General features: G+C 36.8%; 37 protein-coding genes (2 of these 37 only partly in view). 9 read left to right on the forward strand and 28 right to left on the reverse strand.

From position 1 onward, the window contains the following. From CLU83_RS08350 to CLU83_RS08370, 5 genes are all read right to left on the reverse strand, one after another. Positions 1-860, reverse strand: partial view of a LamG domain-containing protein gene (locus tag CLU83_RS08350; protein ID WP_100431175.1) — the 5' portion only. Its footprint begins 91 nt before the window's first position; only the first 860 of its 951 coding nucleotides appear in the window; it begins with the start codon at positions 858-860; the stop codon falls past the left edge of the window. A 311-nt stretch (positions 861-1,171) separates the two neighbouring features. Continuing rightward, complete coding sequence (locus CLU83_RS08355) at positions 1,172-2,125, reverse strand: transposase (protein ID WP_198512334.1); 954 nt, start codon at positions 2,123-2,125, stop codon at positions 1,172-1,174. 22 nt (positions 2,126-2,147) lie between these two features. Beyond that, positions 2,148-2,495, reverse strand: coding sequence for a transposase (locus CLU83_RS08360; protein ID WP_100429739.1), 348 nt, complete (start codon positions 2,493-2,495; stop codon positions 2,148-2,150). Between the two features lie 170 nt (positions 2,496-2,665). Continuing rightward, positions 2,666-3,706 (reverse strand): PLP-dependent cysteine synthase family protein, encoded by a 1,041-nt coding sequence (locus CLU83_RS08365; RefSeq protein ID WP_100431176.1) that lies wholly within the window; start codon positions 3,704-3,706, stop codon positions 2,666-2,668. A gap of 71 nt (positions 3,707-3,777) precedes the next feature. Beyond that, positions 3,778-5,838, reverse strand: coding sequence for a S9 family peptidase (locus CLU83_RS08370; RefSeq protein ID WP_100431177.1), 2,061 nt, complete (start codon positions 5,836-5,838; stop codon positions 3,778-3,780). 139 nt (positions 5,839-5,977) lie between these two features. On the opposite strand from CLU83_RS08370, the gene CLU83_RS08375 reads away from it, so the two are divergent. Together CLU83_RS08375 and CLU83_RS08380 are read left to right on the forward strand one after the other, a co-directional pair. After that, a complete protein-coding gene (locus CLU83_RS08375; RefSeq protein ID WP_100431178.1) occupies positions 5,978-6,298 on the forward strand; it encodes a YbaB/EbfC family nucleoid-associated protein in 321 nt (106 codons plus the stop codon). A 150-nt stretch (positions 6,299-6,448) separates the two neighbouring features. Next, positions 6,449-6,886, forward strand: coding sequence for an N-acetyltransferase (locus tag CLU83_RS08380; RefSeq protein ID WP_100431179.1), 438 nt, complete (start codon positions 6,449-6,451; stop codon positions 6,884-6,886). Between the two features lie 35 nt (positions 6,887-6,921). Here CLU83_RS08380 and CLU83_RS08385 read toward each other — a convergent pair whose 3' ends face one another. Then, entirely contained in the window at positions 6,922-7,947 is a 1,026-nt protein-coding gene (locus tag CLU83_RS08385) for a low specificity L-threonine aldolase (protein WP_100431180.1), read from the reverse strand. A gap of 174 nt (positions 7,948-8,121) precedes the next feature. On the opposite strand from CLU83_RS08385, the gene prfB reads away from it, so the two are divergent. Beyond that, a protein-coding gene (prfB, locus tag CLU83_RS08390; protein ID WP_157802041.1) for a peptide chain release factor 2 occupies positions 8,122-9,220 on the forward strand; the annotation gives its coding sequence in 2 pieces (ribosomal slippage) (positions 8,122-8,184 and positions 8,186-9,220; 1,098 coding nt in all). A 297-nt stretch (positions 9,221-9,517) separates the two neighbouring features. Here prfB and CLU83_RS08395 read toward each other — a convergent pair. After that, positions 9,518-10,420, reverse strand: a complete 903-nt coding sequence (locus CLU83_RS08395; RefSeq protein WP_232727027.1) for a phospholipase A — start codon at positions 10,418-10,420, stop codon at positions 9,518-9,520. Positions 10,421-10,943: 523 nt separating this feature from the next. On the opposite strand from CLU83_RS08395, the gene glgP reads away from it, so the two are divergent. From glgP to CLU83_RS08415, 4 genes are all read left to right on the forward strand, one after another. Beyond that, positions 10,944-12,608: an alpha-glucan family phosphorylase gene (gene glgP, locus CLU83_RS08400; protein WP_100431182.1), complete on the forward strand. Its 1,665-nt coding sequence runs from the start codon at positions 10,944-10,946 to the stop codon at positions 12,606-12,608. Positions 12,609-12,999: 391 nt separating this feature from the next. Next, entirely contained in the window at positions 13,000-14,628 is a 1,629-nt protein-coding gene (locus CLU83_RS08405) for an acyl-CoA carboxylase subunit beta (protein ID WP_100431183.1), read from the forward strand. Between the two features lie 381 nt (positions 14,629-15,009). Then, positions 15,010-16,605: a S41 family peptidase gene (locus CLU83_RS08410; protein WP_100431184.1), complete on the forward strand. Its 1,596-nt coding sequence runs from the start codon at positions 15,010-15,012 to the stop codon at positions 16,603-16,605. A gap of 87 nt (positions 16,606-16,692) precedes the next feature. Further along, positions 16,693-17,124 (forward strand): DoxX family protein, encoded by a 432-nt coding sequence (locus tag CLU83_RS08415; RefSeq protein WP_100431185.1) that lies wholly within the window; start codon positions 16,693-16,695, stop codon positions 17,122-17,124. A 102-nt stretch (positions 17,125-17,226) separates the two neighbouring features. On the opposite strand, the gene CLU83_RS08420 is transcribed toward CLU83_RS08415, so the two are convergent. Both CLU83_RS08420 and CLU83_RS08425 read right to left on the reverse strand, forming a co-directional pair. After that, a complete protein-coding gene (locus CLU83_RS08420) occupies positions 17,227-18,282 on the reverse strand; it encodes an AMP-binding protein (protein WP_100431186.1) in 1,056 nt (351 codons plus the stop codon). 35 nt (positions 18,283-18,317) lie between these two features. Next, entirely contained in the window at positions 18,318-19,229 is a 912-nt protein-coding gene (locus CLU83_RS08425) for a CPBP family intramembrane glutamic endopeptidase (RefSeq protein WP_100431187.1), read from the reverse strand. A gap of 107 nt (positions 19,230-19,336) precedes the next feature. On the opposite strand from CLU83_RS08425, the gene CLU83_RS08430 reads away from it, so the two are divergent. Next, on the forward strand, positions 19,337-19,678 hold the full coding sequence (locus tag CLU83_RS08430) for an arsenate reductase family protein (protein WP_100431188.1): 342 nt from the start codon (positions 19,337-19,339) through the stop codon (positions 19,676-19,678). Positions 19,679-19,758: 80 nt separating this feature from the next. Continuing rightward, positions 19,759-22,230, forward strand: a complete 2,472-nt coding sequence (locus tag CLU83_RS08435) for an outer membrane beta-barrel family protein (RefSeq protein ID WP_100431189.1) — start codon at positions 19,759-19,761, stop codon at positions 22,228-22,230. 115 nt (positions 22,231-22,345) lie between these two features. On the opposite strand, the gene CLU83_RS22815 is transcribed toward CLU83_RS08435, so the two are convergent. The 19 genes from CLU83_RS22815 to CLU83_RS08530 form a co-directional block, all read right to left on the reverse strand. Then, a complete protein-coding gene (locus CLU83_RS22815) occupies positions 22,346-22,591 on the reverse strand; it encodes a transposase (protein ID WP_100431190.1) in 246 nt (81 codons plus the stop codon). Between the two features lie 307 nt (positions 22,592-22,898). Then, the gene (locus tag CLU83_RS08445) at positions 22,899-25,331 is read right to left on the reverse strand and encodes a sugar-binding domain-containing protein (protein ID WP_100431191.1); all 2,433 of its coding nucleotides are present in this window, start codon (positions 25,329-25,331) and stop codon (positions 22,899-22,901) included. A gap of 77 nt (positions 25,332-25,408) precedes the next feature. After that, a complete protein-coding gene (locus CLU83_RS08450; RefSeq protein WP_100431192.1) occupies positions 25,409-28,936 on the reverse strand; it encodes a malectin domain-containing carbohydrate-binding protein in 3,528 nt (1,175 codons plus the stop codon). A gap of 210 nt (positions 28,937-29,146) precedes the next feature. Next, on the reverse strand, positions 29,147-31,879 hold the full coding sequence (locus CLU83_RS08455) for a hypothetical protein (protein ID WP_100431193.1): 2,733 nt from the start codon (positions 31,877-31,879) through the stop codon (positions 29,147-29,149). 152 nt (positions 31,880-32,031) lie between these two features. Continuing rightward, positions 32,032-32,925 (reverse strand): sugar phosphate isomerase/epimerase, encoded by an 894-nt coding sequence (locus tag CLU83_RS08460; protein WP_100431194.1) that lies wholly within the window; start codon positions 32,923-32,925, stop codon positions 32,032-32,034. A gap of 192 nt (positions 32,926-33,117) precedes the next feature. Continuing rightward, positions 33,118-34,263: an exo-alpha-sialidase gene (locus CLU83_RS08465; RefSeq protein ID WP_100431195.1), complete on the reverse strand. Its 1,146-nt coding sequence runs from the start codon at positions 34,261-34,263 to the stop codon at positions 33,118-33,120. Between the two features lie 129 nt (positions 34,264-34,392). After that, positions 34,393-37,152, reverse strand: coding sequence for a glycoside hydrolase family 78 protein (locus CLU83_RS08470; RefSeq protein WP_100431196.1), 2,760 nt, complete (start codon positions 37,150-37,152; stop codon positions 34,393-34,395). A 24-nt stretch (positions 37,153-37,176) separates the two neighbouring features. Further along, positions 37,177-37,875, reverse strand: coding sequence for an HNH endonuclease (locus CLU83_RS08475; RefSeq protein WP_100431197.1), 699 nt, complete (start codon positions 37,873-37,875; stop codon positions 37,177-37,179). Positions 37,876-37,969: 94 nt separating this feature from the next. Next, a complete protein-coding gene (locus CLU83_RS08480) occupies positions 37,970-39,538 on the reverse strand; it encodes a glycosyl hydrolase family 65 protein (RefSeq protein ID WP_100431198.1) in 1,569 nt (522 codons plus the stop codon). Between the two features lie 179 nt (positions 39,539-39,717). Then, on the reverse strand, positions 39,718-42,189 hold the full coding sequence (locus tag CLU83_RS08485; protein WP_100431199.1) for a glycoside hydrolase N-terminal domain-containing protein: 2,472 nt from the start codon (positions 42,187-42,189) through the stop codon (positions 39,718-39,720). 160 nt (positions 42,190-42,349) lie between these two features. Then, positions 42,350-42,826, reverse strand: a complete 477-nt coding sequence (locus CLU83_RS08490) for a hypothetical protein (RefSeq protein WP_100431200.1) — start codon at positions 42,824-42,826, stop codon at positions 42,350-42,352. A 227-nt stretch (positions 42,827-43,053) separates the two neighbouring features. After that, complete coding sequence (locus CLU83_RS08495) at positions 43,054-44,481, reverse strand: acetylxylan esterase (protein ID WP_100431201.1); 1,428 nt, start codon at positions 44,479-44,481, stop codon at positions 43,054-43,056. A gap of 155 nt (positions 44,482-44,636) precedes the next feature. Beyond that, on the reverse strand, positions 44,637-47,381 hold the full coding sequence (locus CLU83_RS08500; RefSeq protein ID WP_100431202.1) for a glycoside hydrolase family 78 protein: 2,745 nt from the start codon (positions 47,379-47,381) through the stop codon (positions 44,637-44,639). A gap of 71 nt (positions 47,382-47,452) precedes the next feature. Beyond that, positions 47,453-49,327: a six-hairpin glycosidase gene (locus CLU83_RS08505; RefSeq protein ID WP_100433679.1), complete on the reverse strand. Its 1,875-nt coding sequence runs from the start codon at positions 49,325-49,327 to the stop codon at positions 47,453-47,455. A 58-nt stretch (positions 49,328-49,385) separates the two neighbouring features. Continuing rightward, positions 49,386-50,303 (reverse strand): glycoside hydrolase family 43 protein, encoded by a 918-nt coding sequence (locus CLU83_RS08510; RefSeq protein WP_100431203.1) that lies wholly within the window; start codon positions 50,301-50,303, stop codon positions 49,386-49,388. Between the two features lie 253 nt (positions 50,304-50,556). Then, positions 50,557-52,131 carry a glycoside hydrolase family 28 protein gene (locus tag CLU83_RS08515; RefSeq protein ID WP_100431204.1) on the reverse strand — a complete coding sequence of 525 codons (1,575 nt, stop codon included), beginning with the start codon at positions 52,129-52,131 and terminating at the stop codon, positions 50,557-50,559. A 44-nt stretch (positions 52,132-52,175) separates the two neighbouring features. Beyond that, the gene (locus CLU83_RS08520; protein WP_100431205.1) at positions 52,176-53,573 is read right to left on the reverse strand and encodes a glycoside hydrolase family 140 protein; all 1,398 of its coding nucleotides are present in this window, start codon (positions 53,571-53,573) and stop codon (positions 52,176-52,178) included. A 71-nt stretch (positions 53,574-53,644) separates the two neighbouring features. After that, a complete protein-coding gene (locus CLU83_RS08525; protein WP_100431206.1) occupies positions 53,645-56,800 on the reverse strand; it encodes a DUF6298 domain-containing protein in 3,156 nt (1,051 codons plus the stop codon). Positions 56,801-56,879: 79 nt separating this feature from the next. Further along, positions 56,880-57,671: the 3' portion of a polysaccharide lyase gene (locus CLU83_RS08530; protein ID WP_100431207.1), read on the reverse strand. Its footprint extends 915 nt past the window's final position; only the last 792 of its 1,707 coding nucleotides appear in the window; its start codon lies beyond the right edge, outside the window; its stop codon occupies positions 56,880-56,882.

The raw sequence follows: 57,671 nt of genomic DNA on the forward strand, positions 1-57,671 counted from the left end.
ATCACATTTTTATCAGCACTCAATACTTTTAAACCTTGCGATGAATAAATTTCTGAAATTTTGATTGACCTTGTTTCCATAGGAACAGATAATACAATACTTATGTTTGTATCAGCTGAAACCGTTTTTTTTATTGCTTTCGTACTTTCGTTTTTCAAAGCTGTTTTGGCTACATAAGCAATAACTGTATCATTTGAAGTCAATACAGAATTATTATACATAGTGGCCACTTCTTCAGCAGATAGAGCAACATCATAAATTTCCAGATCGTCGATATCAGCATTCATGCTAACCGCAGATCCCATTCGGCCAATGCCAAAAACCACCGAAGATGTTAATTTTCTGGGGCTAATGGATGATTTAATTAATTCACCATTTCTGTAGATTTTCGAAGTAAGCCCATCATAAGTCACAGTATAATTATACCAAATTCCCGTGGCAATTGTAGTTGTCACAATAACATCATTTACATATCCCCAACCAGCAAGATTCAAATCGGATCTTGAAGTGGCAGTACTCTGTTGCAATAAACCAAAATATTCTGCATTAGCTAAAGCCCCATAACCCCAAATATAATTGGCTGTGGAAATATCATTATACTTCACCCAAACAGAAACCGTTCTTTTAGAATTAGAAAGCGGTAAATTAGGTATAGATGCTTCAAGAACATTATTAACAATGCGTAAAGCTCCATTTACAGTTCCAGTTCTGTCTTTTACATACTTAGCATCACCCAAAAATGAAATTGTATTGGATGCATTACTAAGAGTACCATTAAAATTAAATTCTTGAATTGCATTTTGAGCATTAACTAAAACAGAAAACATTAACACTACTATAAAGAGTATATATTTTTTCATAAGCTGTAGTTTTTAAAATTAGCAAAAAAGTATACGGCTCCATTTAATCTACATAAATTTAAAACTACTTATAATACGAACCTAAATACTTCGATGAACAGTCAAAATACTCGTTTAATTAACTAAAAAATAATTTTGAAATAAAATATATTCAATAAAACAAAACATTTTAACTTATTAATTAAATAATTACCATCAATTTAACTATATCATCATTAAATCAAAAACAAAAAAATCACATTTAAAACTTTAAACTCTACAGCATTAATTAATATTAAAATAAATAATGGATCAGGAGCAAAAGTTGGGGATTATGCAAAAAGATTGGATAATCTGAATAAGAAGAAATCTATATTTCTCACTCCTCTAAACTGACTTCTAAAAGCTTTTATTTTTGCATTGAAAGATTCGGCAGAAGCATTTGTGCTTCTATTGTCAAAATAGTTTAAAATTGACTGGTAGTTAAAAGTTATAGTATTGAGCAGAATATTAAAGTTTTTAAAGCCTGATTCCTCTACATTTCTATACCAATGCGCCAGTTTGGTCATGGCAATGTGTTTGTCATTGTTGTTATTGTAAATCCCTCGAAGTTGTTGATTTAGATTATATGCTGTCTTTATATCGGGGTATAATTCAAATAACATTTGAGCCCTTTCTTTTTGATTTTCAGTCCATTTTTCGCGAGATTTATAGAGTAGATACCTGCTTCTGGCCAAAAGTTGTTTTAGAGAATCTCCATTAGGCAAGAGCTCTGGGATATATGTTTTATTCTCTCTTTTTGCCTGCAATATCAATTGATTCTCAAAATCCATAGCTTCCCATCGATGCTTGATTCTAATCTCTTGTAAAGCTTCCAATGCTAATTTTTGAACATGAAACCTATCGGTCACTTGTATTGCTTTTGGAAAGCATCTCTTAGAGATTAGTTTCATGGAATTAGCCATGTCAAGTGTTATCTCTTTGACACAGCTCCTCTTCTTATAATCAATCTTACTGATGTGTTCTATAACCTGATCAGCCTTGGTTCCAGCAACAATAGCAACTAATGAACCTTTTTTGCCTTTGAATTTCTTGTTGGTTACAATAGTATAAAGTTCACCCTGAGATAAAGCTACTTCGTCAATTGATAAATGAGTACCTATATTTTCAGGATAAACAATCCATTGATGTGCATGTTCTCGTGGATCCCAAGTATTAAAGGAACTCAAGTGCTTTTTGTATTGTCTTTGGAGCTTCTTTCCGTTTACTCCGAAAAAACCTCCAATGGTATGACAATCGGTAGCGCTGTTATCTATTAATTTCTTTTAAAAAAGCCGCAAACTCTTGAGTCATGCGGGTTCCTTTGGCAACTAAATTCCAATCTCTTTTAATAATTTCTCCTGTGGTTTTATTAGTCCAGCGACGTCTTTTGATATGCAAATACACAAACTTACCTCTTAGAGGAAAATCCTGAATAGTGATCTCATCCAAAAAGCCCTTTGATACCAGTTCAAATGTATTAAACTCTTGTGGAGGCTTAATTTTTTCCTCAAAATACAAGTGTAATATTTCTTCTGTATTAGTAGTAGAAACCACTTCAAAGTGGTCTACTAAAAAATCAGGCAGCATCAATTTTAAAAGGTCAATAGGAGTCATCTCAAATTATAAGATTACAAAGTTCTTATTTTATTTTAACATTTCCTCCCCAGGTTTTGTTCTTGATCCTAAATAATATTCATTTAAAATACCTCAACACTTAATTAGATCCATAAAAAAAGCTCCAGATTTACACCTGGAGCTTTTCACAAATTATAACGGTAAATTATTTACTTAATAAATTCTATTTTTTGTGCTTCTTCTTCATTAATGCTGTCAAAGAATCCTTGATCATTCATCCAATCATCGCTAAACACTTTACTCATATAACGTGAACCATGATCTGGGAAGATAGCAACCACATTGCTATTCTTGTCGAACTCTCCTTCTTCAGCATATTGTTTGATTGCCTGCATTACTGCTCCAGATGTATAACCAACAAACAAACCTTCTTTTCGGGTTACTTCTCTTGCAGAGTGAGCACTTTCTTCATCAGAAACTTTGATAAATTTATCAATAATATCAAAATCAGTTGCTGACGGGATTAAATTCTTCCCTAATCCTTCTATTCTATATGGGTAAATTTCATCATTATCAAATTCTTTAGTTTCATGGTATTTTTTCAAAACCGAACCAAATGCATCAACACCAAGTATTCTAATATTAGGATTTTGCTCTTTAAGGTATTTTGCAGTTCCTGAAATAGTTCCTCCGGTTCCGCTACAAGCAACAAGGTGAGTTATTTTGCCATTTGTTTGTTTCCAAATTTCCGGCCCTGTCGATTTGTAATGAGCATCAATATTTAATTGATTAAAATATTGATTAATATAAACAGATCCTTTTGTTTCTTCATGCAGGCGTTTTGCTACATTATAATAAGATCGGTCGTCATCGGCAGATACGTGAGCAGGACAAACATAAACCTTAGCCCCCAAACTCCTTAACATATCAATCTTATCTTTTGAAGATTTTGAACTCACCGCAAGAATACAATTGTACCCTTTTATGATGCTTACCATTGCTAAGCTAAATCCTGTATTACCAGAAGTTGTTTCAATAATAGTATCACCTGGAGACAAAATACCTCTTTTTTCTGCTTCTTCGATGATGTATAAAGCTATTCTATCTTTCGATGAGTGCCCCGGATTAAAGGACTCTACTTTTGCATAGAAGTTTCCCTTTAAATTCTCGGTTACACTGTTTAGTCTAATAAGTGGAGTATTACCTATTAACTCTAAAACATTATTATAAGCATTTATTTCTTCTTTCATAAAAAAATAGTTTATCTGAGAGCATTTTTAATTCACCCCGATATTATGCAAATCTAACAAAAAAAATCTAATTAGATTTCAATTTTTTCTAAATCTAATAAAAAACTGTACTCTTTTGCCAATTCTTTAATAGCTTCGAAGCGGCCAGATGCTCCGCCATGCCCTGCATCCATATTTGTATCCAAAAACAAGAGATTATCATCTGTTTTTAAAGCCCGTAATTTAGCCACCCATTTAGCTGGTTCCCAGTATTGCACCTGAGAATCGTGCAAACCTGTGGACACATACATATTTGGATATTTTTGTGACACTACATTATCATACGGTGAGTAAGATAACATATAGTCATAATATTTTTTTACGTTTGGATTACCCCATTCATCATATTCTCCCGTTGTAAGGGGGATGCTATCGTCAAGCATCGTAGTAATTACATCCACAAAAGCTACTTGTGCAATCACGCCATTATACAATTCAGGTGCAGTATTAACCACAACACCCATCAATAAACCGCCGGCCGAACCACCCTCCGCATATAAATGTTCAGATGAAGTATATTTCTCGGCTATTAGAAATTTAGAACAATCTATAAAGTCGGTAAATGTGTTTTTCTTTTTCAATAATTTGCCATCCTCATACCATTGTCTCCCCAAATCTTCGCCTCCGCGTATGTGTGCAATGGCAAAAATAAATCCTCTGTCCAATAAAGTCAGCCGCGTTGACGAAAAAGTCGCATCCATAGAATGCCCATAAGAACCGTAAGCATATTGAAGCAGCGGATTCGTACCATCCTTCTTCAATCCTTTCTTATAGACCATCGAAATAGGAATTTTAACACCCTCTTTTGCAGTTGCCCAAACACGTTCTTCAGTATAATTGTTTTTATCAAACTTCCCGCCTAATACTTCCTGTTCTTTTTTGATTTCTTTAGCTTTAGTTCTCATATTGAAATCAATGATCGACGAAGGTGTTGTCATCGATTGATATCCATAACGCAATATATCAGTATCAAAATCAACATTAGAAGTCGCATAAGCCGTATAGGTTTCGCTTTCAAAAGGCAGATAATACTCCCCTTCCCCATTCCAAGGCATAATTCGGATTTTATTCAAGCCGTTTTCGCGTTCTTCTACAACCAAAAAGTCTTTGAATATCTCTATATCTTCCAGTAAAACATCTGCCCTGTGCGCAATAACTTCTACCCAATTGGTTTTTGAAGTTTTGTTCACAGGAGTTTTCATCAGCTTAAAATTGGCAGCTTTATCTTTATTGGTCATAATATAAAAACTATCCCCATAATGATTGATGCTGTATTCCAATCCACGAACCCGCTTCTGGAAAATCTTAAATTCCCCGTCAGGATTATCGGCATCCAGGATTTGATATTCTGTTGTCAATGTACTTCCTGACTCAATAGCCAGATATTTACGGGACTTGGATTTAGCAATTTCGACATTAAACGTTTCGTCTTTTTCAAAATAAATCAAAACATCATCCTTTTGTTTTATTCCTAATTTATGCTTGAAAATTTTATCGGAACGCAGCGTAACGTCGTCCTGATCCGAGTAAAAAATTGTTTTATTATCATTGGCCCAAACGGCGCTTCCGGTAACATTTTCAATTTTATCCTCCAGAATTTCATTAGTTTCCAGATTTTTGATTTGAATCGTATAAATGCGTCTCCCAATAATGTCATAGCTAAAAAGCGCCAATTTATTATCAGGGCTAATACTTAAAGCACCCAACTGAAAATAAGGTTTATCCTTTGCCATTTCGTTGCAGTTAAACAGAATTTCTTCTTTTGCCGAAAGGCTTTCTTTTTTTCGGGAGTAAATAGGATAATCCTGCCCTTTTTCATAGCGGGTAATGTAATAATACCCATTAAATAAATAAGGAACCGATTGGTCGTCTTCCTTAATTCGGCTTTTCATTTCCTCAAAAAGGGCTGTTTGAAAATCTTTGGTATGTGCCGTTTTTTCTTGATAATAGGCGTTTTCCTGATTCAAATAATCAATAACTTCTGGGTTTTCCCGGTCGTTTAACCAAAAATAATTATCGATTCTAACTTCACCAAATTTCTTTAATTTCTTAGGAATTATTTTGGCTACAGGAGGTAAACTATTTTCTGGCATTGTTTGCGCGTGGTTTTAATATTTAAAATGCAAAAATAACACAAAGCGATTTTAAAACAGATTCGTTTTTTATCTAATTTAACGTATTCAAACATCAAATTCAGTAATTTTGCTTTTCAATAATTTAAAAAACAACAAAATGGATTTAATGGGAATGATGGGCAAACTTAAGGAAACCCAACAAAAAATCGAAGATACTAAAAAACGTTTAGACACCGTGCTGGTAGACGAACAAAGTAATGACAATTTATTGAAAGTCACTTTGACAGCCAATACCAAAATTAAATCAATCACCATCGATGATTCTCTTTTGGAAGACAAAGAACAACTGGAAGATTACTTGATTTTGGTACTAAATAAAGCCATAGAAAAAGCTTCAAAAATAAACCAAGCCGAATTGGATGCTGTTGCCAAAATGGATATGCCAATGATTCCAGGAATGGAAGATCTGTTTAAATAAAAAAACTGAAAGGGTTTAAATTAGTTTAAAATTGTTTAAAAGTTTAATGTGGTTTAAATTTGTTCTATCATAAACCTTGCAATATTCATCATATCCTGCAAGGTTTATTTTCAACCTTGTAGGTATAAATTTCAACAATAAGAAAGAATTATGAAGCAACAAGCGTTAACTTACAAAAAAGCATCAGAGGAAGATACAGAATTTCTGCTTTGGCTTCGCCAAGAAACAATGGTCGAACATCTTAATTCTGCAGGAATGGAAGTAGATGAAAAAAAACTTTTAAGCCGAATAAAACATCAGTTTGAACATGCAAAAATAATTCTACTGCAAGATCAAAAAATCGGACTTTTAAAACTCGTAGAAACCAATACAGAAATTGAAATTCTTCAAATTCAAATAGCCCCTAACCATCAAAACAAAGGCATTGGAAAAGGAATAATTCAGTCTATTATCCAAGAAGCAACTACAAAGAAAATTCCGATAAAACTAAGTGTCCTTAAAGTAAACAAAGCCCAAACTCTGTATCAGAATCTAGGCTTTGCAATATATGATGAAAATAAATATTCTTATTTCATGAAAACGTCCTAAACAATTTTAAACAATCTTAAACCATTTTAAACTTTTTAAAGAATAATCTTCTGCAAAGTTTCCAAAACATACGTATGCATCACTTCTTTGTAATCTAGGTGCGTTACAATCCTAAGTTTTCCGTGTCCTAAAGAACTTATCAGGATATTTTTCTCTTTCAGTTTTTCAATAAGCAGTTTTTCATTCAGCCCTTCACGTATAGAAAAAATCAAAATATTAGTTTCTACAGGTTCGATTTTTCCAATCCAAAGTTGGCGCGACAAAACTTCGGCAATTTCCCTAGCTCTTCTGTGGTCATCAACCAGTTTGGCAATATTATTATCTAACGCAAAATTTCCTGCAGCCGCTAAATACCCTACTTGACGCATACCGCCACCCAATATTTTTCGGATGCGTAATGCTCTGTGAATAGTCTTTTTATCTGCCAAAAGCACCGAACCGATAGGTGCTCCCAATCCTTTGGACAAACACACCGAAATCGTATCAAACAATGCTCCAAATTCTCTCGGATGCTGTTTTTTAGCCACGACCGCATTCCAAATTCTCGCACCGTCCAAATGAAATTTTAAATTATTAGCGACACAAACCGCTTTAATCTTCTTTAGTTCCTCCAAATCATAACAAGCTCCTCCTCCTTTATTTGTAGTGTTCTCTACACATACCAAACTCGTCAGCGGACTGTGGTAAAACTCCGGGTCATTAATCGCTCCAGCAACTTGTTCAGCCGTAATCATCCCTCGATCTCCATCCAGCAGACAGCAGGAAACACCGCTGTTGAACGAAACCCCGCCTCCTTCATAATGATAAACATGCGCATATTTATCAGCGATTAATTGTTCACCAGGCTGCGTATGCAATTTAATCGCCGTTTGATTTGCCATAGTTCCAGACGGAAAAAAAAGTCCCGCTTCCATACCAAACATCGCTGCCAATCTCGCTTCAAGAGCAATAACCGTTGGATCCTGCTTATACACATCGTCACCAACTTGGGCATTAAACATATACTGGAGCATTTCCACCGATGGTTTGGTAATCGTATCGCTTATCAAATTTATTTCCATAATCTAAAAACTATATCCTATTTTTGCATTCAAAACCAGTAAAACTATTAGGAGCTAATCCTGCTATCCGCTATATCTTTTCCTGGCTAAAGAAGCCAGAAAAAGGATGTCGCTACTATCAGGGCTAAAAAATGGTTAACCTAATAATTTTCGATACAAAATTACTATAAATTTATGACAACTACCGAACAAATAAAAGGTATTGTAGAACGCCTTGGTGCGTTGAGGAGGTATCTTTGACGTTGATGCCAAGCTTATCGAAATAGCCAACGAGGAAGAAAAGACCTTTGCTCCCGATTTTTGGAATAACGCCAAGGAAGCCGAAATTCTGGTTAAAAACCTTCGAGGAAAAAAGAAATGGATAGAAGATTACAACAAAGCTGTCGACATGACAGACGAATTGCAGCTTGCCTATGACTTTTACAAAGAAGGAGAGCTAACTTCCGAAGAATTAGACGATCAATACAACTCAACTGAAGCTAATATTGAAGCCATAGAATTCAAAAATATGCTTTCGGAAGAAGGTGATAGTTTGAGTGCCGTGCTTCAAATTACGGCTGGTGCTGGCGGTACCGAAAGTTGTGATTGGGCCGAAATGCTCATGCGCATGTACATGATGTGGGCCGAAAAAGAAGGGTACAAAATTAGGGAACTGAATTTTCAAAAGGGTGATGCCGCGGGAATAAAAACGGTGACACTCGAAATCGAAGGTGATTATTCTTTTGGATATCTAAAAGGCGAAAACGGCGTTCATAGATTGGTACGTATTTCCCCATTTGACAGTAACGCTAAACGACATACATCGTTTGTTTCTGTCTATGTGTATCCGCTGGTTGATGACACTATTGAAATTGAAATCAACCCTGCCGATATTGAAATCGTAACCGCCAGATCAAGCGGTGCCGGAGGTCAAAATGTGAACAAAGTAGAAACCAAAGTCCAATTGACACATAAACCGACAGGTATTCAGATTCAGTGTTCAGAAACGCGTTCGCAGCATGACAATAGAAACCGTGCGATGCAAATGTTACGTTCTCAACTGTATGAAATTGAACTCAAAAAACAGCAAGAGCAACGCAGCGACATTGAAGCCGGCAAAATGAAAATTGAATGGGGGTCGCAAATACGAAATTACGTGATGCAGCCTTATAAACTGGTAAAAGACGTTCGGACAGGACAGGAAACCAGCGACGTTGACAGCGTTATGAACGGAAACATTGACGGATTCCTAAAAGCCTACCTAATGATGATGGGACAGCGCGAAGAAGAATAGTTTATAAAGATTAATAATCCAATACAAAAATGCCTTTCAAAAAAATTGAAAGGCATTTTCTTTTGCTCAATAAACAGTTCGCAAATACCACTAAACAAACTATTTATCAATCAACTCAATAAAATCAATAACAAAATTGACTAAATATTGACTTTTAGCCCCGAGTGAAGTGAAAATCCTTTTTGTTTTTTTTTTTAAACAAAAAGATTGCAACGGAAAGTGGGACAATGCTTCCTGAAAATGCCTAATCTTTCTGCTTCAAAATTAATTGAATACTAAATATTTATTCAAAACAAACTACTTCCATTCAATTAATGAAACACCAACACCAACAGTAGTTTGATTGTGGTTATAATCAATTAGTGAATTTCCGTAACCGTGCGATACATGTAAATATCCTCTAAGATTTCCCTGTATGGAATATGCCCAGGAAAAAGTGGAACTTCCTCTCATATTACCTTCAAAATTAAAATTATGGCTTCCGGTAAACGTAAAAACATTTCGGTTTTTAGCATAAATAACATTTACATCTGCATTACCTATATAGTTTGAAATATCTGGATTATCCCCTTTGGATTCGGGAATAACATACCAAGGCCTGATGTAGATATTCCAATTTTTCCGTTCGAAACCAGTCATCAATATAACCCTGTTCCAGCTTCTGGTATCCGGATAGCTTTTACCATTTGACATGTGATTGAAAGAAACACCAATCATTCGGGCTTTAAACCCAAATACATTGAACTTTACTGGAAAATTAAGGATAATTTCAGGTTCGTAATTAATTTCTCTAAAAGGCCGAGATAATTCTGAATTATATAATTGCCAATGCGAAATTTGAGTGTAAGCCAGCCAAAGATCGGCTCGTCCCCATAAAAAACTCTGCAGGATTTTTGTTTTAAAACTCAGTTGGAATTTCAACTCAACATCATCATAATTAACTTTAGACGAAGGAGTATAATCTGGTGAAGTATTTCCGGAATGAGGCTGTTCATTTGGACTACTGGACCATACAAAAGGCATAATGTAAATTGTTTTATAAGGCGTAACCAAAAATGTTCCTCTTACCGCAGTTGAGTCCAATTCCCAACGGGCGACCATAGTATTGAGCTTGACTTCATCATTGACCAGCGCCTGAACCTGAGCATTTGAAGAGAAAACAGAAAGTAAAAGCAGAATGGATGAAAATGTTTTTTGCACAGTTTTGATTTTTTGCAAAGTTAAAATCCCGAGAAAGTCTAGCTGTTATATATTTTACTTTAAAACTTACATAATTTGCATTTTGGCTTACACGTTTTAATCCGCAAAAAACGATTAAGAATGATTTTAATCCGTTGGGTGTAATTATTTTCAACACATAGAAACATAGATTTTGCAAGCTCAAAAATAGGCATTTCACTTTTTTAAAACACACATAGCTCACTATGTAAAAGAAATGTATTCCTTTTTTGCATTCTTTTTTAAACTAAAATCTATTTTTCTATGTGTTAAATAAAAATTTTATGAATTACACCCAACAGGTTAATTTTAAAATTTCTGGATATAAATCGGCTCTTATATTTAAAAATTCCTTTTTAATTTTGTAATAATTATTCCTAAAACGATATCGTTTAAAAAACTGATAAATAATACTATGCAGGCACAATATTAGCCTTTAAAAAACCTATTTTCCAATCTAATTCTCTAAATTTGTTAGGTATCAAACTTTAAATTTCTAATCAATATGAGCAAAAGTTTACCTGAAAAATATAGACATCCGTACTCTTTCAATAAAAAATATCAAAAACCTGTCGTTTATTTCTCAATGGAATTTGCCATTGACCAATCGCTCAAAATTTATTCTGGAGGATTAGGATTTTTAGCAGGATCTCACATGCGGAGCGCCTATGATTTGAAGCAAAATTTAATCGGGATAGGGATTTTATGGAAAAAAGGATATTATGACCAATATTTAAAAGAAGACCTTTCGATGGGATCACTTTTCAGAGAGAAAAACTACAGCTTCCTTGAAGATACCAACATCCGATTTACGATAAAAATAAACAATCACGATGTTTGGATTCGGGTTTATTTCCTAAAACCGGAAACTTTTGGAACAGTACCCATGTTTTTCCTTTCGACTGACTTGCCCGAAAACGATTATCTGGCAAAATCAACCACTTTTAGATTATACGATTCTGATCCAAGTGCCAAAATTGCGCAGACGATGGTTTTGGGATTAGGCGGAGCCAAACTGCTGGACGCTTTGGATTATGAGCCTGATATTTACCATTTGAATGAAGCACATGCGGTTTCGTCAGTTTTTCATTTGTACAATAAATACAAAAGTGTTGACAAAATAAGAGAGAAAATGGTTTTTACAACTCACACTCCCGAAGAAGCGGGAAATGAAAAACACGATATTTATTTGCTGGAAAATTTAAGTTTTTTTGACAGCATTCCATTGGAAACTGTTAGAGAAATTACAGGCATTCAAGACAATACTTTCAACCATTCGCTTGTAGCGTTACGATTAAGCCATAAAGCCAATGGCGTTTCCAAACTGCACGGAGAAGTTTCAAGGGACATGTGGAAAGATTTTACCGGAATTTGTCCAATAACTCATATTACCAATGCCCAAAACAAAAAATACTGGGTCGATCCCTGGCTGGATGATGCGCATGCAAGCAAAGACAGAGAAGAGTTAATCAATCGAAAAAAGAGACTGAAAACAAAGCTTTTTGAAGTGGTGGCCGACCAGACAGGAAAAATATTTGACCCGGAAATCTTAACGATTGTTTGGGCAAGACGCTTTGCCGAATATAAAAGACCCGATTTAATCACTAGGAATTTTGAAAAATTCAAAAGCCTGATGAATGATACCGAAAGACCTATTCAAATCATTTTTGCAGGAAAACCATACCCGACAGATTATGGCGCCATTCACAATTTTGACAATCTTTCCCACATCAGCAAGGAATTTAAGAATATGGCGGTGCTTATAGGTCATGAATTAAAATTATCCCGCCAGTTAAAAAAAGGAGCCGATATTTGGTTAAACAATCCTAGGGTTACGAGGGAAGCTTCTGGAACTTCTGGCGTGACGGCAGCCATGAACGGGGCTATCAATTTTTCTACCAATGACGGCTGGGTTCGTGAATTCAAAGAATTAAATGATACTCAAAATTCATTTGTTTTGCCAATTGTAGATCATAATCTGCCAACCTACCAGCAAGATCAAATGGATTTGGAGAATTTGTACCAAATGTTAGAAGAAAAAATACTGCCATTATATTATGATTCAGAAGAAGATTGGTGGGATTTAGTCGAAACCAGTATGAAACAAATTGTGCCATTCTTTGATTCTGCACGAATGGTCGATGAATATTATGCCAAAATGTATAATTAAAATTTTCAATAGCAAATATCAATAGTAATTTTAATTAAAGGTAAAATCGCTTTCATTGTTGAAACATATAAGTCATATAAGCTTTAAATTTGAATAAAATGAAGTAAAACCAATAGCTCATTTAAGCAAAATCACATACGTTTTTAACTTATATTTCCTTTTGACCATTAATCTAACAAAACAACTTTCTTTTTTTAACTTACATGACTTATATGCTTAAAAATTAAAAAGATTAACACTGAACCCCGTTATTTACAAAATTGCGGGGTTTTTATTTTTATATGATTTTAAAGAACATTAAATTGCTAAATATTTAAAATAATTTATGCGAACAGAAAAATTTCAAACGTTTTCGTAAATTAGCGCTCGTTACAAAACCACATTAAGACTTATGGATTTAAACTTCAACAAAAACGAAGATCACAATAAACTTTTACTGTCTGAACTCAGACAAAAATTTGCCAAAATTAAACTTGGCGGAGGTGAAAAAAGAATCGAGAAACTGCATGCCGAAGGTAAAATGACCGCTCGCGAACGTATCGATTATTTGTTGGACGAAAATGTAAAATCCATTGAAATTGGTGCTTTTGCAGGCAAAAAAATGTATGCTGAACACGGCGGCTGTCCATCGGGAGGCGTCATTGTAAAAATAGGATACATCAAAGGAAAGCAATGCATAGTTGTTGCCAATGACGCTACCGTAAAAGCGGGGGCCTGGTTTCCTATTACAGCAAAGAAAAACCTTCGGGCACAGGAAATCGCAATGGAAAACCGCTTGCCAATCATCTACTTGGTGGATAGTGCGGGAGTGTATTTGCCCTTACAGGACGAAATTTTCCCTGATAAAGAGCACTTTGGCCGTATCTTCAGGAACAACGCCATAATGAGCAGTTTAGGAATAACTCAGATTGCTGCAGTTATGGGAAGCTGTGTTGCAGGCGGTGCTTATCTTCCGATAATGAGTGATGAAGCTTTGATTGTCGACAAAACAGGAAGTATCTTTTTAGCAGGAAGTTATTTGGTCAAAGCTGCCATTGGTGAAACTATCGATAATGAAACTTTGGGCGGAGCAACAACGCACTGTGAAATTTCGGGAGTGACGGATTATAAAGCCAAAGACGACAAAGATGCCTTAGACAAAATAAAAAGCATAGTCGATAAAATAGGTGATTTTGACAAAGCAGGATTCAACCGCATCAAAGCGGAAAAACCAGCTTTGGACGAAAATGAGATCTACGGTATTTTGCCAAAAGCCAGAAACGAGCAATATGAAATGATGGAAATCATTAATAGATTGGTAGATAATTCGGAGTTTGAAGCATACAAAGACGGTTATGGACAATCACTAATTACAGGCTATGCTAGAATTGACGGCTGGGCTGTGGGAGTTGTAGCCAATCAAAGAAAAGTTGTCAAAACTGCCAAAGGCGAAATGCAGTTTGGAGGTGTAATCTACTCGGATTCTGCAGATAAAGCGACCCGTTTTATTGCCAACTGCAACCAAAAGAAAATTCCTTTGGTATTTATCCAAGATGTTACAGGCTTTATGGTAGGTTCCAAATCGGAACATGGCGGCATCATAAAAGACGGTGCTAAGATGGTGAATGCTGTTTCCAATTCGGTTGTGCCAAAATTTACAGTCATTGTTGGAAATTCGTATGGAGCAGGAAACTATGCCATGTGCGGAAAAGCATTCGATCCACGATTAATATTTGCCTGGCCTAGTGCCGAGTTGGCGGTAATGGGAGGCACACAAGCAGCAAAAGTATTAGCACAAATTGAAGCTTCTTCTCTTAAAGGAAAAGGCGAAGTTGTGGACGAATCCAAAGAAGCAGAATTGTTTGCCAAAATCAAAGCCCGTTATGACGAACAAGTTTCTCCTTATTATGCAGCGGCTCATTTATGGACAGATGCTATTATTGATCCGCTTGAAACCCGAACTTGGATATCTATGGGAATTGAAGCTGCCAACCACGCTCCTATCGAAAAGAAATTTAATTTGGGAGTGATTCAGGTTTAAATTTAATTTTTGCATGAAATTTAATTAACTCAATATTTAATGGAGTTATTCCAATAGTCAAAAAAGGTTACATTCATTTTATTCAAAAAACTGAGTTCTATATATTTATATTTTATTTTTTAAAATTACGGCAAAAAAAACACCCAATACCAGCTCTTAGCCCCGGTTGAAGTAAAAATCCTTATAAGCTGGGGTTCAGCTTATAAGATTGTAACGGAAAACGGGACGATATTTCTAAAAATGCCTAATCTTTCTGCTCCAAAATTAACAATCTGACTCAGGTTCAAAAATAAAAACATATATATAAGAAATAAATTATTTTTATTGCATCAAATAATAACAAATCGATTTCGCAGAAAATTAAGCAGATCCTAATTATAAATGAAAAAAATATTCTTCCTTTGGCTTTTCAGTTTGCTTTTTCTGCAATGTGCTTCGGTGAAAGAACATAACGCGCACTTAAATGATTTGATTTCAGAAAATAATCTGAAAGCCGATGTTGATTACACCTATAAAAAACTACAGCGCCTTCAGCCTAAATTGTATTGGTACATTTCGAAGAAAGAACTCGATTTTAAATTCGACAGCCTAAAAAAGACCATTACAAAACCAATGACTAGTTATGAATTTTACAAAAAGCTTAGCCCTGTTGTTGCTTCAATCCGACAAGGACATCTGATTGTTTCACCGTCAACAAAAATATTAAGCAAATCCGAACAAAAAGCCATCAAAGAATTGGGTGCCGGTCCTTTTTCTCAATTTGAATTTGAAGTCATTAATGACAAAATGTATGTCATAAAAAACAAATCAGACGATGTTACCATCCAAGCTGGAGCCGAAGTTATATCCATTAATGACCAAAAAACAAGCGAATTAATTAATGAATATTATACGCTGTTCGCTTCAGACGGATTTAACAAAACATTTAAAAGAAAAAGAATTTCAAATATGTTTTCTACATTTTACACCAATGAAAATGGCCCTCAAAACAGTTTAAAATATGTTTTTAAACAAAATGATTCTTTATATATTGTATCCATTAAGCGAAAAGCAGCTCCTAAAAAAGAAAACAACGGGGCTCAAATGAAAGTAATTGGGCATGAAGCCAAAATAAACATCCTCACAAGAAAGGATAAAAAAATATACGGTTATAATGAAAACACAAAAACGAATAATCGCGATTTAAAATTCATTGAAAAGGATAATAGTATTGCCTTACTTAAAATCAGTCATTTTGCCTTAGGAAAACCTTCCCTTTTTTATGAAGAAAGCTTTCAGAAAATGCAGTTATATAAAACAAAGACTTTAATAATTGATTTAAGAAATAACCCAGGCGGTTCCATAAAAGACATTGAAAATTTATACAGTTATTTATCGGACACAACTTATGTCTTTACAGATCCTTTTCAAGTTGTTTCAAAAACGGCTTTGATTGAAAAAACACCTTTTAACAAATCTCCATTATTGGCAAAGTTTTTTATAACTCCTTTTTATGCTCCTTATATGTTCCTTAATGTCCATAGAAAAGAGGACGGTAATTATTATGCATCCTATTCAGAATCTAAACCAAAAACTATAAACAAAAATGCATTCAAAGGCAAAATATATGTAATGATAAACGGAGGCACATTTTCGGCTTCCAGTATTATTTCATCTAATTTAAAAGGTTCAAAAAGAGCCACTTTTGTAGGCGAAGAAACTGGTGGTGCATACAATGGAACTGTAGCGGGAATAATGCCTACGATCAAACTTCCAAATTCTGACATCAAAATAACAATTGGACTGCTTGTTGTTGCTCCATTTTATAAAACAGCAGTCGAAGGGCGCGGTATTTTTCCTGATAAAGAAATTACACCAACTATAGCAGATTATATCAATGGAAAAGACCCAGAACTGGACTGGATACTTGCAGACATTAAAAACAGCTCCATAAATTCAGCAGAAAATCAAAAGAATAAAAATATTACCTTAAAATAACATTATTCATAATTTTAAACACAATAAATTACACATATATCGTTAATAATTAATACCTTAGTATAATTAATTTAAACCCTAAAAGATATGAACAATGTAAAAAGCTTAAATAAGTGGGCCAATGCACATACTTATTTACCGGTAGATCTACTTAGAATGGCTCTAGGAGTTTTTTTATTTATGAAAGGAGTTTATTTTTTTTCAAACATCCAATATTTAGTTGATTTATTATCCCCTATCGACAGATTCGATAAGATTGGAGCTGGTATGTTTTTGATTCATTACATAGCCCCTGCTCATTTAATTGGCGGTATTTTAATTTTCTTTGGATTACTTACGCGTTGGGCCATAGCTTCGCAATTACCTATTTTAATTTGTGCAATAATCATAAATTTTATGGGAAATATGCATCATCAAAATTTACTTTTGGCATTACTTACTCTGGCAATATGTATTTTTTTCCTTATCTATGGAAGCGGAAAAAATTCAGCAGATTATTTTTTTAAAATGGGAAAATAACTTAGGGGCTTTTAAAAAAAACCATATTTACAATTTAAGCGTTTAAGCCTAAAACAAAAAGAGAGGAACATTGTCCTCTCTTTTTTGTTTTATCTGCCTTATTTAATTAGCCGCTACTAATTTTTTGCTTTCTTCTCTCATTATTTTACCTGTAGCTGTTTCTTTGAATTTAGGAATAAAAATAATCTCTTTTGGTTTTTCATATTTATCCAAAACATCAAATACAGAATTATCAATATTAATTGGTTCACCCTCCACATAAAGAACCACTTTTTCTCCCAAATTATCATCCTGTTCACCATTAACAAAATAACGTCTTGGAATCAATGTAGAAAGCTTGCCCTCCACTTGTTCAGGCATAATTTTAATTCCGCCACTATTAATTACATTATCAAAACGGCCTAACCAGACAAATTGTGTTTCAGAAATTAGCTTCACTATATCATTTGTAACAATTTTTTCATCTCTTATATTTTTAGCGACAATTTCCAAACATTGATTCTCATTTACTGAAACCGTAACATTTGGTAATGTGGTGAAAGCTTCTTCTCCAATTTTTTTGGCAGCGATATGAGTAATTGTCTCCGTCATTCCATAAGTCTCATAAATCTCTACTGGCAATTTAATCAATTCCTGTTCCAATGATTTATGAACTTTAACTCCTCCTATAATTATCTTTTTGATATTAGTCAGTTTGCCAAGTGAGTTTTTGGCTTGAAGCGGTACCATTGCTGCGAAATCATATTTTTTATCATTATATTCTAATGGATGTGAACTTGGTGCGACAAAATCCATATCCAAACCTAAAATAAATGAACGAATAAACATCATTTTACCAGCAACATAATTTGCAGGCAAACAATGCAATACTTTATTCCCAGGTTCCAATCCAAAAAAATCACCTGTTGCAATAGCTGATTTAACCATCGCATCTTTCTCAATTCGTATTGTTTTTGGCTCACCGGTTGTACCTGAAGTATACATATCAATATAGGATTTATCATCGAACCAATCCAGTAAAAAATCACCAACTGCTTGTTCAAAATCTGCTCCTTCTTTTATAAAACTATAAGCGATTCTGCACAAATCCTCTTTTGTCAAATGATAACCATTTATTTTAAAATGATTGTGCACATTTTTGTAAGTTACTGTATTCATAATACTATAAAAATTTTGTGTTATTTATTTAAAAATCAAATACTTCCTGTCAGTTTTTTCATCCAGTCAGACCACTTGTATTTGTACCCAAATATAATCAAAAGCAGAGGATAAATCACTATTACCGGGAAGATAATATCGAATCCTGCTTCGGGTTCAGATACATCTTTAAAAATAGAATACGTTTGAAAAGCAGACCAGTCTGAGGTTATTAATAAGGCCCCAATTAAATTATTAGCCGCATGAAATCCTAATGCGAGTTCCATTCCGTCATCCATTAAAGTCATTATCCCCAATAACAATCCAGTTCCAATATAATACACCATAATTATATTGCCAAGCTTAAAAACTTCGGGATTGGATAAATGCAGTAATCCAAAAATAACTGAAGTAGCTAATAACGGCAGCCATTTATTCTTTGATAAATTGGCAAAACCCTGCATAAGATATCCTCGAAATACTAATTCTTCAACAGTTGTCTGTATTGGGATCAATAAAATGGCAATTACTAATAAAATTAAAAACGGAACTGGCTGAAAATTAATTTCAAAATCTGACGGATTTAAATAATATGTAACCAATGTTGAAACAACGGTAAATAAAGACCAAATCAAGAATGAAAACAGCACTCTTTTCCAATCGATTTTTTTTCGGGCGGTAACAATTGAAATAAAAGTTTGCCGATGCAAAAAACGAACTGCAAAATACACTCCGCCCAAAGCTACAACATAAGAAAACAGCAAAAGAAACAAACTTAAATTAGGCTCAAAAAAATGCAGTAATTCAGTATCTGTCGTGGGATATGATTTTCCCTTAAAAAAAGTTTGAAATAAAATTGCCACCAGCATAGGCATTTGTCCTAAAAAAGATGCTCCAGCAATAACCAGTAAACCTAAAAGATATTTCCAAAATTTATTTTTTTCATCTATTCCCTGTTCTACAAACATTTGTTGTTTTTTTTTATAATTATACTTTAAATAGTATTCCAAATCTTATTTTTGCCAAAACTAAAGTAGGTATTTTTATTTTAGAAAAAACCAAATTTCATTCAAAAATGATACAAATTTACCATAATCAACGTTGCGGGAAATCGAGAAACTGTTTGCTGCTTTTAGAAGAATCAGATAAAGAGTTTGAAATTATCAATTATCTCAACACCCCTCCTACAATTGCCGAATTAACTGTTTTACTAAAGAAATTAAATTTCAGCCCTATTGAATTAGTACGCCAAAAAGAAAAAATTTGGATTGAAAATTACAAAGGTAAAACACTGACCGACAATCAGATTATTCAGGCTATGTCCGAAAATCCAATTCTTATCGAGCGTCCCATTATTGTAAAAGACAGCGAAGCTATTATTGGAAGAGACTTAAACAAAGTAACACCTTTCATTTAAACATTAACACAAGTTTAAGAATCCTAATTTAAACTATTTTCAAATTTCTGCGTCTTACCCAGAAATCTTATTTATTACAAATGAAAAATTTTAAATTTACTGTAGCTCTATTATTTCTTTTTTTAGGGCTTTCCAATTTTGCTCAGCAAAGACCTCCAGCTTTTAACAAAGTTAAAGTTACTGGAAAAATTGTAGACAAAAAGAGCAACCAGCCTTTAGAAGATGCAATCATCACCTTAAAGAATCAAAAAAATCCTAAAGCTATTTCAGGAGGAATCACAAATAATAAAGGAGAATACGAAGCTGATGTTATTCCTGGCGTTTATGATATTACTATTGAATTTATTTCTTTTAAATCAATCAGCATAAAAGCTAAAAATATAACAGAAAAAACTTCACTAGGCACAATCGGTTTAGAAGAAGATGCTTCACAATTGAACGAGGTTGTTGTTCGTGCCGAAAAATCGTCTGTTGAAATAAAACTGGACAAAAAAGTGTACAACGTTGGTCAGGACATGATGGTAAGAGGCGGAACAGTAAGCGATGTTTTGGACAATGTTCCTTCTGTCTCTGTTGATACCGAAGGTAATGTAAGCTTAAGAGGAAGTGACAATGTCCGAATTTTAATTGATGGAAGACCATCCTACGCCGTAAATATTGCTGAAGCTTTAAGACAGCTTCCTGCTGATGCTATTGATAAAGTAGAAGTTATCACAAATCCATCTGCGCGATATGATGCAGAAGGCGGTTCTGGAATAATCAACATCATTCTTAAAAAAGGAAAAAATCAAGGTTTTAACGGAACTCTTATTGCTTCAACAGGTATTCCTGAAACGTATGGTTTAACTGCTAGTGTGAATTATAAAACAGAAAAATTAAACTACTTTACAACCGCAGGTTACAATCACAGAACAAATGAAGGCGGCGGTAAAACTAATTCACAATATTTCAATTATGATGGTTCTGCCAAAAACTTTTTAAACGAAACTCGTGATACAGAGAGAACCAGAGATGGTTTTTCCGGAAGAGCTGGTGTTGAATGGACAATAGCACCAAATACGTATTGGACAAATGCCATCAATTATGAAAAAAACACTGGTGAAGATAATGATTTGATCAACTATAACAATTATGATGCATCACATGTTTTTACAGGTTCAACTTACCGTTTGAATACTGGAGATACTGGTAGTGAAAACACCTCATTTACTTCAAACTTAATTAAAAACTTCAACGATAAAGGACACAAACTTACAGTTGATGCTTCTGTCTCAAGAAATACTGATGACAGCCAAAGTGTAATTACAGGTTCTAACAATTATAATAACACCTTAAATAACCAAGTTCAAAAACAAGCACAAATACAGACCGATTATGTTCTTCCGCTAGGAGAAGGAAGTCAGTTTGAAGCTGGATATAAAGGAAGCTTTGGTGATTTAAATAACGAATATTACGTTCTTAACGATCAAGGAGTAAGAATTGATAATTTATCAAATACATTGGAGTATAAAGAAAACATCAATGCTCTTTATACACAATATGGCTTCAAAAAAAATAAATTCTCTTATTTATTTGGATTACGTTGGGAAGACACCAATATCCATGTAAACTTATTAGAAGACCCTAAAGATTTCAACACTAAAAAATACAACAACTTGTTTCCAAGTGCTTTCATCAGTTATGAAATTTCAGATCAAAGTAATTTAACCACTAGCTATAGTAAACGCTTAACAAGACCTAGAGGGCGTTTTATGAATCCAGCTGTTAACTATTCAAGTAATGTTAATATTTTCCAGGGAAATCCAGACCTAGATCCTTCGCTAACGGACAAATTTGACGTTGGCTATATCAAACGCTGGGATAAAGTAACATTTAATACATCGGCTTATTTTGAAAACACAAAAGATGTTTTCAGCTTTGTAAGATCTCCTACTGGTGACGAAGTGAATGGAATTCCAGTAATTAAGAGCCAGCCGATTAACTTAGGTAAAGAGCAAAAATTTGGTTTTGAGTTTACTCTAAATTATAACCCATTCAAAATATGGAGAATAAACAGTAATTTCAATTTCTATAATGTAAAAACAACTGGAGAGCACAGCTACACGGATACGACAGGAAAACTTGTAGTACAAGATCTTAACAACCAAGCCAATAATTGGTCTGCAAGAGTAAACTCGAAACTAACATTACCATACAAAATCGACTGGCAATTAAGTGCAACCTATAATGGAGCTCAAAAAACTGCACAAGGAAGAAGCTTGGATCAATTTAGTATGAATACCGCTTTCAGTAAGGATGTAATGAAAGACAAAGGAACAATTGCATTCAATATTAGTGACATCTTCAATACGAGAATTATGAGATCGTATACTTATTTTACGGACGAAGTAGCACATCATCCAACTCAAACATCGTATGGTGAAATGCAGTTCCGTAAACGTCAATTCAATTTATCGTTCACTTACCGCTTCAACAAGGCAAAAGGAGAAAAAGAAAAGAACCAGCCCAAAAATGAAGGTGGCGGAGATGGCGGAGGAGATTTCCCTGGATAATTTTCAACATATTTAAAAAAGGCTGTCCCCCAAAAGGCAGCCTCTTTTGGTTAATCCAATTTTGATTTGTCAATAGTTTCTAGAATATTTAAAAATTTATCATTAAAAAACTGCTCTAATTTAGTTTAGATATATAACAGTCTAATTCTGATAAAAAAACAGTCAAAACTGCATAGTTTTTTATAAACTTTTCAGTGATTAATTTTTTAACTGTTTCATTTAATTTAAGTTTAAGCTCCTCCATTGTTTTGTAAATTGTGTTAGTAGTTTTCCTTTTCATATTGAGCCAAGCAAGCTCTGCTGGTTTGAGTTCCGGTGAATATGGTGGAAGAAAAACAAGTGCTGTGTTTTCGGGAATGATTAACGGCTTTCCTCGTGAAAAGCACCATTATCTAAAATAACTACTTTAAATTCTGCTGTATTTTTATTTAACAATTCGTTTAAGAAGATTTGAAAATCATCACCATTACAACACGGTAATTCTATCACTAAACTATTACCATTGATTGGAGAAAATACTCAAAATATAGGTTGATTTGAATATGTTTTGGTAAATGCAAATTGGTTTTATACCTTTTGCCGTTAAGGCTCTGCCATTTCTTGTAAATAATCCAAACCGGTCTCGTCTTGCACATAAAAATTGAAATGAGTGAATTTTTCTGAAGTACTTATTCTACTTTTATAATTACTGTAGTTGACATTCCGTTTACGGTGGAAGCTTTCAACTTAATGTTCTCTTTCTTCCCGTTGGATTGAATAATGGCGATGCATTTACCATTAAATACTTTGTAGGATGAGGCTTTAAAAGAATCCAGATTGGCCTGATAACCATTGTCGAGTCCAACGAGTTTTCCGCCTCCAGTTACCTCAAAATTGATTAAATCATTAGCGTTTGGCATTAAATTTCCATCTTTATCTGTAATAGAAACGGTCACGTAAACCAAATCATAAGTATCATTTTTTATGATTGACTTATCCGCTTTCAAATCTATTTTTGAAGCTTCTCCTGCGGTGTGAATTTCCTTTTCCAAAACTACTTTTCCGTCTTTTCTTGAAATGGCTTTTATTGTTCCGGGTTCGAATTTTACACGCCAGGAAATGTGCAAGTCGTCATTTTGTTTGGCTTTTTTGCCCAATGATTTTCCGTTTAGGAACAATTCAACTTCATCGGCATTGTTGTAATATACCCAAACATCGACTTCCTGATCTTTTTGCCAGTTCCAGTGCGGGAAAAGATGCAAAACGGGTTGGTTCGTCCATTCGCTTTGGTACATATAATAGACATCCTTGGGAAAGCCCGCCAAATCTACGATTCCGAAATACGAACTTCTTGCGGGATACGGATATGGATCGGGTTCACCCAGATAATCGAAACCTGTCCAAATAAAAGTCCCAGCCATAAAATCCTGTTTTTTGATGGTTTTCCAATTGGTTTCGTGCGTAGTTCCCCAATAGGATTGCACCTGATCGAAGGCCGAAACGGTCCAGTCTGTATTTCCGTCAAAAGGTGCACCGTATTTTGGAGGCCAGGCTTTAATTCCATCCGAAGGAAAATCGTAATGTCCACGGGTTTCAAGTGCCGAAACACTTTCGGAAGCTAGTATTTTTTGCCCTTTGAAACGAACCGGAAAATCTTTGTAATCTTCGTGTTTGTAATTGAATCCCAACAAATCCAAAGCACCCGACTGGTAAATAAAATTTTTCTCTATGACATTCTCCGTCAAAGCGCTAGTAACGGGACGAGTCGTGTCCAGCGATTTTACGATTTGAGCCAGTTCTCTTGTAATCGCAATTCCGGTGCTGTCAAATTGTTCACGGATTTCGTTTCCGATACTCCACATTATTACTGACGGATGATTTCGGTCTCTTTTGATGAAATCTTCCAAATCCAGTTTGTGCCACGCATCCCAGTCTTTATGGTAATCGTTGGTTACTTTTTTCTTTTTCCAGACATCGGTAAACTCATCCTGGACAATAAATCCCATTTCATCACACAATTGCATCATTTCTAGGGATGGCGGATTGTGCGACATTCGGATGGCATTTGCTCCCATTTCTTTCAGGATTTTCAGTTTTCTTTTGACAGCGTGAATGTTCTCCACAGCTCCCAAAGCACCGTTGTCGTGATGCAGGCAAACGCCTAATATTTTGGTTGGCTTTCCATTTAATGAAAATCCTTTTTCGGCATCGAAATTGAAGAATCGGAATCCTAAAGGTGTTTCGTAATTATCGACTGCTTTTGAATTTTCGTAAATCGTAGTGACAATTTTGTACAGATTCGGATTTTCGGTGTCCCACAATTTTGGCTGATTTACGTTTAGATCGTGAACCTTTTTTGCATTGGTATTGGCACCGATTTTTTCTGTTGTTTTGGCATTTGCGACTTCTTTATTATTCGCATCCAGAATAGAAGTTACCAATTGGAATTCTTTTTCGGAATTTGTTTTATTTTCGATGGTTACCTCCAAATGTACCGATGCTTTTTCTGCCGAAACTTCCGGGGTCGTTACATAGGTTCCCCATTTCGCAACGTGCAGTTTTTCGCTCGCCACTAATCGCACGTTTCTGTAAATTCCCGAACCGGTATACCACCTGGAATTGGGCTGTGCATCGTTATCGACTTTTACGGCAATGATGTTTTCTTTTCCAAAATTTAAATATTGCAACAATTCATAGGTAAATGAAATGTATCCGTTCGGACGCATTCCCAACGAATGTCCGTTGATGAATACTTCACTATTTTTGAAAACACCGTCAAATTCTATGGAAACGTTTTTGTTCTTCCAATCTTCCGGAAGTGTAAATGTTTTGCGGTACCAGCCTTTTCCTGCCGGCAAAAACGCTTGCGCCTGTTTGGTTGGATTGTCTTTATTAAACGCTCCTTCGATACTCCAGTCGTGTGGCAATTGCAAATTTCTCCAATCGGCAGTATTGAAATTGGATTCGATTGCCGTTGGATGATCTCCTAATTTGAAGTTCCAATTTTGATTGAAATCTTCGACGATTCGGACATTTTTACTTTTTGAAGCACAGGCAACTAGAAGCGATAATGCCAATACAATTGTTATTTTTTGTAAAACGTTTTGATATTTTTTTACCATTGTAAATATTTTTAAAAACCATATAAGGCATATAAGTTTTGAAATCTTTCTTCTTTACTCTTTCCTCTATTTTCTCTCTACTGAAACTCAAAAGAATCCAAAAGCAAACCTTTCATATCTTCTGATTCTATCGTGATTTTATAGGTTCCTGCGTTGATGTAACCGCCCGAAGTCGTGTTTAATATCTTCCATTTTTCTGTTGCCGAAGGAAATTCAATCGTATCATTTCGCATCAGGATTCCGTAGGCGTCTTCCATTTTGAATTTGACTTTTAATGGCGTTTCGTTTCTATTCATAAAACGGAAACGCATCAGGTAAATTCCTGCTACTCCGGGTTTCACTTCAAACTGAATGCTGTTGTTTGTTTTTTGTGTAAACTCAATGTAATCGGCTTTTTTGAAATTGCCTTTTTCTATTCCGGTTCCAGTAGTTTTGGTAGTTTCTGCTTCTAAAAGTACAATGGGTCGTGAGTCGTCTTTTTCGCCCATATCGTAGGTTGGAACGACTACAATAGTACTTTGCTTTTCTGAATTTTCAAAAAGAACTTTTTCTCCTCTTTTTGTTTTTTTATGAAAAATAGAAAATTCTACTCCGTTCGAATTCTTAGCAATTTCCTTGGTTCTTTTATAACCCGAAATTGAATCCTTAAACATATTATTTACAAATAAATACACATTTGAATCTTCTTTGGTTATAAAAGACCCAGAAAGTTTAGAACGATTTGAAAACATCAAATAATCTGCTCCAAAAACTTCTGAAGGCAATTGCGTAAAAACAACATCGGAATCAGAATATTGTTTGGAATTAATATCCAGCCACGAACTTACTCCATTAGCTGTTTTATCATAATAATCTCTAACAAAATTTTGAACATTTCTCGCCGATTCTTTTGCTGGTTGGACGTTTTTCTTTTTAGTTGCAATGGCAATTGCCGAAATGATTGCCTGACCTGCTTTTACATTTGGGAACGAAATAATGATTTTTCCATTTATACTTTTTACAACAAAAGTTTTCTTCAGAGCAGAGTCGTGTCCGACTTCAGACCAAATATCCAAATCTTTCAATACTACTTTATCATTGATAGCTACATCAAACAAACGCCAGCCTTTACAATCCAATCCGCCACCGGTTCCGTACCAAGGTTCTGTAAAATACAATTCAACCAGATATTCACCATTAGGTACTGGAAATTCATAACGCAATTTATCTACTCCGTACCTAAAACTTTGAAATAAAGTCTCGTCTTTTGTTCCGTTTATAGGATCAAAAGTACTTCGTTGACTAGCATAAAAATCTGGTAGTTTTTCAAATTTATCCGTCCACGATAAAGAGCCCCAAGTATTTTTATCACTTTTATGTGTATCTGTCAACCAATCATTTCCAGAAGAATCTGTCATTTCCGAACCTCCACAATTGACTCTGTAAATGTAATTGTATCCTTTTTGTGCCTTTAAAATATCAGCTTTATCAGATACTAATGTGTCTAGATTAGGTGCTTTTGGCAAACTATTCAATACCATATAATCTTTGGCAACCGCTTTTCCGTTTACATAACCTACAGCGTACAAAACATTATATTGAATATTGACATTATTCCACTGAAAATGCTGTCCCAAGCCCGGATTTTTTAGTTTTCCAAGTGATGTTTTATTAATATCATTGAACAATTCTACCTCATCGCAATTCGAATAAACATCGATTCCGTTTTTGATTCCCGGAGCATCCCAACGATTCGGCCAGGTATGTGAAACGATATACACCATTGGATTGGTTTTGTTCAAAACGTAATTGGCGCGGTACATATAATACGCATCTAAAGGTTCGCCCCAAATACTGAAAAGTCCTTTGTAATTGACTGGTCCAACTTTATCTATATCTCTAAATCCTTCACCATTTTGAACACGTCCCGGATTTTCGTGCGAAGCAAAAAGCCAATTGAATTGTCCCGCGATTTTATCTTTTACCGATTCGGCTTCGCGTACTTTGATTTCCATTAATTGGGAAAAACGGTTTTCACTTAAAATTCCTTTTTGGTCGAATTCGCCTTCGGTGTGTAAATCGTGTGAACGCCAGGCGCCGTATTCTCCGTTTAGCAATTGCGTGCTCATTTCAACATCGTAATTGAATGGATCGCCACCATAGGTTCCCGACCAGTTTTGCACGACATTCCAATCGGTTCCTTCGCCTCCGTTACAGGTCGTCACAATGCGTTGTGAAGCCGACATCGGATCCATTTCGCGGATGATTTGGGTACATTCTTCGGCAAATTCTTTTGGAATTGTGCTTTCGTTTTGCAGTCCCCACATTACCACCGATGCATTATTTCGACGTTCTTTGATCCATTCTCGCAATAAGGTTTTAAAATTCTCTTTGAATTCGGGTGTGTCGTACCAAATATGTGCCGAAAACTGACTCCAGAACAGGATTCCGTTTTGGTCCAGTTCTTCTTGATATTTTAAATTATGAGGCTGATGTGCTTCGCGAAAAGCATTAAATCCTCCTGCTTTGATTTGTTCAATTCTCGAATGGATTTGCTCATCTGAAAATGAATGACTGTTTCCGATTAAATGTTCGTATTCACAGGTTCCGTTGATGAATAAAGGTTCGTCATTGATGTAAAAACGATTGTCTTTTCCGTCACGGCTTACCGGCCAGCTTACCCAACGGATTCCATAAGGTGTTTTTAATTCGTCTATTTTCTTTCCGTTTTCCGAAATTGTAGTGACCAATTCATATAAATACGGATTGGCTGGCGACCATAATTTTGGATTTGCAATTTCTGGAAGTGTTTGTGCTATTTGTTTTGTTTCTCCTGAAGTGTTTTTGATATCACTTTTTACGCTAACGACTTTTTTTCCGTTTTTATCAAAAAGGGTGTTTTCGATGGTTAGATTTCTGTTTGAAGTTCCGTAATTTTTGATTTCTGTGGTAATGTTCAGAATTGCTTTTTCCTTGGAAGTTGATTTATCATTCCAAATATGAACGCCGAAAGGTTCTATGCGAACTTCATCGGTAACGACCAAAGTTACGGGTCTGAAGATACCCATTGGCTGTGAGCCTTCGGAGAATCCCCACTCTCCGGAACATCCGCCACAAACCCAAGGCAAATCGGCAATGAAGGATGGATGCGATGCTTTGACGATTATATGATTTGTCTTTTCGAAAGAAACGGCTTTTGTAATATCCACCGTAAACGTGGTTCTTCCCCCCTTGTGTTCGCCTACTTTTTTGCCATTTACCCATACTGTAGCATAGGAACTTACGCCTTCGAAAAAGAGGAAAAGTCTTTTTGAATTATCTTTTTTGTCAAGTTGTAATGTTTTGTGATACCAGGCAGTTCCGTGTAAATTACCGTGTTTGGTTCTTCGGAATCCGTAATACTGATCCCAATTGTGGGGTACGTTTACTTTTTGCCATTGCGCACCAACTTTTGGATTTTGAACAAAAGTTTCTTCCTGTTCCGGAAGTTTGTCTAGAACAATAGTTTCCCAAGAGGAATTCAGCGAAACTTCTTTACGAAACTTCGCCGGTTCCTTGCTACTTTGACTCCATACAAAGCAAGCGCCTACAAAAAAACAAAAAATAAAAAAAACTATTTTCTTCATATGTTTTAAACCATATAAGTTATATAAGGTTATTTAAGTTTGTTATTCCGATGAGACCTAACCCGTTTTGAAAACCTGTTAGGTCTTTTTGTTTGCGTGAGGGATGGCAGTGGAGCTCTTTTTTTGAGAGGCATTTTTCAGCCTCTCAAAAAAAAGCGGGAACGTACAGCCCGACCCGTAGTTTTTACGGAAGGTCACACCCAAATTATCTTAATAGAACAACCAGTCTACCGCACCTTTTTCGCCTTCGTCGATGTAGCCGACATCACGGGTCGTAATAGTTTGATTGGCGTCGATGAAGCCCAAAATCAGGACTCTTCCTTTGCCCAAATCAAGTTTGTTTTCTCCCGGTTGGAAGGTGTAGGTGTGGATGTTGATTCTTGGCAATTCCTTCAAATTCATTGCACTTGCCAGGATTACTTCGGCCTGACCGTGGGCATTTCCGGCTGCATCTGTCTCCAGACTTGGCGGGAATAAAAATCTTTTTTGGTCGGAATTGAAATAACCAACCACCAGTTTTACGGCTTTGGTGTTTTTGAATTTCAAGTGCGTTCCGTTTTCATTTTGAGCGGTTTCATCGAATGTGATTCCTTTTAAGTTTTGCAATTCCGGAGCTACTTTTATCAATTCTGAAATTGGTGTTCCGTACACTTTTGTTCCATTTTTCACTGCGTAAGTCCCTTTGCTTTCGCTTAACAAAGTTACTTCGGCAGGTTGCCACGATTTGCCTTCTTTCTTTTCGATTTTACCGTCTTTTGATGATTTCAAAAGTGCTAAATTTCGTTTGAAATTCGCCAATTCTCTTTCGTAATGTGGCAATAATTCCGCCCAGGTTTTGTTGTTTCCATCATCTCCGCCAATCGGAATTCGGCGTTGTGCTGTCTGCATACTGTTGGCATATAAATAATGGTCTTTGGTTAAATTGACCAACGTTTGATAATGTTCAATGCTTTTTTCGAGATGCGGAAGGGCTTTGTCCAAATCGGAAATTTCGTTGGAATAGCTGTAACGCAAGACCAAAATCGCGGTTTTTACTTTCTCCGAAAAGAAATCGGCGAAGGCTTTGTAAGCGTGCATATCGTTTTTCAGGCGCAGAAATTCTTCTTTGTCCTTGGTTACTTTTGACTCGGCTTTATCGATGGCTTCAACGGCCAATTTTCCGTGTTGGGTAATTTCGCTTATGATTTGGGGTGGTGTTTCACCAGCATGTGCTTCGTGATTCCATTCTTTTTTGGCATAATCCAAAAGTAATTCGGTAATTGGCCCACAAGATTCGTGGAATCCAGGGTAAACACGCCATTTTGCTGGGTTTACTAATTGGCTTTCGAACATTCCCAACAGCAAGGTTTGACGATTTCCTTCGGTAATTCCAAATTGTCTTAATGTTTTTGGAGCAATTTCTCCGGCTTCTTCATAGGCTTTCAAAATATTGTTTCCAGCTTCGTCATCGGTTCCGTATTTCGCAGCCAAGTCTTTATCCCAAAATTTAACCTCTTCGTTTCGGTCTCTTTGGCTATCCCAAGCGTATCTTGCCCATGCTTTGTACCAAATCCAGTCGCGATCCATTTCGAGTAATCGCTCACCCGTTTTGGTTTTATCTGCCGAATATGGCCAGTCCCAGTATGATGCCTGCGGATATAAGTGCAAAGCGTTGGCTCCGTGAGCACTGTGCATTGCTTTTACTGTTTTCTGGATAAAATCCGGAGAACCGTAACGGAATGGTTCCAGGTTTGCCAAAATATGAACATTTTCGATATGGATTGACTTTAAAGCGCTTAACTGTTTGTGCGTTTCTCCCCAAGGTCCGCCTGGTGTGTAGGTCGTCAACGATTCTCCGGTGTATTTACTTTCCGTGTACAGATTTTTATACAACGGAAGCGATTTCTCCATAACCAACGGCGCATCGGTATCGTGAGAACGCAAAATAATTGGCGGTTCGTCTGTTCTTCCCAATGCTTTTAGACCGTCCTGAACGCCTGGAATAATAGTTTTCGTAAACCATTCGACATCATCATCGACCGTGTTGATGGCTTCTCCCAAACAAACCATCAATCCAACGTTTGGATATTTTTCGATAAATGCACTAATCGATTTCCTCGTATAATCGGAAAGCAAAGGTGTTATTGGTCTTGAACGATCCTGTGTTTTCATATTATAATGCTCCGCAAAGGGTTTGGAAACGATGATATTGTAAAACATCTGAATTACCCAGATTCCTCTTTTGTTGGCTTCTACCGTCAGGAATTTATAGATTTCCTCGTTCTTTTTGAAATCTTCTTCGCTTACTTCAAGCGCAAACGGATAGTCTTTCAGTTTTACCAACGAGGCAAATGGGTGTCCGTTCCACAAATACAACGAATTCATACGGTTTTCGACCATCATATCCAGATACTTCGTCCATAGTTTTTTGTCATAAAACCAAGGGAAAGTTTCGGGTGTGTATGGGTATTCGTAAACGTCTCTACCGGGAAGATAAACCGGTTTTTGCATTCCGATACAGGCGCCTCTCAAGACCATTTCTGGACTGTCATCGATATTAATTTCGGATGGGATTTCGCCTAATGTTTTGATTCGGTCTGCCAATTCCAAAGCGCCGTATAATACTCCGCTTGCATCAGTCCCTTCAATGAAAATGATGTTTTTTTGGGTGCGGATTTGAAAGCCTTCTTTGTTTATTAATTGGCTGTCGTCGATTTTGGCGGTTTTGGTGTTTTGGTTCCAAAAATCTGTTCCTTTTTCGCCAATAACGATTACTTTATCTTTTGATTTTTTAGGGGTTTTATCAGAAAAAGTTATTTTGAATCCTTTGGCTGTTGCTGTTTCTGATAATTTTTGGGCACCAAATTCTGCTCTTGGCGCATTAGCATAACGAACGATTGTGATGTTTTGTGCTGATGCAAAAGTGGCACATAATCCTAAAAAAAGTAAACTTAGATATTTCATTGTTTCATTATTTTTGACTACAAATTGCACACCAGAGCGACAGCGAACTGACGAAGTAAATTAGCACAAATTATAATCTTGATTTTTTTTTTGCCACAGATTAAAAAGATTTCCACAGATTTGATAATCCTTTTAATCTGTGGCTAAATGATTTAATTCTGAAAAATTTTCTTCAAGTACGCTACATTGGCTCCATAATTCGCTTTTACATTATGTACTTGCGTTACATCACGGGAACGTTCTACGATTAACCAGCCTTTCCACTTCATTTCGTCCAGCACTTTTTTGATTTTTGGCATATCGACATTTTTATCGTTTTCCAGCCAAACGTTATCTGTTGTCGAAGCGTGAATTTGAGCCAGATGTTTTTTACCTAAAATCTTCAATTCGGTGGCAATGTCTCTTCCGTTATCTACGGCATTAGCAAAATTGAAAGAACTTTTGATGTGTTTACAGCCAATTTCTTCCAATAGTTTTTTCTCTTCGGTAGCGTTCAATGAAGTTTCAATAGCGATGACACCTCCTATTTTTCCAACTTGTTTTCCTGCCCATTTTAATCTTTCGATAATTATCGGACGTAATTCGGGATTTTTATTCAAATCGCTTTCGGTACCCAAAGGTAAATAAGCGACTTTTACTTTCATATTTTTCATTGTTGCCACACAATCGTTAATCATAAAGGTAATTGAATCTCTTTTGGCAAAGGATTGTGCATAAAATCCGGACATTGCGATGGAACTGATTCCGACACCTGTTTCTTTCGACTTATCCAGAAACTTTTGTCTTTCGATCGGGTCGCCTAATTTACTGTCGAATGTTGGTCTTTTTCCCAAACCACCCATATCCAGTTCAATTCCGTCTGCTTTTATTTCGCTTGCTAAAGCAAATGAGCCGAGTTTTTGTCTTTTTAGAATCATCCAATCGCAAACCGCCACTTTGTAACGTTGTTTTTTTGATGATTGAGCGGAAACTTCGCTATTGAATGTTCCTGCAAGAACAAGAAGAATTGCAATAATTAAGTTCTTTCGAATAGTAACTAATTTCATATTTATTAAGTTTTTTTGCCACAGATTAAAAAGATTAAAAGATTTTCACAGATTAAAAATCTGCTGAATCTGCAAAATCTGCGTGCTAATTCTTTTTCACGCAGATTTTGCAGATTTACGCAGATTAAAAAATTAAACCATTTAAAAAAATCCTTTTAATCTTTTTAATCTGTGGCGAAACATTTTTTCAATCTATTCCTCTTCTGCTTTAACAGCTTTTACTTCCTTACCTTCATTCCCTGGCCAGATTCCGTTTTTGATTGGAATAGCGACCAATTTACTTGGATCTATTTTTACGTATTTCAGTTTTTCTCTTCTCCAAGTGTAAACGATATGCACCATTCCGTCTGAACTCTGAATTATAGATGGATACGAATATTGACTGATTTTAGAATCTTCCAAAACCAATACCGCTTTCCAATTGATTCCATCATCAGAAATAGAAAGATTTAAAGGTGTTCTTGGTCCTTTAGCCTCTTTTCCAGGAGGCAAAACATGATTATAAACCAATAAATGTTTCCCGTTTTTAAGCGTTACGGCATCGGTTCCGGAGTTGTTATTTGGTAAACCAATTAGTTCTATCTTCGACCAAATTTTTCCGTTATCTTTAGAAAATGTGCTGAAAATGGCTCTGTTTCTGGTTCTCCCAATCGCTTGAATACTTCCGTCTTTATGAAAAAGAATACTTGGCTGAATGGCATTTATTTTTTGTTTTCCTCTGGACAAAGTATCTCCCATAACCCAGGTTTTACCAAAATCCGGAGTCGATTCCATACGCAAACGCCAGCCATCACCTTCGATACTTGAGGGGCATAAAAGCGTTCCATTACTCAATAAAACCGGTTTGTTTTTAATTGGTCCTAAAAATCCTTCCGGCATTTTTTTAGCTTCCGACCAAGTTTTTCCGCCATCAGAAGAAGTTCTGATTACGCCCCACCACTCGGATGGTTTTGGTCCGATTTTGTAAAACAACATCAAATCTCCATCTGGAATTTGGTACAAAACAGGATTCCAAGTTGGTAATCTTGGCCCGTCTTTCATAATACCATCAGCTACTTGAATACCTTCAGTCCACTTGTCGCTTCCTTTTGGTTTTCTGCTAACCCAAATACAAACATCAGGATTTCTTTCGGCAGTTCCGCCAAACCATGATGCTACTAAATCTCCGTTGGTTGCTTCCACAATTGTTACAGCGTGGCACGATGAATATGGCGCTTTGTCGTATATGAATTCGTCTACCAAAATTCCTTCTTTCCAAGTCTTTTTCTCCAAAGCAGATTTACAGCTTCCTAAAAGCAGCAATCCAAAAAAGACGATAGTTATATCTTTGAGTTTCATTATTTATTCTTTAAAACATTTATAAGATTTATTTTCAACGTATTATACAAATATCAGCATGCAAAAAATTATTAAGTGTAAAAATGACACTAAAAAATTAAAGACGTATCCTGTACAGTGCTGAAATATCTATTGAAACTTTAAATTCAAAGTATAAGAACCCGATTCTAAAGTCAGGACTATGTTATTGTTTTCGGTTTTATAAGAAGATGAAAATTGAGTCAGTTTTTGCTTGTTTACCATTACTGATGAAGCATTCGTTGTTGGCAAATACACTACAGCCGATGAGTTGGCCGGAATGGTAATTTTCCATTCTAAAGTGTTTTTGTTTTTCTTCCAGTCGCTTTTAATCAGTCCGTAAATCGATTCGTAAGAGGCATTTACATACGTCAATCCGGCATTGAAATCCGGTTTCATAATGATTTGCTTGAATCCCGGAGTTTCAGGATTGCTCTTGATTCCTGCCATATTTTCGTAATACCAGATCAGTAAATCACCCAAAAGCATCACGTGATTTTGCGAATTCATTGTTGGGTCTGCGGTGTTTCCGTTCCATAATTCCCAAATGGTAGTGGCTCCGTTTTCGACCATATAACCCCAGCTTGGATAGGTTTTGTTGGAAGCCAGTTTATATGCCAAATCCCCTCTTCCGAAGTTCGTCAGCGTTCGCATCAAAAATTGTGTTCCAATAACGCCTGTGCTGATATGACCTTGTTTAGTCACTTCAACTTCGTGAACCATATTTTGGAAAACTTTGTCTATCAAATTTTCAGGAACCAGACCGAAAGCCAAAGGCAATACGTTAGCCGTTACTGTATTATTGGCGTAGTAGTTTTTTTCCGTATTTAAAAATTTGGTATTGAATGCTTTTTTGATTCTTGTTGTCAAATCATCATAATGAGCAATATCGGCATCGGCACTGGCAATTTTGGCAAACTTTTTCATAATGCCCAAAAGCTGATAATAAAATGCACTTGATAACAATTGTCCATCCGTTAAACGGGCAGGATCTTTGGAACGAATCAACTCTAATGATTCCGGCGGAACACACCAATCACCATATTTGTCTTTATCCATTAAATCATCTTTCAGATAATTTTCTTCCATATACACCATCCATTTTTTCATAGACGGGTATTGTTTTTTGATCACTTCTGCATCGCCAAATTGTTGGTACAGCATATCGCCCACTGTGATATACGTTCCCGGCCAGGTCACATTATCACCGTAATAACGCCAAAATGCCGGCGCCACATCTGGTAATCCTCCGTCCTGTGTTTGCGAATATTTAATATCATCGAGCCATTTGGCATACAAAGTCTGGTTATCGAATAAAAAACTTTCGCCATAAGCACCCGTTGTTCTATCGCCCAACCAAGGCTGACGCTCATTTCGCTGTGGACAGTCGATTGGCATTCCTTTGTAATTTCCGCTGATGCCCCACCAGGCATTTTTAAAAATCTGGTTCATCGTAGCATCCGAAGATTCGAAAGTTCCAGTCGTTTTGATATCGTCATACACCACTTTTCCAACGAAATTATCCAAAGTTGGTTTAATCGGAAAACCTGAAATCTCTACAAATCGAAAACCGTGGAATATAAAACGAGGTTCCCAGATTTCTTCGCCTTCGCCTTTCAAAGTATAAACATCAGTCGTTTTCGCATCACGCAAATTGGCAATGTACAGCGAACCATTAGCCTGCAAAGATTCGGCAAATTTCATTGTGATTTGGTCACCGCTTTTCCCTTTCACTTTCAGTTGCAACCAGCCCACCATATTCTGACCCATATCCAAAATATAAGTTCCTTTGGCAGTAGCTTTTATCGAAATCGGTTTTACCTCGCCCATTATTTTCATATTCGGCGTCATCTGCGCTTCATAAAAACCGCCTGGTTCCTGAACGTATCTAGCATTTACCCAGTTTTTATTGTCAAAATTGGTCGTAGCCCAGCCTTTCATTTCCTTTCGGGCATCGTATTCTTCGCCGTCGTATTCGTTGTTGGATAAAATCGGTCCGTCAGTGGTTAATTTCCAGGTATCGTCTGTCCGGATGATGTCTTTGGTTCCATCGGTATATTCGACAAACAATTGCAAAGCCATTTTCGGAAAACCAAAAGATTTGATTTTATACGGTTTGTAATCCTGACGCATCGCAAAAAATCGTCCATTCCCTAAAATCGTTCCCAGCATATTTTTACCTTCTTTCAATTGCGAAGTCACGTCAAAAACATTGTATTTTACGTTTTTGGTGTAATCCGTCGGAACGGGTGCCAAAACCTGATCGCCAATTTTATTTCCGTTGATGTACAACTCATACAAGCCCATTCCCATTATGTAAACTTTGGCGGATTTCACTTGTTTTTTGAGGTTGATTTCTTTTCGCAAATAGCGGGCTGACAATCTCGAATACTGGGAAACGCTGTCATCTTTCGACAATTTTTCATAGCCAATCCAGCGAGTCGATTTCCAGTCGGCATAAGTTAAAATCCCGATGCTGAAATGGGCAGTTGTAGCCGATTTGATTTCGCCTTTATTCGTAAAAACAGTTACTTTCCAAAACGCATTTTGTCGCTCGCCCAACTTTTTTCCGTTGTATATAATATTGACAGATTCGTCACTTGTTACTTTTCCGCTATCCCATAAATCAACTTTGTTCGCATTCAGATTTTCTAAAGTTGAAGCGACCATAATTTGATAAGCCGTTTGTTTTACATCGTTCACATCCGACTTTATCTGCCAGCTCAAACGTGGCTGAACCACATCAATTCCTTCCGGATTGTTCAGCATTTCGCATTGCAGATTGGTTACGCTGATTTTGTTTTGGGCTTCTGCCAAAGAAAAACAGAGCAATGCGATTAAGATGAATGTATATAGAAATGATTTTTTCATAAGTTTTATTTTTGTCACGAAATTTTATCTCTTTTTTTGTCTAATTCTATCTAAAAACTCTTTTTTGGATGCAATTACAATTGAGCATAAGTTTTTATGATATACAAAAACTCCAATAACACAAAGGGAATTTTCAACATCACCATTATCAATTACATATTCTGAATCTGTTGGATTCATTGTTTTTATATTATACATAAAAATATCTTCATGACCAGAAATCAAAAATTCATCATTTTGAACAACATAATCATAAAATAATTTCCCAATACCCATTAATTTTTCATTTTCTTCATCCCCTTCAGCAATTATTTCAACTTCAAAATCTTTTGGTAATGGTCTTTTATATTTTGCATAAAAGACACCCTTGAAATTTTTAATATGTAGTTTTTTTAAATCATCATAACTAAAATTGACACTTAAAACTTTGCCGTCTGAAAAATGCAATCTATCAGCCCAATTTTTTTGACGCATAATAGATTTAATCGATTTTCTAGTCAGTTCAATTTGATCATCGTTATGATTATTCATTACTCCAATTGCATCTCTTATTTCTTGATCAATTTGAGAGTATTGATTATTACAGTCAAAACAGGCTGGAACAACTAATCTATTAACTTTATACTCATTTCCATAACCAACAAATAAATTTTGTGCTGGTATATGTTCCCTTGTTATATTTTCTTCTGGAAATTCATTTCCACAGTTATAGCATAATTGCATATTTACTTTTTTAATTAAGTTTTATCCAAATTTGGATCTGTAAATATGTGTAAAAATTAAGTATACAAATTCTACAGATTAGCAAATTAAATTTCTACTCCGCCACTAATTTCTCCAATTTTTCTGAAACAGCAATTTCCTTTCCGTTCTTAAAAATCCTGAAACCTTTTCCTTTATTGTATTTCTCCCCCGTCTTATCCCAAAGAATCGTAATGATATTCCCGTGGTACAACACATTATCCAAACAAAACCAATCCCATTTTTCCTGTGGAATCAACGGATTCACCTCTATTTTTTCATCTGCTCTTGGGCGTAACCCAACCAATCCTGTAATCATCAAATCGTTAAAAGTCGAATGATTATAGTAACGGCTTCTTTCTTTGTCGCCCATCAGCCAATAACCGGTTGTTTCGTCCAGATATTCTCCTATATATGGCTTTCCTCGGTAATATTGCGAATGCACATACAAATCCATTTGTTTGAAATAATCGGTTTTGGCAACGAAAGTTTGATTGTAATTATTCAAAACATTGGCCAAAGCCGTCAAAGTTTGTGAACTCGCAAAAGGCCAAATCGCACCGTCCCATTCGCAGGTCCCGGTTCCGTGAGTTCTAAAACGCGGACTTCTGCGCTCCGCCGTTGTCAATCCAAAAGGTGCCGAAAACCCTTTTTCATCCTTAATCTGTTCCCATGCTTTTTCAAAACCTTTGTCTTTTTGTGGCAGATTAAAATACCAAGGAATAAATCCAATCGCTTCCCGAACCTGCGCCAGCGTATCTTTCTCGGTAAACGTTTCAAAGAATTCACTTTTCGGATTCCATAATTTCGTTTCCACTAATTTTTGAAGTGTATCTGCTTTTGCCAAAAAATAACTTTCCTGTTTCGCATCGCCTTTCATTTTTGCCATTTTTGCCAAAGCCTGTGCATTTCCATACATATAACTGTTAATCGTCGGACGCGCATTTCTGAATTTCCTTGCCCCGCTCAACGATTCTTCCATTCCGTCTTTTACGTCAAACTGCCAAAACAAACCGTCTTTGCGTTTTCTGTCGCCTTCCCAAGCCGAATATTCAGCCACCAAATCCGGATACATATCCAGTAAAAACTTGTCATCTTTATTCACCAAATAACGGTTGTACAACGCATCGGCCGTCCAACTGCTAAAAGTTCGCAACTTTTTCATCGGCTTGCCATCATTCCCCCGAAACCACAAATGAACATCCTGCTCCAAATACTGCGGATCGTGGACCCAGCGAAACTCATTGATGTGATGCCCCAGCGCACAACTGATCAAATTGTATTTATCGGCATACGAACGATCGACTAAAAACTCGGTAATTCCGAAACCAAGTGGCGTTTTCTTGATGTGTTTTCGAGCCGTCCACCAGCGATAATAATAAATCTCCTCAAAATTCTGCTGTGGACATTCAAACAACGGAACATTCTTTTCCATCCACGCCCACGCACTGTCATTCGGAATCGCAAATTTCAGATTCTCGTCCTCCATCGTGTTGAAATAATCCACATAATGCTTAAAATTATCCGCTTTCAAAACAACAGAAGTTCCTTTTTTAGAATGCCCCGCACCCGATTTACAACCGCTGTTCAAAGCCGAAATCAGAATGACAATCGCCATTATTTTGTATTTAAATTGGTGTAACATATTCTATTTATTTTAATTTTTTGGGCGTGACCCTTCGTGAAAAACTTCGGGTCGTGCTGTACGTTCCCGCTTCCCGATGAAAAATCGGGAGAGCTCCACTGCCATCACTCACGCGGACACAATATTCGGTTTTAAGACCTGACAGGTTTTTGAAACCTGTCAGGTCTAATCGCATTCAATTAATTCGCCAAAAAACTATAAGTCTGCCCCGCTTTCATTTCCACATCATATTCATTGTACTTTGGCAATTGTACTTTTGGCAATTTTGCTTCTTTAGAAATAATGGGTTTCTTTACTTCCACATCATAAAACAACGGATTCGGGTTTTTACCTTTTGCTTTTTTTAGTGCAATTCCTTTATCTGCTTTTAATGTGTTTTCCAATTTCAATCGGCAGTTTCCTCCTAATTTTGAATACACTTTCAAAGTCGAAACTTTATTATTTTTCCAGGTCATATCAATTACAAACCCGCCTCGGGTTACCAAACCTTTGATGCTTCCGTCTTTCCAGACCGTTGGTAAAGCAGGCAATAAATGAATCGCATCTTCCTGACTTTGCATCAGCATTTCGGCGATTCCTGCGGTACATCCAAAGTTACCGTCAATTTGAAACGGCTGGTGTGCATCAAGCATATTGGGATAGGTTCCGCCCCCTTTTCTTTGGTCAGCAGTTACCAAATGCAATTGATCCTGAATCAATTTGTAGGCGTGATTTCCGTCTAACAATCTTGCCCATAAATTCACTTTCCAGCCCATTGACCAGCCAGTCGATTCGTCTGTTCTGTAAATCAGTGATTGTTTGGCTCCTTCAAATAATTCAGGCGTTTTGATTGGCGAAATCTGGTTACTCGGAAACAAGCCGTACAAATGCGAAACGTGTCTGTGATTGTCTTTTGGATTGTCCCAATCGTCCTGCCATTCCTGCAACTGACTGTGTTTTCCGATTTTCATCGGAGGCATTTTTGCCAAAGCATCGCTTAATTTTTTAGTATAATTTTCATCTGGAGACACAAGTTTTGAAGCTTTGATTACATTCGAAAACAAATCAAAAACCAACTGATTGTCCATCGTAGTTCCCGAAGCAATAGTCGATTTTCCGGTTCCGCCAGCGTGTGTATTTTCAGGAGAACTTGATGGCACCACAACCAAATATCCTGTATTTGGATCGGTAATCATAAAATCCAAAAAGAAATCTGCAGACCCTTTAATTATTGGATAAATTTCTTTTAAATAATTGAGATCGCCGGTGTACAAATAACATTCCCACAAATCCTGTGAAACCCACGCACCACCAGTCATCCACATTCCTGACGCAGCCGAATCTACCGGAGCGGTTACACGCCAAATATCGGTGTTGTGATGCAAAACCCAGCCGTTAGCATTGTACATTGTCTTTGCTGTTACTGCTCCCGTAACACTCAATTCTTTTGCCATTTGGATAAAAGGCTCGTGCATTTCGGTAAGGTTGGTTACTTCTGCAGGCCAATAATTCATTTCGGCATTAATGTTTGTAGTGTATTTAGAATCCCAAGGTGGAGTTACCATATCGTTCCAAATTCCCTGTAAATTTGCAGGCTGACCTCCAGGCTGTGAGCTTGAAATCAATAAATAACGCCCAAATTGAAAATACAGACTTGCCAATTGCGGATCGAATTCCTTTTTGAAATCACGAATTCTTTCGTTTGTTGGTTTTTTGACGGCATCGTTTGAACCTAAATCCAACGAAACTCTGTTGAAGAATTTTTGGTAATAAGCTACGTGTGCTTTTTTGATAGTTTCAAAATCTTTCGAAATAGCTTTCTCTAAATACGATTTGCTTTTGGCTACTTCGTCTTCGGTAATGTCCTGATAATTTTTAAAATTTGTCGCTATCGAAATGTAAAGCGTTACCTCATCGGCTTTGTTGATGATTAGGATTCCGTTGCTTGCCGAAACTTCACCGCCTTTATTTTTGGCTTCGATTCGTCCCTGAAATTTTACTTTTCCTTTTACGTTCTCGAAATTAGTTCCAACTCCCGAAAGTATAATTTGATTCCCTTCAGTTGACGGAACGGTTTTGTCAATCGGGCTGTTCATAAAAACATTTGCCGTAATCTGTCCCGGCTGACTTGCCGACAATTTTACCACAATCACCTGATCTGAAAACGAAGTCAGTATTTCCCTTGTAAATTCTACTCCGTTTACGGTGTATTTTACTTTTGCGGTAGCATTTTCGATATCCAGATCACGATAATAATTGGTATACTTTTGATGTCCGGGAAACGAAATATAAGCACTTCCAAAAGTCTGATACGGCATTCCGTCGTTGGTTTGGGACATAATATCTTGTGTTGCCAAAGCCTGCGCTTCATCGAATTTTCCTTCGAAAACGAGCTGTCTTACTTTTGGTAAAGCCTCGATTGATTTCGTATGCGCGTTGCTGTTTGGCGAACCTGCCCAAATGGTTTCTTCGTTCAATTGCAAACGCTCCACTGCGGGATCGCCAAAAACCATTGCGCCTAAACGACCGTTACCCAAAGGCAAAGCTTCGTTCCAGATGGTGGCGGGTTTGTCGTACCAGAGTTTTAGTTGGCTGTTGGTTTGCGCCGTTGTATTTTGTAAAACAAATAACGAAACTACTAGAAAAGCAATTATTTTATTTTTAAACTTCATATTTGATCTGTTTTTTGGAGCAAACTCTCCAATTATTTTTTTTACTCTTTAATTACACAATAACCAAGGCTACAAACTATTCCAAATGCATTGTCTTTTCTTATATGATAAAATTCAATATTTTCAAATTCATTTTTAAGATTTACTTCTCCAACTGAATTCAATTTTTGTAGTCAAACTTTTTTAACCCTGAATTTATTGAAGATGAATATTTGACAATTTTTTTTAAATTGTCTGGAATCATTTCTTCAGGCTTAAAAATGAACATTATAGAATAAATTTCGGTGTTTTTATTTCCTATTTTTTTTGACTTTTGAATGTCATTTTTGATTGCAGTAGTATATTCGTTTATAGTCGATGGTTTGTATAAATCAACATTATAACAGACTTTAAATTCAATAAGTAAAATAGGTTCCCCCGTTTGTTTATCTAATACTGCTAAATCACATTTATTCCATTCACGAGTTACTAAAAATTCATCTTTTAATTCCTTGTACAAGTTGAAAGCTATTATATCTCTATATTGTAATTCACTTTTAGACGTTAATCCATAATATGCAATCATTTCTGATGAACTTCCGATTCCGATATTTTGAGTGATTATAGCTTGAATTTTTTTAATAAAATTTGTTGTCATTTTATAGTTTTAGTTTTTTGAATTCTCTGGTCTGCTTTAAAATTACTACTAACTCTATTACTTATCTTTTTAAGTCAAAAGACAAATTACTTAAAAGTTACGAGAGTGCGTGAGGGATAGAAGCAAGCTACCGAAGTAGCGCGGATAGCCCGACCCGATTTGAAAAAGGGGGCGACTAAGCGGTTTCGAGAGTTGCCCCCTTTCCCAAATTGGGTCACGCCCAACTATTACTTCTTAACTTCATATACTTTCAGATTTTTTTCTCCGAACATTTCATATAATTTGTTGATGTCTTTGAGTGCATTTTTAGGCAAATTTTCGGCTTTGTTGCCAAAAACATATAATTTTTCGTAAGGCTCAATCACACAAGTCGATTCGTCGATTTCGCCTTTTTCGTTCTTTACTTTGTTTAGATCCAAGCCTAAATATTTCGCCATAAACGGGTACAACGCCATACGTTTTGAAACGCCGAAATCGTGGCCTTCCTTGGCAAAATGAGCGTTTTCTACGCCATTTTTTTTGCCGTAGAGTTCGTAAGTTCTTTGGATGAAAGGGAATTCCAATTCGGGAACTGCGAGCGTCCAGTCTTTTCCGTCGGACACAATCAACTGTGGTTTTGGCGCCATCATTGCGGAGATTTCGGCATTGTTGGTTCCGTTGCCACAAAGGTGGATTCCGCGACCGCTCTCGCAAGGACAACCGCCCGAAAAATGCGAGGAAACCATCACCACGGGAGCAGAAACTGTGATTCGGTCATCTAAAGCCGACAGAAACATCGTGTGCGAACCTCCGCCAGAACCGCCTGTAACGCCCACTCGCGAAACATCGGCATTTTTTATGGTGGCCAGATAATCCAGTAAACGGATTCCGCTCAAGACCTGAACGGTTGAGGCGATGCTGTTTCGGTGTGTTTCTTCTGGAAATTGCAATAGGGATTCGCCCCAGGCAAACAGATCGTAACTCACTACAATCGCTCCCATTTTGGCCATTATGGCGCAACGGTATTGCTCGTCTTTTCTGTATCTTCCGTCGCCAAAATGTCCGTCGGGAGTTAAGATAATCGCTGATTTTTTGTTTAAAGGATACGGTTTGTAAATCGATCCCGTTGTGTAAACGCCTGGCAGAATTTCCAATGCGATATTCTCGACGCTGTAATCTTTGTAGATTCGTTTTGGGGTTAAGATTGGTTTTGATTTAGGCATTGGCGGTGCTTTGTCTAAACCAAAAGACGTGATCATACAGGCTTTTATTTCTTTCTTGCGTTTTTCCCAGTCGGAAACATTGGAATATAAAGTGGTCAAATAATCCAAACGCTCTTTTCCTTTATCGACTGAAACTTTATGGCTTTCGTATTTTCGGATTTGGTATTTTCCGTCCGGCTGTTTGAAATACGTCAATTCAAAAGGAACCAAAATATTAGCCAGAGAAACTTCCAGATTGCCTTGTTCGATTCGCCAATCAGCGTAATCGAGTTCTTTTCCTTTCAATAAACCTCTGTCGTCAATTACGGTGATTTTGAAAATGGTTTCGATATTTTTTATTGTTTCCGTAACCGGTTTTCTGAAATTTGTATCAGAAGTGCATTGCGCATTTCCAAGCGTCAATCCAAAGATTGAAACCAGTAAAGTAAAAGTTATGTTTTTTAAATTTTTCATTTTAGTATTGTTGAGATTTGCACGCGGATGACACGGATTTACTTCGTAAAAACGCGGATAAAAACGGATTTTTTAAAATTTTTAATATAAAATCCGTGACAATCTGCGTCTTCGCTTTAGCGAATCTGTGTCATCCGCGTTCCATTTTTATCGTTCTATATTTTGCATTCAATTGTATATTTTCCTGAACCTAATTTCAAATCTTTAGTCGCTTTTCCGTTGACTTTTATTTCTGAATTATTGGCGATTGGCAATTTTATGGTCGCTGATGTATTTACTGGAATCTCTACTTTCAGAATTAGTTTTCCGTCTTTTTTCTCCCAGGCCGAAGCGATATTTCCGTAAATGGATTTGTAGGTTGCTTTTACAAAAGTCATATCGCCTACGATTTCCGGCTGAATAAAGAAATGCTTGAAACCCGGATTTTGATCGTCGGGAACGATTCCGGCCAGGCTTTGGTAGAACCATTCTTCGATTTGTCCCATCATAAAATGATTCCACGAATTGCCTTTGCGCGGATCCCATTGCTCGGTTAGAGTCGTCAGTCCAAATTTAATCTGAAAACCATAACCCGGCGCATCATAATGATTGTTCATTTTGTACATCGTTTCGTTTTCGCCGTTTCGCGCCAAAGCCTGAAATAAGTAGCGGTTTCCAACATCGCCAGTTGTTAATCGGTCGCCTTTTGCTTTGATGTCAGCCAATAAATTCTGCATCACCGCCTGTTTGTATTGCGGTTCTACGATATCCATAAAAACGGGAACGGCATTGCTGAACTGACTGCTGGTTCCGTATTGTTTGGTTTTGGGATTGAAAAATTCCTTATTGAAAGCGTTTTTGATATCTGAAGTCAGCTTTTCGTACTTCGCAATATCTTCTGTTTTGTTCAATAATTTAGAAGCTTTTGCCAGCAAACTTGCTCCGTAAAAATAATGAGAAGTTGCCGAAAGTGCAATCGGGCTGTTTTTGGAATAACCTGCCGAATGCGTTCCGTAATCGTACCAATCGCCCAATCCGTGGGAAACGATATTATTAGTGGCTTTCGTTCCTAAATAATCCACATATCTTTTCATTACGGGATAATATTTTTCGATTAACGAAGCATCGCCGTAATATTCGTAATACATCCAAGGCAGAATTACGCCTGTCACGCCCCATTCCGGTGAATCGGTGAAATCGCCTCCAAAAACTACATATTCGGGAACTATGGTTGGAATCAGACCGTTGTCACGCTGTGAATCCGAGATGTTTTGCATTGTCGCCGGAATAAAACTTTCCAGATTGTAATTGAATAATAAACCTGGCCCGTTTAAGTGAATTTCTTCTAACCAGCCTAATTTTTCACGTTGCGGACAATCCGTAAAAACACTTTGAAAATTACTTTTGATGGCGTTATTAATCAGCAAATGTGTCTTGTTGAAAATATCATTCGAAGATTCAAAAGTTCCTGCTTCTCCTGCTGAATTGTAAATGAAATTTGATTTTAAATCTACTAATGTTGGCAGATTTTCGTTCTTGGTTTCTTTATAATTAATGTTCTCAATCTGCACATATTGAAAGCCATAATAACTGAATTTCGGTTGCCATTCTTCTACGCCTTCGCCTTTTAAAATATAGTCGTAATAATAGGGTTTTCCGGTTTTTCCCTGTCCGACCGTTCCGTCTTCATTCAGGCTCTCGCCTACCCAAACACGAACGGTTTGTCCTTTTTTTCCTTTGACTTTTATGGTGGTAAATCCCGAAAGATTTTGTTTCATATTGAAAACAAAAAAGTTAGGTTTCAGTTCTTTTACTGTTGCAACTTCATATTGCTTTTGAATTGTAATTGGTGTTGTAGCCTGTGGTCTTAAAACCCCTTTTGGTGCTTCCTGAACGATTATTTTTTTCCAATTGTTATCATTGAATCCGGTTTCGTTCCAGCCTTTTTGCTCTAAATTGGCGTTGTAATCTTCTCCGCCAAAAATACTGTTGTAGGTAATCGGGCTTTTGCTGTATTTCCAACTTTCATCTGATTTTATAATGTGTTCCGAACCGTCTTTATAAATCACTTTCATTTTGAAAAATAAAGTCGGAGGGCCAAAACTCACATAGAATTTCGAGTAACGCTCGGCAAGCGTGTTGTACATTCCGTTTCCTAATAAAACGCCAATTACGTTTTCACCGTTTTTAAGTTCATTAGCCGATAATTCGTAGGTATTGTAATTAACGGTTTTGTCGTAATCTGTCCACAAAGGGGCAAACTCGCTGTTACCGATTTTATTTCCGTTAATGGTTAATTCATAATGTCCCAAACCGGAAATATACACTATGGCTTCTTTGATTTCTTTAGTCGTAGTAAAAGGTTTTCGAAGCATAATACTTCTACGCGACAACGAATCGGAAGCATTGATTAATGACGCTTTTTTCTCTTTGTTGAAAGTGGCGGTGTGGTAATTTCTGCCTTCTGGTAAATGACTGTCGGCTTTGGTAATCGCGCCAATCCAGATTGGATTCAATGCTGAAGGGGCGATTCTGAAACAAGCTGTTTTACTCCAATTGGAAGTTTTGTCTTTTTGGTTCCAGACTTTTACTTTCCAGAAATATTTGGACTCGTTTTTTAATGAAATTCCGCTGTAACTGATTTGAAGATTTTTATTGGAAACTACTTTTCCGCTGTTCCAGACATCTCCTTCATTTTTCTTTAATCTTTCTTCTGTTGAAGCAACTAAAATCTCATAGGCAGATTGTGTAACATTCTGTTCTTTTGAAACCAACTGCCAGCTTAATCTTGGTTGGTTTTCAATTACTGCCAATGGGTTTTCTGTCATTTCGCATCTTAAATGCACAGCAGAAATTTGTCCATTTGAAATGAACGAAATCAGAAGACAAAAGACGAATAATATGTTTTTAAAATTCTTCATATTTTATTTTTTGCACGCAGATTCAGCAGATTGGGCAGATTTATTTTTTTAATTTTTTAAATATTTCAATCTTATAATTTCTTTGTCACCAATGATTTAATATTAAAAACTGCTTCGGGAATTAATTTTCCTGTATCAGGTAAATCAGTGAAATCCGGTGTATCTGGTTCTGTGTCGGCATTTGGTGTGTAACGCTGATCGCCTGTGCGGAACATAATGCGCGAAATTCCATCAACCGGAGCATAGAATATTTTGTTGGTTTCTTTTACGTCATTCACTTTTACGGTGTAAGAACGGGAAGTTACATCCAATTTAACCGTTATTGTATATTCTTTTCCTGCTTCGTATTTGCCAATTCCTCCGTGACGGGCTCCGTGTTTTACTTTTATTTCTCCATCCGAATCGAAAACGATGCGAATCGCAGGCAATCCTTGTTTGTTTTGGAATTCTACCTGCAATAATCCGTGATTATTTTGTTCGGGTTTTACGGTGAAAGTGGCTTCCATTTTTTGTGCAAACGGAATCACACGCTCGGCACGGGAATAATCAAAAAAGTCCTGATCTCTTAAGGTCAGCCATTTTTTACCGTCTGTTTTCTTTTCTATTTTGGTGGATGCCCAGGACAAATCGTAGGTGTTCCATAATTTTAATTCTTCTCCGTTTGGCAAATCATTGAATACATCATTTGCGTTTTCTTTGACTTCACTGGTAACAGGAACGGGTACAGAAGCTACCCAAATATCTTCTTTGTTTACGCTGTAACTTACCCACAGTTTTCCGTCTGGCGGAGTTCCGTTTCCTTCAAGGATTCCGCGAACGTATTGTGGTCCTGCAGATTTGTAGTTTCCTCCGTATCGCATCGGGCTTACTTCACCGTGAACCAATAATAAATCTTTGTAATTTAATCCGTCATCACTGGTTGAAATCGCCAATGGCCAACGGTATTCTGATGGATTATAAACGGTTGCATAACGATTATCGGAGGTTTTTTGACCCCAAATTTTGGCATTGCTGTTTACAAATCCCGGTGCTCTTAAAGGCGTGTATTCCCAGGTTTTTCCATTGTCTTTACTTAAGGATGTCAAAGCAAATTTCCATAAACCTATTACGTTTCCGTTTGGTAAATGGTAATAATTGAAGGCTTTGTATTGTTTTTTTAACGGAATCAAAGCATCATCTCTGTCGGCTTCTTCGACCCATTGTTGCATCAATAAAGGTTTTGACAGCAACTCGTCGCAGGCTTTGATAAATTTTTTGTCTTTGCTTTTGGTGTAAAACGGAAAGGTCGTTGGCAACGGGTTTCCGGTTTTGTTGTATCGGATAAAATAAATTGGACCATACGTTCCGTCTTTGTAGATTTCACGAACCACACGACCAATTCCTTTTCCGTCATTCGGATCGTCTTTTTTGTCTAAGGCAACTCCGTAATAACCGGTTGCCAGTAATCTGTTGTCGGATGAAACATAAAAGCCCATTCGCTGGTGCATAATCGCATCGATGTTTTTGGCAACGCCTTCTACTCCTTCTTTTTTAAAGCCATTGGGAACGTGGTAAATTGGAAAAAGTACAGCTGGTTTTGTCCAAGTTACACCATCTTTGGAAGTCATCATAAAAGTCTGGCTCGGCGGAATGTGTTCTCCGGACGGGTCGCTTAAATAATGCAGGTAAAAAGTATTGTTCCAATATGCCATCATTGATTGGTGGTTGTACGTCCAGCCAAAACCGTCTGCTTTTTCAGGATGTTCACGGCTGGCGCGCATAATTTGTGTGGCGTGAACTCCAACTGCAGGACTTAATTGTCCGTGATGGTAATCGACATTGGAAAGGGTTTTACCTGTATATCGTATCGTGTCTTGTTGGGCTTGCACCGAATTAACTGCGACACAGCTCAACAAAATGGCTGTTGCTGTTACGATATTGGTTTTTATGTTTTTAAATGCAATCATTTTTATTTTATTTATGTCAACAACCTCAAGGTTCATAACCCTGAGGTTGATAAATCCATTATTTCTTTTCAATTAATCCTTTTAGAATGTCTTCTGAAATTGTTGTTATTGTTCCGTGTTTGTGTCCTTCAGGAAGGCTGATTTTGGATGACACATCTTCAAAATTAACAAAATCGGAAGTGCTTAAGGCTTTGTAATTTTTGGAGCCATAATTGTCATAATACAGCAACCAGTTTTTACCGACTTTAACAACTGTTGGTCCTTCTGATAAATATTCTGTTAAGGGTTTTGATCTTTTTTCAAATGGTCCTACAGGTGATTTTCCGAAAGCTACTTCTATGTTTCGCATTGGTCTGGTGTTGTCTTTCAGCACCAAAACATAATCCTTTTTGCCTTTTTTTACAATCACGCAGTCGATGACGCTGAAACCTGGGTCGTAATATAATTTCGTATCCGAAAAGGTTTTGAAATCTTTGGTGGTTACGTAATACATTCGGTGGTTGTTTTTCTCGTCTTCTACTCCTTTTTCGAATCGGAATGGGATTGTGGATGCCCAGATAATAATGTATTCTTTTTTGACATCATCATAAAAAATTTCGGGTGCCCACACGTTTACTACTTCGGGTTCGTGTTTCATAACGGGAATGTATTCCTGTTTTGACCAATGAATCAGGTCTTTGGAACTAGCGTAGCCGAAACCATTTCCGCCTTTCCAGTCGGTTGTCCATACCATATGATAGGTTCCGTCTGCTCCTTTTGTGATGGATGGATCACGCATTATTTTACTGGCTCCGATTTCGGGTTTTAGGAATGATCCTTCAAGGCCTTTCCAGTTATAGCCGTCTTCACTGTAAGCCAAATACAAACCTTCGGTAGCGGGTTCCCTGAAAGAGGTGAAAAGGAAAATTTCCTTTTTTTTCTGGGAATAGCTTACCGCGAAAAGTGAAAGCGTTAGTATGATGAATATTTTTTTCATTGTTATGTTTTTATCCTTACCAAAGATTTCATTGTTAAGTTATCTGCAAATCTCGGCGTGAAAAAACTAGCACGCAGATTCGGCAGATTTTCGCAGATTTTTTTTATTGTTTGTTAAAAATCCTAATGTTACTCTTTAGCCCCGATTGCAGTGGAAATCCTTTTATGCCGGTGTTCGGCACAAAAGATTGTAGCAGAAAGCGGGACGATGTTTCCTAAAATGCCCAATGTTTCTGCTCCTGAAAATAATTAAGTTATTCTGTAATTGCTTTTTTATCCAGGTCTTTTCCTTTTTTTACAACTGTAGTCACATTGTTGAATACATTGTTTTTAAGGAAAATATTTTTGGTGTCTTTTCCATTGGCTTCGATGAAAATATCGGTGGCGTTGAACGGAAAATTGTTGTTGATCATAATGTTCGAAACGTTATCGATTTTGATAACCGGAACTCCCTTGATTGGTGTTGATGAACCTACATTATCCAGAATCAGGTTTTTGGAATCACTGATTTTGAAAGAAGAACCCACGGTTGCGTTGACTTTTACATCGTGAAATTCTACATCGGTCGCCGTGTTTATGGTGAAACCTTCCTTGCCATCCATATTGATGTTGGAGAACGTGATGTTCTGAATTGGCATTTCAACAATTCCGCGAACGAACCCGGCTTTGTTGACGTTTCCGCCCGTAACATTGCTGATGTGGATGTTTCTGAAAATCGGCGTGCGCTCGGTAACAGGCTCTACTGGATTGTCTTTGTCGTAGAAAAGATCCAGAATAATGGCTTCTTCCTTGATGTTTTTCATTACGATGTTGTCGACGCGAATGTCCTCGACAACTCCGCCTCGACCACGAGCCGATTTGATACGGATTCCTCTGTCGGTTCCGTCGAAAACACAGTTGGATATGGTGATTTTTTTGATTCCGCCCGACATTTCGCTTCCGATAACGACACCTCCGTGACCGCTTAACATTGTACAGTTGGTGATAGTAACATTTTCGGTTGCTTTTCCGTATTTACGCCCGTCTGCATCGCGACCCGATTTGATGGTGATACAGTCGTCGCCCACGCTGATGTGGCAGTTTGAAATGTGAACGTTGGTGCAGGACGAAGGGTTGATTCCGTCTGTATTTGGGGAATGCGGATTATTAATTGTAATTCCTGTTACGGTTACATTGTCGCAAAATTCAGGATTTATCGTCCAGAAAGGGGAATTTTTGAAGGTTACGCCTTCGATTAAAATGTTTTTGCAATTATAGGCCTGGAAAAAAGAAGGTCTGAAAAAGTGTTTGTCAATTGTTCTTTTGTAATAAGGCTCGTAAACGATTCCTTTGTTTTGCTCGGTCCACATTTTTTGGTATTTGGTTTCCGGAATTGGACCTTTTGCGGTTTCGATTCGGTAGACTTCATTCCACCACGCTTTTCCTTGTCCGTCGATTACGCCTCTTCCTTTGATAGTGATGTTTTCGACATCTTTGGCATAAAATAATGGCGAAAATGACTGCATCACGATGCCTTCGTAACGCATTTCTACGTACGGAAGGTAGTCATCGAAGTTCTCTGAAAATTTCAAAAGTGCTCCGGAATCTAAATGGATGGAGATGTTGCTTTTTAGTTTTAAAGCTCCGGTTAAATATTCTCCAGCTGGAAAAAAAATGGTTCCACCTCCGTTTTTAGATGCTTTTTCGATGGCGTTTTGAATAGCTTCGGTGCATTTTATGCCTTTATTGTTTCCTCCTTCGTTGAGGATGTTTAGCCAGCCATCGTTTGCGAAAGCGGTGTTTAATCCGGTGATGAAGAAGAGTACTATTATGATGTTTTTGATTTTCATATTGATATTTTTTTAGCACGCAGATTCGGCTGATTTTTGCAGATTTATTTGTTGGAACTTAAAATTAATACCCAATCGTTTCCGTCTTCTTTTTTGCCGGAAGGCTGGAATTCTTTAGTTCCTTTGTTATCAAAAATTCCAATCTTTGTTTTTTCACCATTTCTTGGATTGTACCAGATTGCGTTTACTTTATCTCCTGAAATTTTCCCCATATTGACAGTGATTTTTCTGCCTGTATAGGTGTAAATCAAAGCATAATCATTTCCTCTTGTTGCCACCTGATAATCGTATTTTTTGCCTTGATTGACCACTAAGGACTGATCCGGAACTCTTTCTAAATATGGAAATTCCAGCATCAGATTTTTGATGTGTACCATTTGTCCAGCTCCTGGTGCATTGATGGCGTCATTCCACAATTCTTTGTTTCCGTAAGCCGGACTGTCGCCTTTTCTGAACATTTGCATCACGGCATTATGTCCGTAAGTGTAACCTGCTCCGCCTGCAAAAACGGACCAGTATCCGTAACGACGTACGTCAGCGGCTGTCCATTTTGGCTGTAACGTATCGTGCAGACCGTGTGGAATTCCTTCGTAAGATGGCTCTCCGTCCAGTGTTGGTTTGGTTGGTTTTAAATCCCAGTCTCTTTGAACGAATTTGAAATTGTCTTCTTTAAATGAATTTTTCAGAGTGTCCTGATCGTATCTTCTGTGACCGGACTGGAACATATTGAAATCCAGCCAGCTTGCATTATGAAAATTCTCTGATGAATCGGTTCTTCCGAATGGGTGAAAAGTCACTAACTGATCTGGGTTACTCGTTTTTAAAATACTTCCGAGTGCGTTCCAAATGTCCTGAAATTTATCTCCGTAGGTATCGCCACCGTTCAGCCAGATTATATTGGTTCTTTTTTTATATCTGTCGGCTAAAAACTTGGCATATTTTTCAACATCCGCTTTCGTTACTTTGCTTTTAACACTACTAATATTAGTTCCCCAAACCGGAACCATGGCTAAATAGATTCCGTTTTTTTGTGCTACTTCCAAAGTGTAATCTACGTGATCCCAGTAATCGTATTCGGGAGCATTGTTTGGATCGTTGCCCGGTGACGTAATTTGATCCGCCACATTATCATTCATTAATGCCTGATCGCCATAAGCATTTACAGCATTCACATTATGCAGTACCATTACCTGAACTACATTGAATCCTTTTGCTTTTCGGTCTTCCAAATATTTAACAACGCCTTCTCTGTCTAATTTTCCGAATGTTAGCCAGCCAGTATCACCTAGCCAGAAAAATGGTTTCCCGTCTTCGGTAACAAAATAGTGCTGGTTTGGGGAAACTTTAAGTTTTGGCAAATTTTTGGATTGAGAAAATCCGCTTTGTGCTGTCAACATAAAGGGTATGCAAAGGGCGAATAGGTATTTAATTTTCAGGTTCATTATATTTATTTTTGCACGCAGATCCAGCAGATTTGCGCAGATTTATTTTGCTTATTGTTTATTATCAGTCGCTAATTTTTCTTCACTACGAATAGTACTTTTTCTTTGATTTCATCTTGTGGAATTACGACTTGTTTTCCTCCGCTGATATTTGCTTTTTTGGTGATAGTTCCATTGGAAGCATTGATTGTGCAAACTTCGAAAGTTCCTTTATGATTGGATAAATCGATAGAAACATCCTGATCGTTTTTCAGATAAAAAAGATAGGCCTTGCCTTTATTTTCTAATCTCCAAAGGGTGTCTGAAAAAGTAGTTCCTTCTGCAAACTTCATACCAGCAAGGGCAGAATGAAAGGCAGAAAGTTCAATTTTTGGAACATTTGCCAATGAAGCTCCTCCCATTAATGCCGGCCATCCAAATCGTGGTGCTCCCATTGTGGAATATAAGACTGCTTTTTCCGGATATTTTTCACGGTATTCGCGAACTGCACGATACACCTGATCGTCGGTTTCTTTTCCGGTTTTGATTTTACGGGCGTGCTGGCGTGGTGCAAGATTTTTTCCGCCTTCAGGTGCATACAGCGTTCCATCTTCTTTGTAGTACCAATATCTGATGTCAATTACATCAACGGTTTTTGCTCTTGCTTCGTCATTTAAGATTGCATCCTGAACATCTTTTGTGGCACTTAAAGCGATTTTGGATTCGTTTTGATTTGTCTTTTCGTAATTGGCAATCACATCAATCCAAAATTGCATGAAACTTAACGGACCTGTATATTCGGCACTTGTGAGCTGTAATACGTTGGCATTATCTTTAAAATTTTCCAGATTTTTTTCGATGAATGCTACGTGCAGTTTTCGAATGTCTGGATTTTTTACATCATAAAATTGCTCGGCAAGGAAAATCCTTTTATCGCCTGCGTAAGGCGGTGGTTCCGGCAATCCTGTCGTGTTTATATTATTCGCTGGACGCCACGGAGAACTTGCCCAATGTGCTCCGGCTTCTAAAATATTATGCTGAAAATAGGCTTCGTTTAGTAATATCTTATTTTTTTGTCCGGCTAATTCTGCAAAGGTTTTCAATCGCTTCCAATACCAGGCATTATATTTGGTCAAATCGTATTTACTCAAATGATCCCAGGCAATTCCCTGTCCGCTTCTGTCAAAAGGCTGTTCGTAAAAAGGTGCCCAGACATCGGCATCGATTCTTCGAATGCGTTCGTGATCGGCCATTCTTTGTTCGTACCACAATCCATAATTATGGTCTATCGCCGATTTATTGTTTTCTACTAAATAATTTACGGTTTCTTCCAGATTATCGGTATAACCAACTCCGTAATGTCCCGGAACAAATCGGGTAATGTGCGGTCTTGATTTTGCAATTTCAGATTCACGCAAACTGCCTCTCCACCAAGGTACATCAACAACTTCTCCGGTAATTACTCCTTTTGAAGTGGTTAGTAATCCGTTGGTTATTGTAATTTTATCAGTATTGGTATTCGTAACTGCATCTAGTTTTGCTTCTTCAATGCGTTTCGCTTTGGCATAATCAATCGCAATTGGATTTCGAGTTGACGATTTGCTAATAAACTCTTTTAAAGTTTCATTTAATTTATAAGCTTCGGCTGTTAAAGCTGTCGCTTGTTCTATCGTCGGGCTTGAAGAAGGCTCCGAACCTAAGTCCATTATTTGAGCGTCCATTGGTAATTTGCCCAGACGTTGTTCCAATAAAGCATAAAATAAACTTCTTGGGCTGATGTGATTGTTCACGTCTTTCCAATGTCCGTTTCCTGCCCATTGTGCCCAAACTCCAAACGCCCAGTTGTTGGCTGTTGGGGGACTGTAATTTTCAATTTTAGATGCCGATGTTTCCCAGATGACACTATTGGCCACGTTCCAGCCTAATCCTCTTCCGTCCTGTTCTTTGTTTTTAAAACTGATGGCATTTCCATCAATTAAAGAAACGTCAAAGAGAATTCCGGTTGCCCAGCTTCCAACAGATCCGCTGAAACTGTACGACTGATGTGATTCGCATTGCAAAAAGACATTTGGTCCTGCAGTGGCGTAACCTCCGACCACAAAATCATTGTACCCGAATTCAGAATAACATCTTTGAAATAAAGTCTGCTGTCCTTCAGTATAAAATGTATTTCTTCTAAAAGATGCGATTTCAGAAATCGGGTTTAAAGCCAGACAATCTTCGACAGTAATTCTTTTGGCGGTTTTTAGAATAGAAACCGCACCGCCTGCAAACTGTTCAAAATTGACTTGTCGTACCCAAATGTCTTCTGCATTTTCGATAGAAATTCCAGTCCATCGGTGCTGTTCGTCTTTTGGATTTGTGGTATCATAATCAGATTTTAATGTCAGGTTTTCAACACCTGAATTATTAATTCGGCCTGACCAAACATAACTTACTACAGTTGATTTTGATAATTCTTCGTCTAAAGCGTTTGTTAAAGGAGCATCAATCGTAATTTTATTTCCCTGAACATTTGTAATTTCCCTATCGGCACGAATAACGAAATCATCAGCTTTCCAGCCAATCCATCCACTTTCTCCACCAAAATCATTCATGGACAAAAGATCAATCCAGTTTTTTGTAATAGGTGTATTGATTACAATATGGTCTCCTTTTTTGAGATTAGTTCCGTTTTTCACAGTTAAAATTGTTGCTCCTAATGGTGTATAATTAGTCTCTAATTGAAAGGTTTCCTTAAAAATCTGATTATTGATTCCTCTTATGTTGACAATTGCTTTTCTGTTGATTGAAGTTCCTAAAAGTGTAGTTCCACCATTACTGGAGCCACTGCCTCTTATTACAATTCCGCTTTCTGAAATATTGATCTCACCCGAAACTTTGAAGATTCCTTTGTCTAAAAGCACCGTTCCTTTAAAACCATTTTTATCAGCTTTTAATTTGGCAACATAATCTATAGCAGATTGAATTGTTTTTGTGGCATCTCCATCAACATGCGGTACAAAAACTTTAATGGCTACGTCATCAGCAATTGCAACGGATGATACACGATAACCAGCATACGAAAAATCAGGAATCTGATTTCCTTTTGCATCAATTGTCAGCTCTAGTTTTCCATCTTTAGATTTTGTAATATCTGGAAATGTGTTTTGTGCCTTACTGATATTGGCACTAAAGAAAACAACAAAACAGGATAAAACGAGTAAATCCTGTTTTGTTACTATTTTTTTGAGTTGAATAAAATTCACTTTAAAATATTATTTGGTAAGTTATTCTTGTATTAGACCTAACAGGTTTTTGAAACCTGTTAGGTCTTCGTTGAAATAATTATTGCAATAATCCTTTTAACTGAGCCAAAGTATCGATATTATTTTTCGTTTTCGTCCAATCTGTCTTGCTGTTCGGGTCGATACCGTTAAAATATTTCTCAATATTGGTATAACCATCGCCATTTAAATCTTTATTGGCATCGGAAGCATCATTTGGATTTAAACCATACTTTTTCTCCCAGACATCTGGAATTCCGTCATTATCTGAATCTTTATAGGTTTTTCCTTTGTATTCCGGATAACCGCCCACTTGATCCGGATGCGTGATGATACCTTTTTTATAAGAATCGACGGGTAATCTTCTTTTGATATACTCTTTACCTATTGTATTTTCTAGACCGTCTTTTACCTCAATTTTTCCGGTGCGAACCTGTTTAATGATTCGTTCATCGACTGCATCACGTTTTGGCAAGGTTGCTCCTGCATTATTCAATACAAATTCATAGGCTTCTTCTGCCTTCATTATAGGAAACTTAGGCATTGAAAAAGGTTTAGGCTGTTTAATCAGCTCTAAATAATCCTTTGTTTCTTCTGCCAATTGGTCTTCTAATTGTACTCCGCCATTCCAGTTATCTGCTGTAACTTCTGGAGAACCTACGATAAAATTCCCCGAAACATAAGCTCTCCCATAAGTTTTAGGTTTCATGTAACCCGATTCTGGTTTCAGGATTCTGTAACGAATTGGCTGATCTGTTGGTGTTATTGGTCCCGGTTTAAAATAATTATTGATTATATTAAACAACGAACGGTAATCTCCTCCGTCTAAAGAGCGGTTCCACCAATTAAAAAT

The organism is Flavobacterium sp. 1 (assembly GCF_002797935.1).
Taxonomy (GTDB): domain Bacteria; phylum Bacteroidota; class Bacteroidia; order Flavobacteriales; family Flavobacteriaceae; genus Flavobacterium.

Bases quoted from the DNA above. Each gene is read 5' to 3' on its own strand.
- CLU83_RS08460 (WP_100431194.1), bottom strand. From the start codon at position 32,925: ATGAAATTAGTTACTATTCGAAAGAACTTAATTATTGCAATTCTTCTT.
- CLU83_RS08430 (WP_100431188.1), top strand. From the start codon at position 19,337: ATGATACAAATTTACCATAATCAACGTTGCGGGAAATCGAGAAACTGT.
- CLU83_RS08515 (WP_100431204.1), bottom strand. From the start codon at position 52,131: ATGAAAATCAAAAACATCATAATAGTACTCTTCTTCATCACCGGATTA.
- CLU83_RS08365 (WP_100431176.1), bottom strand. From the start codon at position 3,706: ATGAAAGAAGAAATAAATGCTTATAATAATGTTTTAGAGTTAATAGGT.
- CLU83_RS08445 (WP_100431191.1), bottom strand. From the start codon at position 25,331: ATGGTAAAAAAATATCAAAACGTTTTACAAAAAATAACAATTGTATTG.
- CLU83_RS08410 (WP_100431184.1), top strand. From the start codon at position 15,010: ATGAAAAAAATATTCTTCCTTTGGCTTTTCAGTTTGCTTTTTCTGCAA.
- CLU83_RS08510 (WP_100431203.1), bottom strand. From the start codon at position 50,303: ATGAAAAAAATATTCATCATACTAACGCTTTCACTTTTCGCGGTAAGC.
- CLU83_RS08500 (WP_100431202.1), bottom strand. From the start codon at position 47,381: ATGAAGAATTTTAAAAACATATTATTCGTCTTTTGTCTTCTGATTTCG.
- CLU83_RS08360 (WP_100429739.1), bottom strand. From the start codon at position 2,495: ATGACTCCTATTGACCTTTTAAAATTGATGCTGCCTGATTTTTTAGTA.
- CLU83_RS08490 (WP_100431200.1), bottom strand. From the start codon at position 42,826: ATGACAACAAATTTTATTAAAAAAATTCAAGCTATAATCACTCAAAAT.
- CLU83_RS08425 (WP_100431187.1), bottom strand. From the start codon at position 19,229: ATGTTTGTAGAACAGGGAATAGATGAAAAAAATAAATTTTGGAAATAT.
- CLU83_RS08520 (WP_100431205.1), bottom strand. From the start codon at position 53,573: ATGAACCTGAAAATTAAATACCTATTCGCCCTTTGCATACCCTTTATG.
- CLU83_RS08495 (WP_100431201.1), bottom strand. From the start codon at position 44,481: ATGAAAAATTTAAAAAACATAACTTTTACTTTACTGGTTTCAATCTTT.
- CLU83_RS08370 (WP_100431177.1), bottom strand. From the start codon at position 5,838: ATGCCAGAAAATAGTTTACCTCCTGTAGCCAAAATAATTCCTAAGAAA.
- CLU83_RS08465 (WP_100431195.1), bottom strand. From the start codon at position 34,263: ATGAAACTCAAAGATATAACTATCGTCTTTTTTGGATTGCTGCTTTTA.
- CLU83_RS08375 (WP_100431178.1), top strand. From the start codon at position 5,978: ATGGATTTAATGGGAATGATGGGCAAACTTAAGGAAACCCAACAAAAA.
- CLU83_RS08485 (WP_100431199.1), bottom strand. From the start codon at position 42,189: ATGAAGTTTAAAAATAAAATAATTGCTTTTCTAGTAGTTTCGTTATTT.
- CLU83_RS08380 (WP_100431179.1), top strand. From the start codon at position 6,449: ATGAAGCAACAAGCGTTAACTTACAAAAAAGCATCAGAGGAAGATACA.
- CLU83_RS08480 (WP_100431198.1), bottom strand. From the start codon at position 39,538: ATGTTACACCAATTTAAATACAAAATAATGGCGATTGTCATTCTGATT.
- CLU83_RS08455 (WP_100431193.1), bottom strand. From the start codon at position 31,879: ATGAAATATCTAAGTTTACTTTTTTTAGGATTATGTGCCACTTTTGCA.
- CLU83_RS08450 (WP_100431192.1), bottom strand. From the start codon at position 28,936: ATGAAGAAAATAGTTTTTTTTATTTTTTGTTTTTTTGTAGGCGCTTGC.
- CLU83_RS08435 (WP_100431189.1), top strand. From the start codon at position 19,759: ATGAAAAATTTTAAATTTACTGTAGCTCTATTATTTCTTTTTTTAGGG.
- CLU83_RS08420 (WP_100431186.1), bottom strand. From the start codon at position 18,282: ATGAATACAGTAACTTACAAAAATGTGCACAATCATTTTAAAATAAAT.
- CLU83_RS08475 (WP_100431197.1), bottom strand. From the start codon at position 37,875: ATGCAATTATGCTATAACTGTGGAAATGAATTTCCAGAAGAAAATATA.
- glgP (WP_100431182.1), top strand. From the start codon at position 10,944: ATGAGCAAAAGTTTACCTGAAAAATATAGACATCCGTACTCTTTCAAT.
- CLU83_RS08415 (WP_100431185.1), top strand. From the start codon at position 16,693: ATGAACAATGTAAAAAGCTTAAATAAGTGGGCCAATGCACATACTTAT.
- CLU83_RS08505 (WP_100433679.1), bottom strand. From the start codon at position 49,327: ATGATTGCATTTAAAAACATAAAAACCAATATCGTAACAGCAACAGCC.
- CLU83_RS08470 (WP_100431196.1), bottom strand. From the start codon at position 37,152: ATGAAAAAATCATTTCTATATACATTCATCTTAATCGCATTGCTCTGT.
- CLU83_RS08405 (WP_100431183.1), top strand. From the start codon at position 13,000: ATGGATTTAAACTTCAACAAAAACGAAGATCACAATAAACTTTTACTG.
- CLU83_RS08385 (WP_100431180.1), bottom strand. From the start codon at position 7,947: ATGGAAATAAATTTGATAAGCGATACGATTACCAAACCATCGGTGGAA.